Source organism: Pseudomonas danubii, assembly GCF_042980055.1.
GTDB lineage: Bacteria > Pseudomonadota > Gammaproteobacteria > Pseudomonadales > Pseudomonadaceae > Aquipseudomonas > Aquipseudomonas danubii.
Genome location: NZ_CP116502.1, coordinates 5,415,007 through 5,470,718, shown reverse-complemented (window position 1 = coordinate 5,470,718; position 55,712 = coordinate 5,415,007). Strand labels below are relative to the sequence as shown.

Genomic DNA, 55,712 nt, shown 5'->3' with positions numbered 1-55,712 from the left:
GCATCGCGCCAGTAGCGTTTGTCGAACAGGTTGTCCACGGTCAGGCGGAACACGGTTTCGTAGCCATCAATGCGGGTGCTGTAGCGGCTGCCGATGTTGAAGATGGCGTAGGCGCCGGTGGCGACGTTGCCCTGGCGGTCGGCGTATATGCTGCCGCTGTATTGCATGCCGCCCAGCAGGGCCAGGCCGTCGAGCCAGGGTAGGGCGTAGTCGCCTTGGAGGCTGGCTCGTAGGCGTGGGACGTTGAGGGTTTGATGGCCTTCGTAGGCCGGGGTGCCGGTGTCCTCGACCCGGGAGCGGATCGCCGCGACGCTGGCGGCAATCTGCAGGCGCTGGGTGGCCCAGCCGTTGGCGGAGAGCTCCAGGCCGGTGTTCTTTTGCTGGCCCTGCTGGACGTAGGTGAAACCGCCTGCAGCGTCCGGGCGCGAGTACTGGTAGGCCTGGCGCATCTGGAACAGGGCGGCGGTAAAACTCATGCGCTGCCAGTCATATTTGATCCCGGTTTCGATTTGGCGGGAGACGGTGGGGGCCAGGGTGTCGCCACTGTTGCTGGCGAACCAGGGGGCCTGGCCACCCAGGCTCAGGCCCTTGCTGTATTGGGTGTACAGCGACAGTTCGCTGATCGGTTTGTAGATCAACGCGGCCTGGGGCAGGAATACATAGCGCTGGGTGTGGCGATCGCGCACGCCGTCCTTGTCGAAGCTCTCTTCGTCGAGGCGTACTTCGCGTCCGCCGAGGACGGTCTGCCACTGTTCGTTGAAGCTGATGCGATCGCTTAGGAACAGGCCGTATTGACGGCTGTCGAGGCGTTTGTGGGTGTCGTTGAGGGCGCCGTTGTAGCGGTCGAAGTTTTCCGGCTCGCTCTGGATATTGCCCGTGCCAATCCATTGATTGATGGACTCGCGCCGGTCCACCACGCGGCGAAATGCACTGGTCCCCACGCTCAACTCATGGCCCAGGCCAGCTGCGTCGAAGCGGCCATTGAGCACCGCCTGCACTTCATCGTTGCGTCGGGTGTCGTCAGGGCTGCGGAAGTCGTAGATGTCGTAGTTGCCTTCGGGGCCGAAGTAATTGGGCACCTTGACGCTGGAGCAGCTGGTCGAGCCGTAGCAACCCCAGGCAAACGAACTGTAGTCATCGATCACCACCTTGCTGCGCGACGCACTGAGGTTGCCCTTCCAGTCGTCGTTGAAGCGGTACTCGAAACTGCCGCCGATGTTCAGCGATTCGTTGGTCACCGGCTTTGACCCGCTCTGGTGCCCCAGGAGCTTTTTCGGCGAGGCGTGGTGGGGCAGGCTGGAGCCGCCCAGCAGTTGATAACCCGGGGCCGAGCGCTGTTGCTTGTTCTGGTATTCGACATCCAGTTGCAGCAGGGCATCGGGGCTGATGTTCCAGTCGAAGGCCAGGGAGGCAAAGTCGCGCTGGCCGTTGGTGTGCTCGACGTAGGAGTGCAGGTCTTCATGGGCTAGGTTGGCGCGCAGGCCGAACTGCTGTTCGCTGCCGAACCAGCCGCCGACGTCGGTGGCCAGATAACCGCTGCCGCGATCGTCGGTGGAGACGGTCACCGAGCGGATATCCGTGGGCCGCTTGGTCACGTAGTTGATCAAGCCACCCGGTTCGCTGACCCCGCTTTGCAGGCCGGAGAGGCCCTTGAGCAGTTCCACCCGCTGTTTGTTTTCCAGGGCGACGTTCTGCTCGCCGGTGATGGTGCGGTTGTTGATCTTGTAGCTGCTGGCGGCGTTCAGGGAGAAGCCGCGCACCTCGAAGTTTTCGTAGTAGCCCACCGGCGCGTAGCTCTGGCCCACCGAGGCGTCGTTCTTCAGCACGTCGCTGAGCAGCCGGGCCTGCTGGTCCTTGATCAGCTCTTCGTTGATCACGCTGATGGAGGCCGGGGTGTCCAGCAGCGGTGTTTCGCTGAAGCCGCCCACCGAGGCGCTGTCGGCGCGATAGCCGTATTGCTCTTCGCCACTGACGGTCTGGGTCGGTAACTGGGTGCCGCTGGCGTTGGCCACCGCGTGGCTACCGGCCAGCAGCAGGCTGAGGGTCAGGCGATTGAAAGGCAATCCTGTGGAGCTGGCGCGTGTGGGGGGCGTCGGGTGAGTCCGGCTCATGAACAATCCTAGAAGGCGACGCGGTCCCCATGGCAGAAGCCGGGGGAGGTTCCTGAGAAGGCTACGATCGTCGACCTGAGTGTGTAGTGAGGAACAGCGCGGGAGCCCTGCGGGCATCAGGCAAGGGCCTGGCGGTTGCCGCTGGGTGCTGTCGGGCAGGCGCCATCATACAAGCTGCGGCGCGGGGGTAAAGGCGGGAGAGGGATTGGCTCAGGTTACCGAGGGGGGCGGCCCTGATGCATGAAAAGAAACGGCGTTACCGGTCAGGTTCAGGGGTGTTCATTTGCAAGGATTCGATCTGTTGTTCCAGGGTTGCAATCTTGCCCAGCAGGATGTTGATGAGTTTCTTGTCGTGGCTACGGACTTCGGTGGCGACCAGCGACTTTTCCAGTCGGTCGACGATTTCATTGTTCATGCTGCGGTTTTCCTGCTTGGCGATGCGCTTGACTTGGGTGTGAAGCTCACCAGGCAGGCGAACGATGAATTTTTGAGCGGGGGCGCACATGCCGGACCTCGGGTGATATCAAAAAGAAACATCATAGAAAGGTCGGGGCAGGCAGGGCTTCAAGAAAATTCTGAAAAAACAGCAAGATCGGGCTTAGTTTCGCTGAGCAGGGTGGGCGACTCGCTGAGCGAATCAGGGCATTGCGCTGCCTAAAGCCAGGCCGCTCAATCAAGAACTGGCGCAGAGGGTGTCAGCCCCCTCGCCAGCGCTGAATGTCCGTTGGCATCAGGGCCTGGCCGGTGGCTCAAGCCCCGTGCCCGACCTCAACGTCGATCCAGCCACACCGTCTGCGCATTGCAGAACTCGCGCACGCCGAAGTGCGACAGCTCGCGACCGAAGCCGCTTTTCTTCACCCCGCCGAAGGTCACCCGGGGGTCGCTGGCGCTGTAGCCGTTGATGAACACGCCGCCGGTTTCCAGTTCGTCGGTCATCTGCCGGGCCCGTTCCAGGTCCTGGGTGAAGATTGTCGCGGTGAGGCCGAACTCGCTGTCGTTGGCCAGTGCCAGGGCGTGCTCGGCATCCCGGGCGCTGATGATGGCGGCCACTGGGCCGAACAGTTCCTGCTTGAAGGCGGTCATTTGCTCGGTGACGTTGGCCAGCACCGTGGGCTGATAGTAGTTGCCGGCGCCTTCGACCTTGTCGCCCCCCAGCAGCAGGGTGGCGCCTTCGGCCAGGGTCGCCTGGACTTGCTGGTGCAGCTCGTCGCGCAGGTCGAAGCGGGCCATGGGGCCGAGGTAGGTGTCGCTGGCCAGCGGGTCGCCCATCACCAGGGTGCGGGTGGCTTCGACGAATTTGCGGGTGAACTCCGCGACCACCCCTTGTTCGATGATCAGGCGCTTGGCGGCGGCGCAGACCTGGCCGGTGTTCTGGTAGCGGCCGATCACCGCGGCCTTGACCGCTTCGTCCAGGTCGGCGTCGTTGAGCACGATAAAGGGATCGGAGCCGCCCAGTTCCAGCACGCATTTTTTCAGCGCGGCGCCGGCCTGGGCGCCGATGGCGATGCCGGCGCGCACGCTGCCGGTGAGGGTCACGGCGGCGATGCGGCGGTCGGCGATGGCGCGGGACACGCCGTCCGGGGTGACGTTGAGCAGCTCGAAGACGCCTTCAGGGAAACCGGCGCGCTGCATGACGTCCAGCAGCAGGTAAGCGCTGCCCATGACGTTCGGCGCGTGCTTGAGCACGTAGGTGTTGCCCGCCAGCAGCGCCGGCACCGCGCCGCGCAGCACTTGCCAGATCGGGAAGTTCCACGGCATCACCGCCAGCAGCGGGCCCAGGGGGCGGTACTCGATGCGCGCCTTGTTGTTTTCCACCAGGGTCGCTTCCGGGGCCAGCATGGCCGGGCCGTGCTCGGCGTACCACAGGCACAGCTGGGCGCATTTTTCGATTTCGCCCCGGGCCTGGGGCAAGGGCTTGCCCATTTCCAGGCTGATCATCCGTGCCATGGCCTCGCTGTTGTCCCGCAGGGCCTGAGCCAGTGCGTTCAGGCGGCTGGCGCGCGCCGCGACGCTCTGGCGTTTCCACAGGGCGAAACCGCGGGCGGCGCGCTCCAGGGTGGCGTCCAGTTCCGCTTCGGACTGGTAGGGGTAGGCACCGATCTGCTCGCCGCTGGCGGGGTTGATCGACAAGGCGTGGGTGTGGCTGGAAACAAGGCTCATGGCACCGTCCTGCTGGGTGGGAATGACGGCAGGTTACGGTGCTGGCTCTTTGCTGAAAACTGAATAATATTAAGCGAGTCGTTCACGTTTGGAGAATGAATTGGATCTGGTCCAGCTGGAAATTTTCAAGGCCGTTGCCGAGCAGGGCAGCATCAGCGCTGCGGCGCAATTGATCCACCGGGTGCCGTCGAACCTGACCACGCGGATCAAGCAACTGGAGCAGGACCTGGGGGTGGAGTTGTTTATCCGCGAGAAGAGCCGCCTGCGCCTGTCGCCTGCCGGGTGGAACTTCCTCGACTACGCCCGGCGCATTCTCGATCTGGTGGCCGAAGCGCGCTTGACCGTGGCCGGCGAGGAACCCCAGGGCCCGTTTGCCCTGGGTTCCCTGGAAAGCACGGCGGCGGTGCGCATCCCGGCGCTGCTGGCGGCCTACAACCAGCAATACGCCAAGGTCGAACTGGACCTGTCCACCGGCCCCTCGGGGACCATGATCGAAGGCGTGCTCTCCGGGCGTCTGGTGGCGGCCTTCGTCGACGGCCCGGTGCGCCATCCGGCCCTGGAAGGGCTGCCGGTGTTCGAGGAAGAAATGGTGCTGATTGCGCCCCTGGGGCACGCGCCGATTACCCGAGCGCGGGAGGTCAACGGCGAAAGCATCTACGCCTTTCGCGCCAACTGCTCCTACCGCCATCACTTCGAAAGCTGGTTTACCCAGGACGCCGCGGTGCCGGGCAAGATCCACGAAATGGAGTCCTACCACGGCATGCTGGCCTGCGTCAGCGCCGGTGCCGGGCTGGCGCTGATGCCCCGCAGCATGCTGGAAAGCATGCCCGGCTGCGCCACGGTCAGCGTCTGGCCGCTGTCGCCGCGCTTTCGCTTCCTGCGCACCTGGCTGGTCTGGCGGCGCGGCACCGTGTCCCAGAGTTTGAGCAGTTTTGTGAAGCTGCTGGAAGAGCGTGGGGCGGTGCTGGCTGAGGTTTGAGGGGAACGATGTTCAACGCCTGCTCAAGGCCAGGCGAGCCGCGAACAGCACGAAGATCATCCCTGTGGTGCGGTCCATCCACTGGATCACCTTTTCCCGCTGCAGCACCCCGCTCAGGGAGCGGGTGGCGCCAATCAGCAGCAGGGACCAGATCAGCCCCAGCACCACGTGGATGCTCACCAGACCGAAGGTCCAGAGCACCAGCGGCTGTCCCTGGGGAATGAACTGCGGCAGAAAGGACACGTAGAAAACCCCCACCTTGGGGTTGAGCACGTTGCCCAGCATGCCCTTGAGAAACCAGTTGGCCCCGGGATTGCCGTCTGCGTCTGCCGGAGCAAACGAGCGGCGTGGGCGCAACAGCATGTTTAGCCCCAGCCAGGCCAGGTAGGCCGCGCCGCAGTATTTCAGCAGGTTGAAGGCCAGTTCCGACACCGCAATCAAGGCCCCCAGGCCGAAAGCCACGGCCGCGCCCCAAAGCAGGCAACCGGCGTTGATCCCCAGCGCCGCGCGTAGCGCCTGTTGCTTGCCTTCCACGGTGGCGGTGCGCAGCACCAGGGCGGTGTCCAGGCCCGGGGTCAGGGTCAGTAGGGTGGCGGCGAAGGTGAAGGCCAGGAGGTTGTCGGTGATGGACATGGGCAGGGTTTCAAGCCGGGACGTTGGCGAACGTTAGCACAGCCGCGAAGCACTGATGCGCTCCACGGCGGTGTGGGTAAACCGCAGCGGTTTGGGCTCTGCAGGCAAGCCTCAGGCCTTGCACCGGACCAGTGCCAGATACACCCCCGAGCCTTTCCCAGGTTCGATGTAATTCGCGCTGTCCAGATTGGTTATCTGGGTCGGTTTCATCTCCAGTTCCAGCTCCGGTGCGTCGGCGTACCACTCGTTGTTGTCGTTCAGGCCATTCTCGAAAGCGTCGAGAAACGCCTGGCAACTGTCGAACTTGCCATAGCTGTAGTTGCCTTGCTGGTCACTGTAGAAGCGTGAGTAGCTCAGCAGCACGATGCCCCAGCGCTCGATGCGCTCATCGGGACTGGTGCGGGGGATCTGCTTGACCAGGTCCTTGCGGATTTCCCAGATCTTGTAATAGGCGTTCTTGTTGTTGTGCACCACCTTGAACTCGATGGCGGTTGCGGCCTTTTCGCCGTAGCTGTCCTCGACCCAGATATCCACCTTGCGCCGCTCGGCGGCGATCAGCCAGCGCGGGACGTTGCAGCGAGGAACGCTGATGTGGCTGGGGCGGTAGTCGTCGCGTTCATCCAACTGGCCGCCGAGGCCGAAATGCTCGCGATTGATGTCCAGCAATGCCGCCGATTCCAGGCTCAGCCACAGTTCCGGAGCGACGCTGACAACAATCGATTTGAGAATGCGCTGGCGTTCTTCCTGTTGCAGGTGCGTCAGCAGCAGTTCGGTAAAGCGGGGAACAAAGGACATGGGATCTCCTTATCAGGTTCGAATAGGTGGAACGGTCAGATTAATGCCCATCTGTAGGAGCGAGCTTGCTCGCGATGCTTTCCAAAGCGCCGCCTATTCCCGGTGAGTGCGGGTTATCGTTGACGTCCTCGGCGAGCAAGCGCGCTCCTACGACAGGGCGGCGGTTAGAACGGGCCGCGGGGTTCAGGGATGCCCAGTAGCTGTTGCCGGGCTTCGAGCTGTTTGTCCACGGCGCGTTTGCCACTGAGCAGCTTGAGATGCTGCACGCTGGGCGGTAGCTGGCTGTCGATCAGTGTCAGCAGATCCATCTGTGGGGCCTTGATGATGCGCAGGTCGGCGATGTTCGAGGTGTTCAGGCCGCTGAGTTCCTTCAAGGCCTTGAGATTGGCCAAGCGCAGCCTGCGCAGATGCGCAGTGTCGCCCAGCGCCAGCCGGCTCAATTGCGCCTGATCCTCGATCTGCAGCACTTGCAGCTGTGGAAACCCTTCCAGGTCCAGGCGGTTGAGGCCACGGACCCGCAGGATATCCAGTTCCTTAACGTACGAGTTGCGCAGTTCCGGCATGCCCTCGCGGCTGCCGAAGCTCACCGACAGGCTGTGCAGGCCGGACATACGGGCCACCATGCCCAGGGGCGTCTTGGCCGGCATGCGGTGCAAGTTCAGGGTGGCGATGTTCGGGCACTGGCTCAGGACGTCCAGATTGTGGCTTTGCACACTGATGGATAGCTGGTGCAGGTCGGGCATCTGGTCGATGGGCGCGAGGTCGATGGCGGGGCCCTTGTCCAGGGAGAGCCGCAGTTGTTGCAGGTGCTTGAGGTTGGGCAGGGCCAGCAGCCCGGGCAGGTCGGCGCTGATCACCTGCAGGGCAAACTCCCGAAGCAGGGGCAGGTGACCGATGGCCTTGTAGTGATCCAGGGTGTCGAGGCAGTCCAGGCTCAGGGACTGCACATGGGGCAGGGCCAGCAACACCCGGGCATCGAACGCGCTGCCCGGGTAATGGCTATAGAAGCGCACCTTGAGGCGTTCACCGAAACGGGCGCAGAGCGTGTCGAGCTGACTCAGCAGTTCGCCATCGTACTGTTCGGCCTTGGCGAACTGGACGATGACCTGGGCCTGGTCATCGGCCTCCAGGCGGGCGCTAACCTGCAGTTCCAGGTCGGCCTGGCTGGGGGCTTGAATTCGATGGGGAAACATCAGCGGTCCTTGATGATTTTCGCCGCGGCATCATGCCATTGCGCACGCTTCATCGCCATCTGCGCGCAGGCCCGGCCAGCTGCCGGGCCGCCTTGCAGGAAAGGTTACGGGTCGACCTGGCCCATCAGCTCGGCCACCGATTCCGGACGCTTGGCGTAGCGCTGGGCCAGCACCGCGCAGACCATCAGCTGGATCTGGTGGAACAGCATCAAGGGCAGAATCAGCACGCCCATGGTGCTGCCGGCGAACAGCACCTGGGCCATGGGCACGCCGGTGGCCAGGCTCTTTTTCGAACCGCAGAAGAGGATGGTGATGCGGTCTTCCTGGTCGAAGCCGAACAGCTTGCCGAGAAAGCTTGAGGCCAGCAGCACCATGGCCAGGAGGATGCAGCAGGCCACCAGCAGCCCGCCCAGTTCCCACAGCGGGATCTGCTGCCAGATGCCTTCGTTCACCGCCTCGCTGAAGGCGCCGTAGACCACCAGCAGGATCGAGCCCTGGTCGACGAAGCGCAGCCAGTTCTTGTTGCGCCCGACCCAGGCGCCGATCCAGCGCCGGGCAATCTGCCCGGCGATAAAGGGCAGCAACAACTGCACGCTGATCTTGACGATGGCATCCAGGGTCGAGCCGCTGTCGCCGTGCACGTTCAGCAGCAGGGTCACCAAGAGCGGGGTGAGGAAGATCCCGAACAGGCTCGACGCGGCGGCGCTGCAAATGGCCGCCGGGATATTGCCCCGGGCCAGGGAGGTAAAGGCGATGGCCGATTGCACCGTGGCCGGCAGGGCGCACAGATACAGCATGCCCAGGTACAGGTCGTTGCCCACCAGCGGCGACAGCAGCGGCTTGAGCGCCAGCCCCAGCAGCGGAAAGAGCACGAAGGTCAGGCTGAACACCAGCAGGTGCAGGCGCCAGTGGCCGGCCCCGGCGATGATCGCCTCGCGCGACAGCTTGGCGCCGTGGAGGAAGAACAGCAGGCCGATGGCGAGGTTGGTCAGCCAGCCGAAGCCGACCGCCACCTGGCCGCTGGCGGGCAGTAAGCTGGCCAGCAGCACCACGCCGATCAGGGTCAGGGTGAAGTTGTCGGGCAAAAGACGCGAGCGAGTCATAGCGGGATCATCCGGGGGTTGCCAAGTGCGGTGGGGCGACTCTAACGTGGCTGGAATTTACCGACTAACGCCAAGGAGCCCATTAATGCCGCCTAAAGGACATGAAAAAATCGTCCGCCGCAGTATTCCCGGGCTGCCGAGTCTGCCGCGACCGGTGTACGGGCGCACTGAATCCTTGCCCAACCGCGCCTTGACCCGGCGCCACAGCCACCCCTGGGTGCAGTTGTCCTACGCGATTGCCGGGGTGCTGGAGATCCAGACCAGCGCCGGGCGCTTTGTCGCTCCGCCGCAGCGTGCGGTATGGATTCCCGCCGGGGTGCCGCACCGGGTGTTCAGCTCGCCGCGCACCGAGATGCGCAGCCTGTACCTCGATTGCAGCGTTACCACCTGGGCGGCGCCAGACAGCTGCCAGGTGCTGGCAGTCAGCAGCCTGCTACGGGAGTTGATCCGCGCCTTCAGCGAATTGCCGGTGGAGTATGTCGAGGACAGCGCCGACGGGCGCCTGGCCCAGGTGCTGCTGGACCAGCTGGCCGCCGCGCCGCAACTGGACCTGATGCTGCCGCTGCCCCTGGACCCGCGCTTACGGGCGATCTACCGCAGCTTGCAGGCACACCCGGAACAGCCGACCACCCTGGGGCAATGGAGCCAGAAGCTCGGGGTCACGGAGAAAACCCTCAGCCGCCTGTTTCTCAAGGACACCGGGCTGACCTTCCGTGCCTGGCGCCAGCGTCTGCGCCTGCTCGGCGCGCTGACCCCGCTGGAGCAGGGCGAGCGGGTTACCGATGTTGCCCTGGCCTGTGGCTATGACTCGACCTCGGCGTTTATCGCCGCGTTTCGCCAGCAGTTCGACGCCACCCCCGGCGAGTTCTTCCGCGACCTCTGAAACCCCGCGATTCCTGTAGCCGCTGCCGCAGGCTGCGAACGGTCGCGAAGCGGCCGCTGCGTTATATCAGCAAGCCCGGTTTGGGTCTGCTGCGCAGCCCATCGCAGCCTGCGGCAGCGGCTACAGGGTGCGACGATGCGGCAAGTGCGGCGGCGCGGCAGGTCAGGCCCTGGATGGGCGCAGCAGTTCGATGCACTCCGGCGGCACCAGGGTGCGCAAGGTCTTGTACAGGGCCCGGGTTTCCAGCAGGTTCCAGATCCGCAGCAGGGTTTCCAGGGCGTCCAGTGGCTTGCTGATGAAGTCCCGGGCGCCCAGGGCCAGGGCCCGCAGGCGGGTGTCGCGGGTGGCGTCGGCGGTGAGCACCAGAATGGGCAGGTAGTCGTTGGCCGGAATTCGCCGGTTCAGTTGCTCCAACACCGCAAAGCCGTCGAACTCGGGCATGTGCAGATCGAGAATCACCAGGTCCGGTTCGAAGCTGTTGAACAGTTCCAGGGTGCGCAGCGGCTGGGTGCTGCTCAGGACGTTGTGCAACCCTTCACGGGCCAGCAGTTGTTCCATCAGGTCGAGGTTGGGACGTTGGTCGTCGACGATCAGGATGCGCATATCGGCAGTCATACGGGCTCCACTAGGCAGGCTTGGAGGTGGGCAAGGAACGCCGGTACATGGATCGGCTTGGTGAGGATCGCGGTCGCCCCGGCTTCTCGCAGGGTGCGCTGGGTCAGCTCGCTGGCGTCGGCAGTAATCATCAGGATCGGTGTGCTGGCGGTGATGGCGGAGGCTCGCAGGCGTTGCAGCACTTCCAGGCCCTGCAGGTCCGGCAGGTTGACGTCCAGCAGGATCATCTGCGGTGCGTGCTGGCGGGCCAGATCCAGGCCCATCTGCCCCTGCATGCTCGAGAGCAACTGAATGCCCGGCCGGCGCTGCAGCAGGGTTTCGATCAGCGCCAGGCTTTGCAGGTTGTCTTCGATGCAGAGGATCTTGCCCTGGTGCCGGGCCGGCGCCTGGGGCGTCGGCAGGCTCAGTGCCGGAGCGGCAAAAGGCGTTGCGGCGGGGGCATCGGGCAGGCGCACGAAGGGCAGCTCCAGGCTGAAGCGACAGCCGCTGCCCAGGGTGCTCTGCACGCTGAGGTCGCCGTCCATCATTTCCAGCAGGCTCTTGCTCAGGGCCAGGCCCAGGCCGGTGCCTTCGACCTTGGGGTCGGCATCCAGGCGTTCGAACGGCTTGAACAGGCGCTCCAGATGATCAGGGGCAATGCCACCGCCGGTGTCGATGACGCTGATACGCAGGCGCGGTCCGTCGATCGCCACCTCGATGCTCACCTGGCCGGCGCTGCGGTTGTACTTGATGGCATTGGACAGCAGGTTGAGCAGCACCTGGATCAGCCGCTGGCGGTCGGCGATCACTCCGCTGTCCACCGGCAGTTCCGGCAGTGGTGCCAGGTGAATGCCGGCGTCGGCGGCCATCGGCGACACCAGGGTCAGGGCTTCATGCAGCACCGCCGCCAGGGGCATGGGCTCGACGTTCAGCGGCAGGCGCCCGGCTTCAATGCGAGCGATGTCCAGCACCTCGTTGATCAGCGCCAGCAGGTGCTGGCCGGCCCGCAGGATATGCCCGACCTGGGGGCGCTGGCCGGCGCTGGAATCCATGTCCAGCAGTTGCGCGAAGCCGAGGATGGCATTGAGCGGGGTGCGCAGTTCGTGGCTCATGCGCGAGAGGAATTCGCTCTTGGCGCGGCTGGCGCTTTCGGCTTCTTCGCGGGCGGTGCCCAGGGCGATTTCCGCGGCGCGGCGGTCGGTGATGTCCCGGGTGATCTTGGAAAACCCCCGCAGGGCGCCGCTGGCGTCGTATTGCGCAGTGATCACCACGCTGGCCCAGAAGCGGCTGCCGTCCTTGCGGCAGCGCCAGCCTTCTTCCATGTAGTGGCCGTGGGCGGTGGCTTCGCGCAGGGCCATGTCCGGGTGCTGCGGGCATTCTTCCGGCAGGTAGAACAGGGAGAAATGGCGGCCGATGATTTCCTGGTCGCGGTAGCCCTTGATCCGCTCGGCGCCGAAGTTCCAGGTGGTGACCATGCCGGCGGTGTCCAGGGCGAAGATTCCGTAGTCCTTGACCCCGTCGATGATCAGGCGCAGGCGTTCTTCGTTGTCGCGCAGGGCGCGCTCGCGCTCGGCCAGCAGTTGCCCGGCTTCCACCAGGCGTGTGCCCAACTGGCCGATCTCATCCAGCTCCGGGGCTTGCGGCAGCAGGGGCTGACCCAGGGCCAGGCGCTGGGCGTTGCCCTGGACCTGCTGCACCCGAGTGACGATGCCCCGGGACAGCAGCAGCACCGCAACGATGGCGCCAAACAGCCCGCAACCGGCGGCCAGCAGGGTGGCGAACAGCAGGCGCATGCGGGTTGCCGCCGCGGCCGCGGTGCGTTCGGCCAGCAGCGCGTCCTCGTGGATGCGCATGGCGCTGATCTGTTCACGCAGCACGTCCAGCACCTGTTTGTTGTCGATGAGGATCGCGGTCACGGTGGCGCTGTCGTCGCGGCTGCCGTTGCGCAGGGCCACCAGGCCTTCGAGCTTGGTCTGGATCAACGGGGTGATGGTGTGCAGGTACTCGCGCATGCGCGTGTCGCGCACGTTGCGGTCTAGGCGTTGCAAGGCGGCTTCAATCTGCGGGCGGGCCTGGAGGTAGGCGGGCAGGAAGTCCTCGCTGCGGGTCAGCAGGTAACCGCGCACGCTGGCCGCGGCCTCGGCCAGCAGGGTGTGCACGGTCTGGATGTCGCCCTGCACCAGCAGCACCCGGCGTACGTCTTCTTCGGCGCGGGCGGTCTGGCGTTCGGCGCTGTAGATCAGCACCAGCGACAGCAGCAGGATCACCAGGGGCAGGGAGATCACCACCAGCGCCTTGCCCCGCAGCGGCAGGTCGGCCCAGCGCCGGGCGCTGCGCAGGTTCATGGCCACTGCCCGCTGGGCTGGGTCACCAGCCCCAGGGCAATGCCGCGCACCGCCGCCTGGGTACGGTCGGAGGCGCCGAGCTTGCCGATCACCCGCTCGACGTGGGCCTTGGCGGTGCCGGTGGTGATGCCGAGCTTTTCGCCGATCTCGCGGTTGCTGAAGCCGCCGGCCACCAGCCCCAGCACCTGGCGCTCGCGGGCGGTCAGGGCCTGGACCTGGGGCGCCTGGCCGTTGCCGCGTTCGGTCATGCGCCGCAGCAGGCGCGCGCTGACCGCGCTGTTGAGGGCTTCCTCGCCCTGGGCCACCCGTTGCAGGGCGCCGATCACTTCGTCGCGGCTGGCGTCCTTGAGCAGGTAGCCCACGGCGCCGGCGGTCATGGCCGCTTCCAGGTGATCGGGGCTGTCGTCCATGGTGAAGATCACCACCTTGACCTCGGGCTGGCGCTGCTGCAGAAGGCGCGCGGCCCCCAGGCCATTGAGCCGCGGCATGCGGATGTCGAGGATGGCGATGTCCGGGCGCAGTTGCTCGCACAGGGCCAGGGCTTCTTCACCGTCCCTGGCCTGGCCCACCACTTCGAACTCCGGATTGCCCGCCAGCAGGGCGACGAAACCGGTGCGGGTCACTTCATGATCGTCCGCCAGGACCAGGCGTATCAGCGTACTCATAGCGCTGGCTCCAAGGGCTGGACGGGAACCCGGGCCAGCAGCCGGGTGCCATTGCCGGGCCGGCTGTCGCAGCTGAAGTAGCCGCCCAGCAGATGGGCGCGTTCGTGCATGGCGACCTGACCCAACTGTTCGGCCACCGGGGCCGGCGAGCTGATGAAGCCGCAGCCGTCGTCGCTGACCCCGAGCAGCGCCTGGCCGTCCTCCAGGGCCAGGCTCAGGTGCACCTGTGAGGCCCGGGCGTGTTTGAGGACATTGTTGATGGCTTCCTGGGCGATGCGGAACAGGGCGATTTCCACCGCGTCGGGCAGGCGCTGCGGCGCGCGCTGGCCCCAGTACACCAGCAGACCGGCGTCGCGCAGGCGGTCGGCCTCGCGGTCGATGGCCCGCAGCAGGCCGAAGTCGTCGAGCACGTGAGGGCGCAAGCCGCCGATCAGCTGCCGGCCCTCGCCGACGCAGCCCTGGGCCAGTTGCAGGATGGTCTGCAGGTCCTGCTGCAGTTCGGCGGACAACGGCGGACAGCGCCCGGCGAAGCCCTGCAGGCGCTGATGGAGTCCGGCCAGGGTTTGCGCCAGGCCGTCGTGCAGGTCATAGGCGACCCGCTTGCGTTCGTCTTCCTGGGCGCTGAACAGGCGCTGCACCAGTTCCGACATGCTGCGCTCCCGGGCTTGCAGGTCGCGCAGCAGGCGCTGGTTTTCCAGGTGCGCGGCCAGCAGGGTGGCCAGCAGTTGCAGGGATTCCAGGTCTTCGCTGTCCGGGGGGCTGATGGGCACGCTGTTGGCCAGCAGCAGGGCGCCGAAGGCCCGGCCGTCGGCGCGGTGCAAGAGCACGCGCAGCACGGCGCTGTCCGGGGTCGGCGGCGGCTCCGGCCACTGCGGGTGATCGGCCAGGGCGCGCAGGCCTTGCAGGCGCTCTTCATGACCCTGGGCGGCGCGGGTGTGGATCACACCGTCTTCGGCCCATTCCAGCAGCAGCCCGTGGTCCATGGCGGCAAAGGCACAGGCCCGTTGCACCACCCGCTGGCGCATCTGCTCGGGGGGCAGTTGCAGCAGCTCCTGGCCGGTGTCCACCAGCAGCCGCAGGCGCGCGGCGCGGCTCTGGGACTGTCGATACTGGCTGCGCAGGGCCAGGGCGCTGGCGGGGTCGAAGGATGGGGTGGACATGGCGGGGCTCCAGTGTGGCGGCGCTGCTGTTGAACAAAAGCGGGCATTAGACCCGCTGCTGCACGTCACGCCTATCTGCCAAATGGCATAGGCCAAAAGCTCCAGTTGGCCGATGGCGCGGGCGACGGCGATGGGCAAAGTGTGGCTCATTGAAACCCACTGGAGAAATCGTATGAAACTGAAAACCACTGCCCTGGCCCTGTTTTTTGCCTTCACCGCTCCATTGGCGGTGGCCGCCGAGGTCAAGCCCTATGTCTATAGCGCCGTTGCCGAGCAGCCGCAAGCGGCCCAGGACCGTGAGATCGCCGGCCTGTTCGACCGCTGGAACAGCGCCCTGCAGACCGGCAATCCGCAGTCGGTGGTGAGCCTGTATGCGCCGAACGCGGTGTTGCAGCCGACCGTGTCGAACCAGGTGCGCAGCACTCACGCACAGATCCAGGACTACTTCGAGCACTTCCTGGCGTCCAAGCCGGTAGGTCAGATCAACTACCGTGAAATCCGTCACCTGGGCCCCGATGCCGCCCTGGACAGCGGCGTCTACACCTTCACCCTGACCGATGCGTCGGGCAAGGCCGAGAAGGTCCAGGCGCGCTACACCTTCCTGTACGAGCGCATCGATGGCCAGTGGAAGATCCTCAACCATCACTCCTCGGCCATGCCGGAAGTTCAGCCGCAGCTGGCCGCTCACTGATCCACCTTGCGTTCCCTTCACGCCGAGCTTTCGCTCGGCGTTGTCGTTTCCCGCGGCTCACTGCTCGCGGTAGCGCCCCGGGGTCATGCCGAACCAGCGCAGGCAGGCCTTGTGAAAACTGCTCTGGTCGCGAAAGCCCAATAGCGCGCCGATGTACTTGACGCTGCGCATGGAGTTGCGCAGGAAGCTGTGGGCCAGCATCAAGCGGGCTTCGTCCAGCAAGGCGGAGAAATGCACGTCTTCGTGTCCCAGGCGGCGTTGCAGGCTGCGGGTGCTGACCCCGACGATCTGGGCAATGTTCGGCAGGTCGCTCGGCGCGCCCTGGGCCAGGCGTTCGGACAGCGCTCGGCGGACCCGGGCGGTCATCGAACCGTTGTGCAGCAGGTTGAGGCGATTGCGCGCGTACTCCAGGTGCAGCACATCCAGGGCCGGGTCGGCGGTGGGCAGGGCAATGGCGCAATCCTGGCTGCTGAAGGACAGGCTGTTGTAGGGCGCGCAAAACTGCAGGTTGTCTCCCAGCAGTTGGCGCAGTGACCCGGTGTCCAGCGGCTCCTCGTAGGTGAAGGTGGCCGCCAGGGGCCGCAGTTTGTGCTGCGGCAACAGCCAGTGCAGCAGGCCCAGGGTCTGGGCCGCGCCGGCGTCGATAAAGGCCCGGGGCATCATCGAGGGTTCGCTGGCCACGTCGAAGCCGATCAGGGTCAGCATCTGCGGTTTGCGTTCCAGGCACATGCAGAAGCCGTTGCTGATCAGCGCGTGGTAATCCACCAGGCGTTGCAGCGCGATGCCCAGGGTGGCGCAGGACATCACCGCATACCCCAATGCCTCCAGGTTGGCCGGATGGGCCTTGCTGTAGGCCAGCAGGCCCAGGTCCGGCTTGCCGGTGCGGCGCACGGCTTCCTGTATCACCTGATAGACCAGTTCCAGCCTCACGCCCTTGGGGTTTTCATACACATCCCGCAGGCTGCTGCCCAATTGCTTGAGCAAGGTTTCGACGTGGGCGCCGCCCTCATTCATGACATCGGCAAGCACCCGAAAGCTGGCGCTGGTCATTCTATGCATAGGTCTTCCTGGACTGATGGCTAAGTGATATCGGAGAGGCCATTGGCATGATTGCAATAAACACGGGGCCACAGACGATTCGGCAGTGCCGCGCGTTTCCGAGGACAAGCGAAAGGTATCCAGGAACACTTCCTCAAGGCCTGTGCCAGGGTCGATCATGCTCGGCCAGGGCCCTTGGGAAGGGTGACGGCCAGCGCGTCGCATCCGGTTCGCCGCGAGGGTGCCGTTGTCTTGCCCGGGGAGTTGTCATGCAAAGCGTCAGAGACTTTTATCGTGAACTGGCCCAAGGCCGCCTGATGCTGGCGTTCCAACCGGTGGTGTGGCTGCCCGACAGCAGCCGGGTGCTGTACCACGAAGGCTTGCTGCGCCACATCGATGCCCAGGGCGGCGAAGTCTATCCTCTGGCGCTGCTGGAAAAACACCAACTGATGCGCGAGCTCGATCACAGCGTGGTGCGCTGCGTGATCGAGGCGCTGCACCGTGATGAACGCCTGCGCCTGGGCTGCAACATTTCCGCCCAGAGCGCGATCATCGACGGCTTCTGGTTGCCGATTCTGCAGGTGCTGCGCGACTCACCTTCAGTGGCCGCGCGACTGGTGATCGAGATCACCGAAAGCGCCACGCCGCCGAGCATCGAGGCGGCCAGCGAATTCGTCCTGTGCCTGCGCGAAATGGGCTGCCGGGTGGCCATCGACGATTTCGGCGCGGGCCTGGGCACCCTGGAGTTCATTCGCCAGACCCGGCCGGACATCGTCAAGATCGACAAGGGCTACATCCAGCGTGCCCGTGGCGAACTCAACAGCGCCCAGACCCTCAGCCACCTGGTGCAGCTGTGCAAGACCCTGGCGCCGTGCGTGATCATCGAAGGGGTGGAGACGGGCAGCGACCAGAACCTGGCCACCGCCTGTGGTGGCGAGTGGGGGCAGGGCTATCTGTTCGGTCGCCCGCAGGTGGATCGGCTGGGGCGGCGCTGCTGCCTGGAGCAGCGCAGGGCAGCGCTGTGCGCGTCGGATCAGGCGTAGCCCGGTTGCGCCAAGGCACGGCGCATGCCCGCCTGAAGGGGGTCAATCAGCCTGCGGGGTGATGGGCGGGGTGTGGGCCGTCGGGCCTTGCACCTCGGCACTGATGGGCAACGCCGGCAGCTCTTCCTCGGGAATCTCCTTCTTCTTCACGTGCCTGTTGCGCTTGGGCCGCTCCGGCTGGAACGCGTCGTAGGGCAGCAGCACGGTGTCGAGCGCCGCATCCAGGGGCAGGCTGGCCACCAGCAGGATCGGGCACACCACGGTCACCCAGCAGCCGCCGGTGATCATGCGTGCGTAGCCCATGTCGTAGCCAGTGAGCACTTGGGCGTTGGTCTTGACGCTGCGGTAGTAGCGGTCGTCGCGAAAGTCCAGGGCATTGCCGCGAGTCATGTAGGTGCCGCAGCCGGACAGCAGCAGGGTGTTGAGCAACAACAGGTAATGGAGGATTCGGATGATCGGGCTTCCACGCAGGGGCGAAACAGGGTCGGGCGCGAATCAGTGATTCATCGCGTCATAGGGCAGCAGCGCGGTGTCGGCCACCGCATCCACCGGCAGGCTGACGATGGCCACCACCGGGCAGACGATGCTGACCCAGCAGAAGACCGTGGCGTAGCCGTCGTAGCCACTGGAGCCACGCATGGTCAGCAGCTCGATATTGGCCTGGGTGCCTTTGTAGTAGTCGTAGCCGCTATGGGCGTTGGGCGTGCGGGCGATCAGGGTGCCGCAGCCCGTCAGGGATATTGCGGATAACAGAAGTACAGCGTTGAGGGCTTTGATGATGCCATTCCTTAGCGAGCAGATTTTTGCCGCGCGCATCGTCGCAGAAGCCTGGGGCACACGCTAGATAGGCTCGAATAAATAATCGGCGCCCGATCAGAGCGCTGATGGAATCAACAGCAGCAGATCGGTATCGCCGATGTCCACGCCGGCTTGGGTCAGCAGGGTGCTGGCCTGGCCCCGGTGATGGGTCTGATGATTGAAAAAATGCACCAGCAGGGCATACACATTGCGCTCGGCGACCACGCCCCGGGTGTTGGTGTAATGCAGGCTGCTGTCCAGATCGGCGTCGCTCAGGGACTGGCTGAAATCCAGGATCAACTGGTCCAGCCATTGGCGCTGCTGCCAGAGCCCGTCGAGGTTTGGGAACAGCAGGGTCTTGAGGTCCTGGGGCAGGGCCACCTGCTGCAGCGGGGCCAGCGCCGGATGCTGCGTCGGGTGTTGGGCAAAGCGCTTGAGCCAGATGGTGTCACCGGCCAGCAGGTGATTGAGGGTGCCGAGGATCGAGCCGAAAAACGCCTGGCGGTCGAGGACGATCTGCCCCTCGGGCAGGCTCATGGCGGCGTTGTACAGCTTGGCGTTCATCCATTGGTTGTAGCGGGCCATCAGGCCCAGGTGCTCGGTGCGGTTCATGGCCGTTCCTGGTGGTGGTGTGGGGCGCTCGATCAGGCGGTCGTCAGCTTCGCAAGGTGCATGGCCAGCGCGCAAGGGCGGCTTGAAAATCTCCGTGCGATGGGCGTTTTTCCGGCCGACGAGGCATTAAAAAAACCGCCCCTTTGGCCCCGATAACATCGTTTCTCGGGGCTTGGGCTTTTCTCTATATTGGCCACCAGATCCAGCGCGGCAACAGGCCGCGCGCCCTCTATGGTGAGCCGTTGCAATGAATAAAAAACCTGAACGCACAGGGCTGGAAAATCCCGGGACCGCCACTCGCGTGGTCTGGGGCGGGGAGCAGATCCGTCATCCCTACAACGCCACGCAAACGCCGATTGTTGCCAGCGCCGCCTATGGCTACGACGACATCGACCAATGGTACGACGTGGCCCTGGGCAAGGCCCCGGGCTTTATCTACAGCCGCATGAGCAACCCCACGGTGGAAACCCTGGAAGCCAAGCTGCGGGACCTGGAAAACGCCGAGTCGGCGGTGGCCTTCAGCAGCGGCATGGCAGCCATCAGCGGCGTGCTCTACAGCTTCCTGCGCCACGGCCAGCGGGTGGTGTCGACCAAGGACAGCTACGGCGGCACCAACAAGATTTTCGAAGAGTTCCTGCCGCGCATGGGCGTGGCCGTGACCCTCTGCGAAACCTTCGACCAGCAGCAGATCGAAGCCGAGATCGCCCAGGGTTGCGACCTGCTGTACCTGGAGACCCCGACCAACCCGACCCTGAAGATCGTCGACATCCAGCGTCTGGTGAGTGCGGCGAAGAAGGTCGGCGCCCTGGTGGTAGCGGACAACACCTTTGCCACGCCGCTGAACCAGAACCCCCTGGCCCTGGGCGTGGATGTGGTGATTCACAGCGCCACCAAGTTCCTCAGCGGTCACGGCGACGTGCTCGGTGGCGTGGCCTGCGGCAGCGAAGCGCTGATGAGCCAGGTGCGTCACTACCGGGAAATCAACGGCGCCAGCCTCGATCCGTTCTCGGCCTACCTGATCATCCGCGGGATCAAGACCCTGGCCCTGCGCATGCGTCAGCAACAGCACAGCGCGGCGCAACTGGCGCAGTTCCTGCTCAACGAGCCGCTGGTGGAAGCGGTGAATTACCCAGGGTTGCCCAGCCACCCGAACCACGCCGTGGCCTGTGCGCAGATGCGCGGTTTCGGCGCCATCGTCAGTTTCGTCCTGGTGGGCGGCATGGACAGCGTCAAGCTGCTGTTACCGCGCCTGCGCTACGCCCACTGCGCCGGCAACCTGGGGGCGGTGGAAACCATCTACGGCCCGGCGCGCACCACCAGCCATGTGGAGAACACCCTTGAAGAGCGCCAGGCCCTGGGCATCTCCGAAGGCCTGGTGCGGATCTCGGTGGGCATCGAAGACACCGATGACCTGCTGGCCGACCTGCAACAGGCCTTCGCCTGGCTGCGCCAATCCCTCAAGCACAACCCGGCGTCCGACGCCGTCCCTTCCCTGAATGCCCGGGCCGAGGTCGCCCACTGAAAGAGCGCGCAACACCCCCACAGCAAGGCAGCCCGTGGGGGCTTCATGAAGAGGAATAACAATAAAAACCTGGTGGCATCCGATTTGTTTTCTGCCCATTTCCACAGTCGCAGAAATTGAGACTTGCCCTGACAACTTTCATGAGAACCATCATGTCCCTACAAGAACAACAGACCGACTTGCGCGGCGGCTTCAAGCAAGAAATGCAGACCCGGCACATCGTCATGCTCGCCCTCGGCGGGGTGATCGGCACCGGGCTGTTCCTCACCTCCGGCTACACGGTGAACCAGGCCGGCCCGCTGGGTGCGGTGATCGCCTACATCATCGGCGCGCTGATGGTGTACATGGTGATGATGTGCCTCGGCGAGCTGGCGGTGCAGATGCCCGAGACCGGCTCCTTCAGCACTTACGCCACGCGCTTTCTCGGCCCCGGCACCGGCTACACCGTGGCCTGGCTGTACTGGCTGACCTGGACCGTGGCCATCGGCTCGGAATTCACCGCCGCCGGTATCCTCATGACCCGCTGGTTTCCCGACACCCCGGTGTGGATCTGGAGCGCGCTGTTCGCCCTGGTGGTGTTTTTGTCCAACGTGGTCTCGGTGCGGCTGTTCGCCGAGACCGAGTTCTGGCTGTCGCTGGTCAAGGTGATCACCGTGCTGGTGTTCCTGGTGGTGGGTGGCGGGGCAATCCTGGGCCTGTTGAACATCGATCAGGCCCACAGTATCGGCTTGAGCAACTTCACCCGCGAGGGGCTGTTCCCCACCGGCTTCATGCCGATTGCCATGACCCTGCTGGCGGTGTCCTTCGCCTTCTCCGGCACTGAGCTGATCGGCATTGCCGCCGGTGAAACCCGCGACCCGCAACGCAATGTGCCACGGGCGATCCGCACCACGGTGCTGCGCCTGGCGATCTTCTTCGTCGGCACCATCTTCGTCCTCGCCACCCTGTTGCCCCGGGAGCAGGCCGGTTTGGTGGAAAGTCCGTTCGTCACGGTGTTCACCTACATCGGCATTCCGTACTCGGCGGACATCATGAACTTCGTGATCATCAGCGCGCTGCTGTCCGCCGCCAACTCCGGGCTGTACGCCGCCTCGCGGATGCTCTGGACCCTGAGCGACCAGGGCCACCTGCCCAAGCAGTTCTCGGCCCTGACCCGCATGGGCACGCCGCTCAACGCGATCATCGTGAGCATGGCCGGCGGTGCGGCCTCGTTGCTCAGCAGTGTGTTCGCCCCGGACACCATCTACCTGGCCCTGGTGTCGATTTCCGGGCTGGCGGTGGTGGTGGTGTGGATGAGCATCGCCGCCAGCCAGATCGCTTTCCGCCGTCACTATGTGGCCAACGGCGGTGATGTGCGCGAGCTCAAGTTCCGTGTCCGCGGCTATCCCTGGGTGCCGCTGGGGGCCTTGTTCTGCTGCGCCCTGGCCTGTGTCGGCATCGGCTTCGACCCCGAGCAGCGGGTGGCCCTGTACTTCGGTGTGCCCTTCATCGCCTGGTGCTACTTCGTGTATTACATTACCCGCAGTAGCCGCCAGCGGCGCCTGGCCCTGGCACCTCTGGCACGCTCGTCCGATGCCCTTCAGGGCTGAAGAACGGGAGCGGTCTCCAGGGTGTCCATGAGAGTCAGGCCATGAAGCAGAAAAGCTTGCCCCCGCTGAACTGGCTGCGCGCCTTCGAAGTGTCCGCCCGCTGCCTGAACTTCACCCACGCCGCCGAGGAACTGTTCCTCACCCAGGGTGCGGTGAGCCAGCAGATCCGCCAACTGGAAAGCCACCTCGGGGTGGCGCTGTTCAAGCGCCTGCCCCGGGGCCTGGACCTGACCGAGGAGGGGCGCTCCTACCTGCCGGTGGTGCAGGACGCCATTACCCGGCTGGCGGTGGGCACCAACGAGATCTTCGGCCAGCACCAGCACCGGCCGATCAAGGTGCGCGGCAGCCTGGCGTTCTTCGTCCACTGGCTGGCGCCCAAGCTGGTGACCTTCCAGCAGGCCCAGCCCCAGGTGGACCTGCGCTACATCAGCAATATCTGGGTCAAGGAACTGGACGGCGAGGACGACATGGAGATCCGCTGGGGCCGCGGCCACTGGCCGGGGCTGGTGGCCCAGCGCCTGACCTGGGACAGCCTGTTCCCGGTCTGCGCCCCGTCCTTGCTGGCGCGCTTGCCGCTGCAGGTGCCGGACGATCTGGCCCGGCATCAACTGCTGCATGTACTGGGCTATGAGGAGGGCTGGGGCTACTGGCTCAAGCGCGCTGGCGCCAGCCGCGTGGACTCGTCCCGGGGCATGCAGTTCGACACCCTGATCTCGACCCTGCGCATGGCCGAACTGGGCCAGGGCGTGGCCCTGGCCCGTTCCTCGATGGTCGCTGAAATGCTGGCCGACGGGCGTCTGGTGGAGCCCTTCGAGCAGCGTATCGAGGCCAGCGAATCCTTTTATCTGGTGCGCGGCGCTGACGCCGAGCAACACCCCGATGCGCTGAAGTTTTCCACCTGGCTGGTGGAGCAGGCCCATCGCTACAAATGACTGGCCGGAGCCAAGCATGCGTTATGTGAGTACCCGCAGTGCCATCGAACAGGTGGATTTTGCAACCGTGGTCCTGTCTGGCGTGGCTGCCGATGGCGGGCTTTATGTGCCGCAGCAGCTGCCGAGTTTCAGCCCCCAGGAAATCGCCAACTGGTCGACCCTGGATTACCCCGAACTGGCTTTTCGCGTGCTCAGTCCCTTTGTCGGCGACAGCCTGCCCGAGGCCGACTTCAAGCATCTGCTTGGCCAGGCCTACAGCGGTTTTGGCCATCGCGCGGTGGCGCCGCTGCGCCAGATCGATCGCAACGAATGGCTGCTGGAGCTGTTTCATGGCCCCAGCGGTTCGGCCAAGGACTTTGCCGCACGCCTGCAGGCCCAACTGGTGGGCTACTTTCTCCAGCGCCGGCAGCGCCCCGGGGTGTTGGTGGGAGCCACCAATGGCGACACCGGGCTGGCGACCATCGAGGCCTTCAAGGACTGCCCGCAGACGCGAGTGCTGGTGTTCTATCCGCAGCACGGGGTGCCGGAACAGCAGGGGCGGCAGTTGCAGGCGGCGCACCACCCGGGCCTGTGGCGCTTCGCCGTGGAGGGCAGCTTCGATGATTGCCAGACCCTGGTCAGCCGCTTGCTGCGCCAGTGGCCGTTGGCCGAGCATGAGGTGATCGGCTTCAACTCCAGCAACTGGGTCGGGGTCATGGCCCAGCTGGTGCTGTACTTCCATGCCGTGCTGCAACTGGGCGGGGGCCAGCGGCCCATCGGCTTCAGCGTACCGGCGGCCAGTTTCGCCGAGGTCTATGCCGGCTACATCGTGCAGAAAATGGGCCTGCCCATCACCCAGATGATCGTGGCCACCAACCGCAATGACGCCCTGCACCAACTGTTCCTGAAGAACCAGTATTCCCGGGGGCAGGCCAGCCAGAGCCTGTCGCCGGCCATGGACCTGTCGCTGTTCGCCAACCTGGAGCGCCTGGTCTGGGAGCTGTACGGCCAGGACCCGCAGGCGGTGGCGGCGCTGATGCAGGGCTTCGAGGACAGCGGCGAGATGACCCTGGACAACGAGGCCTGGCTGCAGGCGCGGATGATCATCGACTCCTATTCGGTCAGTGATGAAGAGACCGGCAAGGAGATCGTCAGCCTGTACCGGGACACCGGCTACGTCATTGATCCCCATGCCGCCACCGGCGTCCTGGCGGCGCGCCTGTACCGCCGCAGCCTGGTGGCGCCGATGGTCACCCTGGGGGAGATTGCACCGGCCAAGTCGGCGCGCCTGCTGAGTTCGCTGGGCCTCCCCGGGTTGCCGCAAGAGCCGGTGGCACCGCCTTCGACGCTGCAGTGGCAGAGGCTGGCCGCGGATGACTTTGGCGCGCTGCTGCACTGCCTGGAGTCCTGGTGATGGACCGGTGCAAGGTGAGCCCATGAAGCGGATTCTTGATCCTCTGGACGAGCGCATCCTGGCCGAACTGACCCTCAATGCCCGGGCCGCCCACGCCGAGCTGGCGGCCAAGGTCAACCTGTCGCGCAATGCCGTGCGCCAGCGCATCGAACGCCTGGAGCGGGACGGCGCGATCCAGGGCTACACCATTCGCCTGGGCGAGGGGCGCGGGGCGGAGACCCGGATCAATGCGCTGATCTTTGTCTACCGCTACGACCGCATGCGCGGCGCCGAGGTATTGCAGGCCTTGCGGGCGATGCCGGAGATCGTCCAGTGCGAAGTGCTCAGCGGCGAGTTCGATGTACTGGTGCGGGTCAGCGCCGCCAGTGCGGAGCGGGTGCACCGGGTGTGGAATGACATCGCCGCCTTGCCTGGGGTGGAAAACACCGTGACGTCCTTTGTTTTGTCGTCGGTGAGTTAGGCGCTGTCTGCTGGCGTATCAACAGTCCGCTAACAAGAAACCTTTCCTGAAGATTCAGAAGCGTCTGATGTGTCGGTTGCCGGGGTCAATCTAGTATCGGCGCCCACTGCAAGGCCCGTATTCCGGGGGTATACGCAGTTTGTCTAGGCGTTCGGCGCTTATTTGACGCCAGGATAGTGGCACATTAATATCGCCCGCCCTGTCGTGACCCTTGCTGCCCTTTCGAAGGATCGAATATGTCCATCTCCACCTTCAGGATGAGGTTGTGCTGTGTGCTGTCCTGCCTGCAGCAGACTGGCCCTTTGCACATGGCGATTGCCGCCCTCTTGCCCGCACCGACCTTCAACGCCGGCGACCAGGACCTGATCCGCGACCGGCAGAATCGCCTGCTGGAACAGCAGCGGCGTCTCGAACAACTCAAAGACTTTTCCGCGGCAAGCGCTTCGCCGCCAGCGTGACCTTTGCCCATTTCCTCAAGCGGCCAGATGCCCTGAGTGAACGCGAAGCACCGATCTATTTCCGTTTGGACCTGTTCCTTTAATTCCGCTCTTTACCCGAGATACATGACATGGACGTTCGTCAGTTCGCCTTTCTGGTTCGTCAACCTTCGGCTGCCCTGCAATCGCGCGACTCCTTCTGGGGCCTGCCGAAACGTGGACTGGCGTTCATCCTCGCCAACGTGATGTTCTGGCAGCCGCTGGTGGCGATGGCCGACGGCATCGTGGTCAACGGCAGCGGCACCACACTGGGGCAGGCCGGCAATGGCGTGCCCATCGTCAACATTGCCACGCCCAATGGCGGTGGCTTGTCCCATAACAAGTTCAGCGACTACAACGTCGGCCAGCAGGGGGTGATCCTCAACAACGCCACGCAAAAGCTGCAGAGCACCCAGCTGGGTGGCTACATTATCGGCAACCCCAACCTGGGTGGTCGCGCGGCCAATGTGATCCTCAACGAGGTCAACGGCGGCAGCCCCAGCCAGCTCAAGGGCTACACCGAAGTGGCCGGGCAATCGGCCCATGTCATCGTTGCCAACCCCTACGGCGTCAGCTGCAACGGCTGCGGCTTCATCAACACCCCGAAAGCCACCCTGACCACCGGCAAGCCGGTGATCGAGAACGGTCAGATCCAGCGATATCAGGTGGACCAGGGCAGCGTGTCCATCGAGGGCGCGGGGCTCAACGCGAGCAATATCGATCAGTTCGAAATCATCACCCGCAGCGCGAAAATCAACGCCGAGATCCAGGCCAAGCACCTGGCGGTGATCGCCGGGGCCAATGACGTCGACGCCAAGACCTTGAACGCCACCGCCCGCACCGCCAACCCGGCGGATGCGCCGCAACTGGCGATCGACTCTTCGGCCCTGGGCGGCATGTACGCCGGGGCGATCAAGCTGGTGGGCACGGAAGCCGGTGTAGGGGTGAAGCTGGCAGGTGATATGGCTACCAGCGGTGGTGACCTGCAAATCGATGCCAACGGCAAGCTGACCCTGGCTCGTGCTCAAGCTCAGGGCGACGTGCAACTCAAGGCGCAAGCGGTGCAACTGACCGAGTCGGTGTATGCGGAGCGGAACGCCAAAGTGGTTGCCGCTGAAAAACTGACGGTGGACAAAAACCTGACCGCAGGCGGCAACCTGCACCTCGAAGGCCAGCAGGTGGTCAGCCGCGGTCATCTCAATGCGGGGCTTCAGCGGCAAGAGGGTATCGAGACCATCAACCCCACCAGCCATCTGCAGCTTCAGGGTGGCAGTCTGACCAACACGGGCAGTATCAACGCCCGGGGCAGTCTCACGACTGATCTTGAGCGCCTGGATAACCAGGGCGCGGAACTGGTGGCAGCGGGCGAGCTGAGCCTCAAGGCCGGTAGCATCGATAACCGTGGCGGTCAGTTGATTGGCCAGCAAGCCCTGAAGGTTGAAGGCAGCCGTCTGGATAATCGTGGCGGGACCCTGGCCGCTGAGCAGACTGTCAAGGTGGTGCTCGACACTCTGGACAACCGCGATCAGGGGCTGATCCTCAGCAAAAGCGCAGACTTGACCCTGAATGCCGGCAGCCTGGATAACCGCCAGGGCACCCTGCAAGCCAACCAGGGCGAGCTCAAGGCCAGGGTCAAGCAGGTCCTCGACAACGGCGGCGGCAAGATCCTCACGGGTGCCGGCAAACTGAGCCTGGAAGCTGATGAACTGCGCAACCAGCAAGGACGACTGAACGCCCAGACTGGCAAGCTTGAAGTCAAGAGCGCGACCTTCGACAACTCTCAGGGGCAGGCCCGCGGGGCGGCAGTCGAGATCAGCAGCAGTTCCCGTCTGATCAATGATCAGGGGCATGTACTGTCCACCGCAGGCGATTTGCAACTCAAGGGCGGCGAGGTCCGCAACAACGAGGGCGAGATCGCCAGCCAGAAGCACCTGCAACTCTCCGTCGACAGTCTGCAGAACCAGAAGGGCAGCCTCAGCGCCGAAACCATCGGGCTGGCACTTTCCGGCAAGCTGGACAACGACGCGGGGCTGATCGAGTCTCGGGAAAGCCTCGCGGTGGACGCAGGTTCAGTGAGCAACGCCAAGGGCCGTTTGCGGGCCCTGGGCGAGCAGGGCGAGAGCCGCTTCAGCATTGGTGGTCGTTTCGATAACGACCAGGGCCTAGTGGAGATCGGCAATCAGCGCTTGCTGCTGAGCAGTGGGGGCCTGAGCAACCAGCAAGGGCTGGTGCACCACCTGGGGCAGCAAGGCTTTGCGTTGTCCCTGGCGGACACCGGCAATGCCGGCGGCAGTTTCATCACCAACAGCCGGCTGGATCTGGACCTGGCGGACTGGAGCAACACCAGTCAGATCCAGGCACAAAAGATCGGCTTGAAGGTCGGGACCTTCACCCAGACCCGCAGTGGCAAGCTGATTTCAGTGGAAGGCATCGAAGCCAGTGGTAACCACTGGATCAACGACGGCGGCCTGGAAACCGATGGCGACTTGAAACTGGTCCTCAGTGGCTCCTACCAGGGCAACGGCATTCTCAAGAGCCAGGGGCGCATGACCTTCTCCGCCGCCCGTGCCGACCTGGGGCAGGAGGCTCAGGTACGCAGCGGTGCTGCCGCCGATTTCACCCTGGGCAGTCACCTGAAGAACCTCGGCACGCTCACGGCGGCTGGTGACCTGCAACTCAAAGTCGACAGCCTGACCAACCTGGGCACCCTGGGGGCGGGCAATGCCCTGCATATTGAAACCCCGACCCTGGTCAACCAGGGCGGGCTGATCTTCAGCGGCGCCGACACGCAGCTGGAAATCAGCAGCCTGACCAACGATAAGGGTGACATCTACAGCCTTGGGCGCCTGGATGTGAATGCACCGGGACAACAACCGGCCAGCCTGATCGAAAACATTTCAGGCACCATCGAAAGCGCCCATGGCATGCAGTTGCTGGCCAACCGCCTGATCAACCGCAAGGAGAAGTTCGCCTTTATTCCAGCCCTGACCTCCGGGCGTATCACCTTGCACTCCACCGACAACTGCAAGGGCAAGCATTGCGAAGCCTATTACTCGGTGACTGAGGTCTACGGCACGAAAATCACCGAGGACTCCCAGCGCGGCAACCTGATTTCCGGTGCCGAACTGACCTTCAAGGGCGACAGCTTTGAGAACCAGTTCAGTACCGTCTCTGCCGCGGGCGATATCAGCTTGCAAAGCAACAGCCTGAAGAACATCGGTGCCGGTGGCGGCGAGATCCGTAATTACGCTTACTCGATCTACACCAAGGACGAAGGTGCCTACTACACCTTCGTCAACAACATAGGGCGCTACAACGCCTACAACGACCCCAACTCTGCCAGCTACAACCCTACGGCGATGCCACTGGGAGCTATCGCCCTCGGTAGCCTGAGCGGCTTCAGCAAGGTCGAGACCTCCGGCAGTGGCGAAGTCGCCGCGGCAGTCATCCAGGGCGCCGGCAAGGTTGACATCACCGGCACCCAACTGCTGGAAAACAGCGTGATTCGTCCGGGTGAAACCGTGGCCGCCAGTGCCAGCCGGGTCGGCATGACTGCTGTGGATAGCAGCACTCAGACCTTGCCACAGCTGAACCTGCAAGCCGCTGCGGACCTGCAGCAACAAGCGGTCAACCCTCTGGCCTTGCCCGGTTTCAGCTTGCCGCAAGGTGACAGCGGCCTGTTCAAGGTCAGCCGCAACCCGCAACACAAATACCTGATCGAAACCAACCCGGCGTTCGCCAACCTCAAGCAGTTCATCAGTTCTGACTACCTGCTCAGCCGCATCGGTTTCAACAGCGACCAGACCCAGCGCCGCCTGGGCGACGGGCTCTACGAACAACGACTGATCCGCGAAGCGGTGATTGCCCGCACCGGCCAGCGTTTCATCGCCGGGCTGGACAGCGACGAAGCGATGTTCCGCCACCTGATGGACAACGCGATCGCCAGCAAGACCGCCCTTGACCTGTCACCCGGTATAGCCCTGACCTCCGCCCAGGTTGCGGCCCTGACCCACGACATCGTCTGGATGCAGGAACAGGAGGTCAACGGCGAGAAGGTCCTGGTACCGGTGCTGTACATGGCCCAGGCCAACAACCGCCTGGCGCCCAATGGCGCGCTGATCCAGGGGCGCGATGTGAACCTGATCTCCGGCGGCACCCTGGCCAACCAGGGCACCCTGCGCGCCAGTGCTCAACTGCAGGCCAGCGCCCAGAGCATCGACAACAGCGGCCTGATGGAAGCCAACGAACGTCTGTCGCTGCTGGCCACCCAAAGCATCCGCAACGCCCAGGGTGGGATTCTCAAAGGCAAGGACGTCAGCCTGGTAGCGACCCAGGGCGACGTCATCAACGAACGCTCGAAAGTCAGCCAGGACACCCGTTATGGCGGCGGGGTCCAGCACAACGACTACCTCAACAGCGCGGCTCGGGTCGAGGCGGGCAACAGCCTGAATATCGACGCCGGACGCGATATCCGTAACAGCGGCAGCGTGCTCCAGGCCGGGGGGGATGCGAGTCTCAAGGCGGGGCGTGATCTGGCGCTGGTGGCCACCGAGCAAGTGAACAGCAGCAGCGGACGCCACAAGAAGACCAGCTGGAGCCAAAGCCAGACCACCCAGTACGGCAGTGAAGTGCAGGTCGGTGGCAATCTTTCCGCCACGGCCGGCCAGGATCTGCAGATGGTGGCCAGCAAGGTCGCTGCCCAGGGCAGCCTGGCACTGGCAGCGGCGCGTGATGTCTCCATCGAGGCTGCGGCCAATGAGAGCCACCGCGCGTCGAAGAGCAAGAAGGTCACCAGCAGTAACGATCAGGTACGTCAGCAGGCGTCTTCGGTGACCGCTGGCGGCGATCTGTCGATCAAGGCGGGTCAGGACCTGACCTTGGTGGCCAGCCAGGTGAAGGGCGAGCAAAACGTCGCGCTGGACGCCACTCGTGATCTCAATCTGCTGTCCGCCAAGGACGAGAGCGCCTCTTTCTACTCGAAGAAGAGCAAAGGTTCCTTCGGGCGTAGCAGCAGCAAGCAGCAGGAGAGCTACCACAGCACCAACATCGCCTCTGTGGTCGAGGCCGGGAAAGACCTGACCCTCAACACCAGCAAGAAAGCCGATGGCGGCATGAGCATCAACGGTGGCCGCGATGTCACGGTGATCGGCAGCCAGCTCAAGGCTGGTGCAGACCTGATGGTGGGCGCCACCGGCGATGTGGCGATCCTCTCCGGCGTCGAGGAACACGGCTCCTACAGCAAGAAGACCAAGTCCGGTTTCCTTGGCCTGTCCAAAAGCGGTAAGAGCCAGTTGCAAACCACCGCGACCCAGGTCGGCAGCGAGCTGAGCGCTGGCAACGATGTGGTGGTGGCCGCGGGCAACGATATCCGCTTGCGGGCCAGTGAAGCCACCGCCGGAAACGATGTGGAACTGCGTGCCGGGCTGGTCAAGGACACGGGTGATATCAACCTGGTTTCGGCCAACGACACCGCCTATAGCCGCAGCGAGCAGTACAAGAAAAAGGTCGGGCTTTCCTCCTCTGGGGCCAGCGTCTCCTTTGCCTCGGCCAAGGAGTCCGGGCGCCAGGCGCAAAGCAGCACCAGCGTGGGCAGCCAGGTGCTGGCCGAGCGCGATGCGAGCCTGAAGGCCGAGCGCGACATCAACGTGGTGGGCAGCGGCATCAGCGCCGGGCGCAATGTCAGCCTCGACGCCGGACGTGACGTCAATGTCGTCGCGGCACAGAACAGCTCGGCGGAGCAGGACTGGAAAAAGAGCAAGCAAGTCGGCGTTGGCGTCAGCAGTGACGACAACGGTGTGAGTTTCTTTGCCGGTGCTGAGCGCAACAAGGAAAAGAACCGCGTCGAAATCCAGACCGCCGCCGCCAGCCAGATCAGCGCCGGTGCAGACCTGTCGGTCAACGCCAAGCGCGACATCAATCAGATCGGTTCCGACCTTCGGGCCGATCACGACATCAATCTGGTGGCCGGCCGCGACATCAAGATCGACGCCGCCCGGGAAGTGCGGGTGACCGAGCAGCAGCGTGAAAGCGAGCGCAGTGGCCTGGGTGTCACCATTAACCACAACTATGGCAAGACCAAGGACGCGGTCAACGGCGCCGGCGACGGTGAAAACAACACCAGCAAAGCCTCCAGCACCCTCAAGGCCGTCGACTCGGTCAGCCAGTTCCTCGCCGGGCCGACCGCTGACGTCAAGCTTGGCAACAGCAGGCAAAGCAGCAGCCAGGAGATCATCGAGCAGAGCAACCGCTCTTCAACCCTGCAGGCCGGCAACGACCTGAACCTCACGGCCAACAACGACGTGACCGTCAAGGGCAGCCAGTTGGGTGCCGGGCGCGACATCAACATCAAAGGGCGCGACGTCACCCTGGATGTGGCCAAGGGCAGCATCAGCGAGGAAACCCGCAACACCGAGATGTGGGGCGGCATCCACGGCGGCACCAGTGGCGGCGTCAAGATCGGCGTTGGCGGCAGCTTCGGCACCGCCAACACCGAGAGCAGCCAAGGTTCCTCCACCGCCACCCAACTGGATGCCGGGCGCGACATCAACCTCAAGGCCAGCAAAGACCTGAACCTGATCGGCACCCAGGCCCAGGCCGGACGCAACATCGACCTGGATGCCGGCAACGACCTGAACATCCGCGCCGCGCAGAACGACCACAGCAGCGAGAACAACCGCAACAGTGGTGGCGGGGAAGCGGGCTTCACCTTTGGTTCAGAAGGCGTGGGCGTCTACGTCAGCGTCAGCATGGGCAAAGGCAATCTGGAGCGTGAAGGCGAGCGCCAGCAAGAGGCCTATCTCTATGCCGGGGACCGTCTGGGCTTCACCAGTGGCAAGGACACCAACATTTCTGGTGCCAACCTGCGTGGTGATGAAGTGATCGGGCGTGTCGGGGGGGACCTGAACGTTGCTTCGGTCGCCGACACCGGCAAGGTCAAGGGCAAGGAATTCGACATCAGCGTCACCGCCACCTTTGGTCCTGCTCCGGGGCTCAGTGGCTCAGTCGGTTATGGCCAGACCACCGGCAAGACCGACTGGGTTGAAGAGCAAACCCGCATCACTGGCAAGAACAAAGTTGATATCCGCACCGAAAACCACACCCAGATAGACGGCGCGCTGATCGCAGCTGACAACGGCAACCTCAAGCTGGACACCGGCACCCTGGGCTTCAGCGATATCGCCGGCAAGGACAAGGAACACGGCTATTACCTGAACGTGGGCGGCACCTACAGCTCCGGTAGTGGCACCACACAAGACAGCAGCCAGGTGGGTAAAGGCAAGGAAGGTGAAACCGGCTGGAGCGTCAGCGGCTGGGATTCCCAGAAGGACCGCGAGCAGATCGTGCGCGCCACCGTCGGGGCGGGCGAGATCGTGGTGCGCAAGGATGCCGAGACCGGAGCCGATTCAACGGCCGGGCTGAATCGGGATGTGAGCAAGGCGTATGAGATCACCAAGGATGAGGAGTCGCGTACGGATCTGTATGCGAGCAGTTCTTCCCTTGGGGCGGTGGCGAGTCCGAAGAAGGCGTACGAACAGTGGAAGAAGAGTGTTGAGTTGTATGGGGAAAAAAGCCGGGAGACGATGGTAAAGCTGACCCTTCTCTTGGCCAGCATGGGCGTTCTAATCGCGTCGCCAGACAATCTTCAGGGCACATCCGAAGAAATTAATAGAGTCTTGGTAGAAACTGAAAACTACCTAAAAGCCTTCAGCAAAGATGAGAACAGACGTGCGGAGGCTATTGAGTTTCGACTCAAGCAGAAGTTCGGAGATCCAAAATCTGACGGGGAAAAGCTTCTCGTCGCTCGAATGCAGGAAATTGCCCGTCAGAGCCCTGAGAAGTCAGTTGAACTGACAGCGCTCATCGGCCGCCTCAGCGATTCTCCTGCAGGCGCAAATAACTATGCTCAGGGGCTCGCTAGTTCGGGGGTTATGCTTGCCCTGGTTGGCGCACTGGCTTATCAAGCGTCCACACCTGAAAATCAAGCGCGGATGCGTAACGCGGCCAACTCCATGATTGAAAGTGTCAGCCGGGGCGTCTCTGAAACAAAGGAGCAAGTGCAGAGTCGGCTGAGGGTTTCGATGGGGCTTTGGGAGTTGGTAATCCACATGCCGTTTCCAATTCACCTGCTAGATGATGAAAACCGAAAGCTGGTCAATCCGATTGTTGATGCATCAGGATGGAATCCTGCCAGTGGGGGCTACGCTGAGGGTGGTGGAGTTATTACAACGCCTCATACTGGCGGTACTCAACTGGATGGGGTGCAGAAGGATGGTGCCTATGTGACTCCGGAGCACAAGCTGAATCCGGGGGTGATGTATAGTGAAGATGGAGCTGCAAAAGGTTTAATCGGACAGGATTTTGAAAAATATCTTTATAAAGAACTGGGTGGAAAACCAAGCTTTTCGACGAATGGACGAGAGTTTGACGGGGCTTATGGAGCGAATAACTCTATATGGTACGAGGCTAAATCTGGCCGATACTGGGAGGATCATGCTCAAGCCGGATCTAAAGGTTTTGATAAGTTTAAGTCAGATGTCGGCGCGCATGCTCGAATAGCTAAAGATAATGGCGCTTCTTTTGAGGTCCATTCCAATACACCGATTCCTCAGCATGCCAAGGAGTGGCTGAGTTCAAAAGGGATATTTTTTAAGGAGTATTAATATGGGTAGCCAAGCATCTGTAGATGTAAGTCTGTCTCGGCCTTGTAGTCCAAAAGATATAGTGATGGCACTACTTGATTCTGGGTGGAGTTTTGATTTTGAAGGGGATGTTCTATTTTTGTTGTCATCAGATATTGACTCTTATGATTGGCAGAAAGAGTATGCTGAGCATTTCAACTTAAAGGAATTTCTCGACTCTCATTCGCCATTCGGGAGGATTGGTATTGCTATGGTTTTTGATGGTAGGTTTGGAGGGGAGTTCTTAATTAGTCGAGATTGTATATCGTTGTCTATTTCAATAAATAGAATTTGTGTTTTTGGCACTGTGCCGGATTTTACTGAGTATGTTTTTAGACTTAAGGAGGTTGTGAGTGGCTTTGGTTTTTCTGATATTAGATGTGAATATTTTTCTTGACTGATATTTGGTGTAAAGAAACTGATGTTGATGATACTGTTCTGGCTGGAAGAGGGGTTGCTTCTGAAAACAAGAGTAACTATCTTGTCGCGAACTGAGCGTCGAAGAGCACGAGAGAAAAATCGCGACTTTCAAGCCGCGATTTTTGCTTGCTGAAGTACCTGCTCCTGTATTCACCTTGTTGTAAAATCCATCAAATCATACCCGCCGCGCAGCAGAATTCTGCACACCAGTGACATTTCCTGTGGCACTACTTTAACTTTTGGCGCTTTATTAGATTTTGTATAGAAAATGCCGCGTTGAATGAGGTATCTCGTCAAAAACTAATAGGCTATTTTTAATAGCGAAAAATGAATATTTCAATATTTGAAGTCTCGATCAGAAAAGAAATCAATATAAGAGAAATTTCGGTTGCGCTTACGTATTTTTTTGAATTTTCGGATTTTAATGCTTTAAGTGTCGATGCTTTTTGGGAGTTGTCAGAAGTTATGCAGGAGAAATCTATCGGAATCAGGCTGGAATATAATGATGTGGGTTTTAGGACTTTGGCTATATTCTATTGCTGCTTTGAAGTTGTTGGCGAGGTTCTGGCTGGGTTTGCGAAATATCTTGCTGAGAACTTTGAAGCTGAAGTTGCTGTAGGTGACTACCTTCATAAAGCTGATGTGGTTAATGATAGGTTTATAATTTTTCAAGCTGACGGGAGTAGAAAGTTTGGCTTTGAGAAAGGCGATAGTGATGGATTTGATGTTGATGTTGTCGACTAACCCTGAGGAGGATCGGCGTGAGCGAGCTAATGAAGGATAGTGATGTTGTAGGTGGTTTCTTGAAAATGTTGATGTGTGCATATGGCGGCGATATTGAAGCAGAATTTAAGCTGAGGTTGTTGGTGATTTGTTAGGGATCTGTGCTGATAAGAAGCTTAAGAGAAATCGAGGTAAGGCTGCCACGAATGCGGAAGACCGGAGTTGAATGTGCGGGCGTCTCTGGCAGAGCGCCCGCAGCGGTTGGCTAAAGGAGGTGGATTTATAATGCCCCTGTCTGCTTATGCGGATGGCTGCCCTTGCATCCGTCGCCCTGCCACATCCATCAAATCACATCCATCGCGCAGCAAAATGCTGCACACCAGCGACAGTTCCTGAAGCACCACTGCGCCCTTGGGCGCGTCATCAGAAATCGCGAAGTTTTCCAGCAGTTGAGTCACGGCGCGAATGCGGTAAGCCGCTGCATCGTGCAGGACGTCAATGGGGGCCTGGGTATCGATCAGCAGCGAGGGAATGTTGCAGTCGTGGCCGGTAATCGGCATGTATCGATTCAGAGTCCTCATGGGGCTTACTCCTGTATCAATCAGAGCCATCACCTTCTGCCGCCAAGCAGAGAAGGGTGACGGATTGCACAAGGTTGGCGGACCAGGGATACAGGACCTGGCACTCCCGAAGGCATCCCTGCGCAACCCGCCATGTTTCTATGCCCGCGCACCTGGCTCCAGGTGTGGGCAAAATGCTCAGCAAATACAGCAAAACGGCATATTTCACTGCCCGGCCCCGGCCCCTAACCTTGTGTCCATCAGCTTCTCAACCCGGATGGAACACAACAAAAATGACTGAATACAACATCGCCCTGGTGGGCTTCGGCGGGGTCAATCGGGCCCTGGCGCAATTGATTGCCGAGCGCAATCAGGCATGGAAAAAACAGCTGGGTTTCAGTTTGAAAATCGTCGGCATCAGCGATCTGTTCCTCGGCTCCATCGTTGCTCCCCAGGGGCTGGATGCCGGTCTGCTGAGCAAGCTGCCGGCAACCAAAGGCGCGTTGGCGCAACTGCCGGGCGGCCAGGTGGAGGCGCTCAACGAGCAGGTGATCAAGGACTCTGGCGCCGACATCATTGCCGAGGCCACTTTCACCAACCCGGTGGACGGCGAACCGGCCACGACTTTCTGCCGCTGGGCCCTGGAGCAGGGCAAGCATGTGGTGACCACCAACAAGGGGCCGATTGCCTTGCACGGCGCCGAGCTCAAGGCTTTGGCCCAGCGTAATCAGGCGGCGTTCGAGTACGAAGGCGCGGTGATGAGCGGCACTCCGGTGATCCGCCTGGCCCAGCAGTCCCTGGCCGGCAGCGAGCTGCTGGGGTTCGAGGGCATTCTCAACGGCACCTCGAATTTCGTCCTGACCCGCATGGAAGGCGGACTGGGCTTTGCCGAGGCGGTGGCCGAGGCTCAGGCACTGGGGTATGCCGAGGCTGATCCGACGGCGGATGTCGAAGGCTTTGATGTGCGCTTGAAGGTGGTGATCCTGGCCAACGAGCTGCTCGGTGCACAGTTGACCGTCAGCGATGTCAGCTGCCGGGGCATCTCCGGCCTGACGGCGGCGGACCTGGAGCAGGCTCGGGCCGAGGGTGCGCGCTGGAAGCTGATCGGTTCGGCCCAACGCCTGGCCGATGGCTCGCTGCAGGCCAGTGTCGAGCCGCGGTTGTTGCCGCTGGCCCATCCGCTGGCGGGTATTTCCGGGGCGATCAACGCGGTGTCGTTCAACACCGAACTGCTGGGCGCGGTGACGGTGTCCGGGCCGGGCGCCGGGCGTATCGAGACCGCCTTTGCCTTGCTCTCGGACATCATCCACATCCACCAGTCGCGCTCGAGCCGCTAGGAGCCTGCCCATGAATCTGTCACGCCTGGCGCCGGTCGCCGATTCGATTGACGTCTGCAGCCCTTTCGATGGCCGCGTCATTGGTGCGGTGCCACGCCTTGAGGCCGGTGCCGTACCGTACCTGTTGCAGCAGGCCCGCGAGGGCGTAAAGGACTGCGCTGCGCTGCCGCGTTATCAGCGGGCGAGGATTCTGGAGCGGGCGGCCTTGAACATCGAGCGCGACGCCGAGCATTTTGCCCGGCTGATCGTCGACGAAGCGGGCAAGACCCTGAAGCAGGCGCAGAAGGAGGTCAAACGTTGCGTCAATACCCTCAAGCTGTCGGCGGAAGAGGCCAAGCGCAATGCCGGCGAGGTGCTGCCGTTCGATGCCTATGAAGGCTCGGAAAACCGCCAGGGCTGGTTCTCTCGCGAACCTCTGGGGCTGATTCTGGCGATCACCCCTTACAACGATCCGCTGAACCTGGTGGCGCACAAGCTGGGCCCGGCCATCGCCGGGGGCAACGGGGTGATTCTCAAACCGTCGGAGTTGGCGCCGCTGTCGGCGATCAAGCTGGTGGACTACTTGCGCGATGCCGGGCTGCCGGCTTCGGTGGTGACCCTGGCCACCGGCGGCGCGGAGTTGGGCAAGGCCCTGGTGGCGGCGCGCGAGGTGCGGATGATTTCCTTCACCGGCGGCTTTGTCACCGGTGAGCAGATCGCCCGCAGCGCCGGCCTGAAGAAGCTGGCCATGGACCTAGGAGGCAATGCCCCGGTGATCGTCATGGCCGATTGTGATCTGCAGGCCACGGTACAGAGCTGCGTGTCGGGGGCGTTCTGGGCGGCGGGGCAGAACTGCATCGGCACCCAGCGCCTGCTGGTCCAGGCCTCGATCTATGAGGCGTTTCGCGAGGCCTTTGTGCGCCTGGCCCGGGAGCAGGTCAGTGGCGACCCATTGGCCGACAGCACGGATATCGGGCCGATGATCAGCCTGCAGGCGGCACAGAACGCGCAGAAGGTCGTGGATGAAGCGCTACAGCAGGGCGCGCGGCTGCTCTGCGGGCATCAGCGCCGGGGTTCCTGCTACGCCGCCACGGTGCTGGAGAATGTCGACCATGGCAGTCGCCTGTGGCAGGACGAAGTCTTTGCGCCAGTGGTGGTCTTGCAGCCGTTCGACGATCTGGATCAGGCCATCGCACTGGCCAACCAGCCCGAATACAGCCTGCATGCGGGGATCTTCACCAACGATCTGCGCACCGCCATGGACGCCGCGCGGCGGATCGAGGCGGGCGGGGTGATGATCAACGATTCGTCCGATTACCGTTTCGATGCCATGCCGTTTGGCGGCTTCAAGTACGGCAGCCTGGGCCGCGAGGGGGTGCGTTTCGCCTATGAGGAAATGACCCAGCCCAAGGTGGTGTGCCTCAACAGTCTGGGCTGAGGCCGATTGCAGCAACACGACAGGTCGTCGGGCACCGGGCAGGTTTGGTCACCTGCCCGGTGTTTTTTGCCTGTGGCCAAGGCACGGCCGTGGCCATCCGGGGAGCGCGGATCAGACCACTTCGTCGATCAATGAGGTTTTTGGCGCCGTGACCGTGACCGGTGGCTGAGGCTGTTCCTTGGCCTTGTCTCTGAGTTTTTCCAGCGCCTCTTTCTGTTCCGCCGTCAGTGGCGGAGGGGTCAGCACCTTGCCCGAGTCAGGCAGCTTGATGCCGGGCTGGGAGCCGCCGGCGGTCAGTGGCGGGAGGGGACGGTTGTTTATTTCCATGTCACTGCATCCTTGAGTGGGGTGAATAAAAGATAACGACCGCTTTGCGCTGATCTTTAGAGCCAATGCTCTAGGTCGCCAGCTGAACCCTCTTTCGAGGGGGGAGGTGATTTGGTGTTGATAATTATTCTTGTTTGTAAATAAGATATGTTATTACATTTTAAGATCACCCCAAGGAGCCTCTCCCATGAAAGTCCTGTCCTCCCTCAAAGAAGCCAAGAACCGTCACCGCGACTGCCAGATCGTCAAGCGTCGCGGGCGGATCTACGTGATCTGCAAATCCAACCCTCGCTTCAAGGCGCGCCAGGGCGGGGCGAAAAACCGCAACAAGGGCTGATCCGCCGCTTGCTCCTGTCCAGGACAGGGCGCCCGATACGTGGCAAGCACCGTCGGGCGCCTTGGCGGCTTATCTGCCGAGGCGGGCGATCAGGGGCTCAAGCGTCGGGCGTTTGCTCTGCCACTCCGCTTTGGTGATGCCCAGCAGGACCACGTCCATGCGTTGGCCATCCTTGAGAATGTTTTGGCGCCGCAACCCCTCCTGTTGGAAACCGAATTTCAGGTGCATGTTGATCACCGCAGGGTTGCTGGCCAGTACCTCGCAGTTGAGTTTTTCAAGACCGGCTTCAGTGAAGGCGTAGTCCAGCATCCAGAACTCGATCAGGCTGCCCAGGCCCTTGCCTTGCTGCTTGGCGTCCAGGTAGAACGCCCAGTCGGCGGTCTTCTGTCGGGCATTGATGGCATTCAGCGAAACGATGCCCAGGGCCTGGCCTTCGTCCATGACGACAAACACTGCCTGGGCCGGATTGCCCTGCAAGGAACTCAGCCAGCGCTGGTGTTCCTGCTCACTGATTTCATGGGAGGTGTACATGTACTTGCGCACCTGTTCCTGGTTGCGCAGCGTGCGTACATGGGCCTGAGTGGCGGGATCGGCATCGACTAGCGGGATGAACTGCATCCTGATGTCCTTCTCGGATGGGTGAGCGGTGGTGGCGCATGATGGCATATCCACTGCTGTCGCATGGATTTGTCTCCCGGGACAAGAACCGGTAGAAAGAACCCTCGCATTCAGAAAACAGATACCTGCATGAGCGACATTGAGAAACCCAATAGCCGCCTGTTCGACCTCGACTTGCTGCGCGCCATGGTCACGGTGGCCGATTGCGGCAGCTTCACCACGGCCGCCAGTCGCCTGCACTCGACCCAGTCCACCGTCAGCCAGAAGATTCGCCGCCTGGAAGACATGGCCGGGCATCGGCTGCTGGAGCGCGGCAACCGCGACGTGCTGCCCACCGATGCTGGTGAGACCTTGCTGGGCTATGCCCGGCGGCTGCTGGCGTTGAACGACGAGATGCTCGAGGCACTGTCCGGGGCCACGGTGGCGCTGACGGTGCGTATCGGCGTACCGGACGATTTCGCCGCGGGGCGCACCACAGAGCAACTGGCGGCGTTCAACCGGCGCTACCCCCAGGTCAAGCTGGAAGTCACCAGCGGCATGAGCCGCGACCTGAGTGGCAGTTATGACCGTGGCGAACTGGACCTGGTGGTGCTCAAGCAATTGCGCAACAGCCGTGAGGCCGTGGCGTGCTGGCCCGAGAAGACCCGCTGGGTGGACAGTGCGAAAAACCCCTGCATCGACCTCGACCCGTTGCCCATCGTCACCTTCCCGCCTCGCGGGGTGTATCGCGATGAAATGATCAATGCCCTGGAAACCATCGGCCGGCGCTGGCACATCAGTTTCACCAGCTCCAGTCTCAGTGGCCTGCAGTCGGCCATTGCCGATGGCATGGGCATCGGCCTGCTGCCGCTGCGGGCGGTGACGGCGGGGCATGAGGTGCTGCCCAAAAGCATCGGGCTGCCATCGGTGGATGTGTTCGAGGTGGCGCTGCTGCACCGTCCGGCGGCCGATCCCATGGTCAAGGAGCTGGCGCGGGTATTGTCACGGGTGCTGGCCCAGGACACCCGTGGCTGAATCCGCTTGGCATTCGATAAATGAATACGCCGTAGTTCGGTATTTAATTTGTGCATGAAAGCGACGCTGGATATCGTGATGGTCAGCAGCGATCCGCAGCATTGCCTGGCGCGTCGCTCCGCAGATTTGTTCACCCCGGCGGCGTTGCTGCGCGGGGCAGCAAAACAACAATGAGGAGAGTCTCCATGTCCAAAACCACTTATTACGCACCCCACGGCGGGCACCCGGCGCAGACCGAAATGCTCACCGACCGCGCCATGTTCACCGAAGCCTATGCGGTGATCCCCAAGGGCGTGATGCGTGACATCGTCACCAGCCACCTGCCGCACTGGGACAACATGCGCATGTGGGTCATCGCCCGTCCGCTGTCGGGTTTCGCCGAAACCTTTTCCCAGTACATCGTGGAAGTGGGCGCCAACGGCGGCAGCGACAAGCCCGAGCAGGACCCCAACGCCGAAGCCGTGCTGTTTGTCGTCGAAGGCGAAGTCAACCTGACCCTGCAAGGCCAGGTGCACGTCCTCAAGCCCGGCGGCTATGCCTTTATCCCACCGGCCGCCGACTGGAAGCTGCGCAATACCAGCGGCACCGAAGCGCGTTTCCACTGGATCCGCAAGCACTACCAGAAAGTCGACGGCGTGCCTTACCCGGACGCGTTCGTCACCAACGAGCAGGACATCGAGCCGCGGGTGATGCCTGACACCGAAGGTCGCTGGAGCACCACCCGTTTCGTCGACATGAGCGACATGCGTCACGACATGCACGTCAACATCGTCAACTTCGAGCCGGGCGGTGTTATTCCCTTTGCCGAAACCCACGTCATGGAGCACGGCCTGTATGTTCTGGAAGGCAAGGCGGTGTATCGCTTGAACCAGGATTGGGTCGAGGTCGAGGCCGGCGACTTCATGTGGCTGCGCGCGTTCTGCCCGCAGGCCTGCTACTCCGGTGGCCCGGGTCGCTTCCGCTACCTGCTGTACAAGGATGTGAACCGCCAGATGCGCCTGACCCTCAACGCACCGCACTGATCCGGTCGCCGGGCAGGGGCGCTCAAGGCCTCTGCAGCGGCGAGGGATGAAAACCGGCGATTATTCGCCGGTTTTTTTTGCTTCGCAGCAAGGCAGGCGCCGGATGGTCGCGCCAGGTTGTTTCGCGTCGAGGTTCACTTAGCGATTGATGATTAGCACGACCTGTCGAACTGAGGGCCGAAAGTGGGCTCGGACAAGTAAAGGGTTATTCAGGGGAGTTGCAACTTATCAACGTTGAGCCAAGGCCGCCGACGGCAGCCTTGGCTGCTGTTAGTGCCTTAGGCAACCGGGTGAATAGTCTCACCGTGGTCTTTCACGGTGCTGCTATCAACTTCGATCTTGCTCGTGGCCTGTACATAGTAAGGCGCCTGGGTGCCGTTTCTTTTCAGGGACAACACAAAGCCACGGTCGTCCGATCGGTCCCAGCTTTCCTGCTTGCCGCTGTCGACTCCAAAGAAGGTGGTGTCGCCGTCGCTGCCCCATTTATTGATCGAGACTTCAATCTTTTTCGATGATTTGTTGGTAACGGTAATACCCATCTCTATATTCCTTTTAGATTGAGGTTTAGTTGATCTGGCTATTGACTGCTATCCAATGCTTACAGTCGTTATGTTGTTCCATACAACCTAACTAGAACTGCCAGTCAATGCAGGTGAAGCGCCCTGAAGTCTAGATACTATTTTGCTATCAGCAAGGCAGTGCTCAACAACTTTCTTGAGTCGGTCCTTGATTTGACTACTTGCGTCCCGAGCCTTGAAGAGAGGAATGACGCTATTCATAGCGTGTCTGCGGTCATATGGGATATGAAAGGGCTGGGTTCTGGGGAGAGCATCGATCAATAACCGCAGTGAAAAAATCCGATGATCCTGGACCTGGCCATCTGGTTGTAGTGTTACCGTCTGCGCTGCAAAACCTGGAGTCTGCTAGATGCATCGTCAAAGCCCACCTCAGCTTGTCGCAACGCCTCTAGCCGCGCCAAGTACTGAAAACCCTGCCGTCCACTCACCTATCTGGCATCGCGGCCCGGACTTACTGACCATTGGAAGCACGGGTGCGGCCATTTTGGGTTTCTGTTTTGTGGTGCTTGGGTTGTTGCCGGGTTTAGTGCTGACGATACTGCTCCTTCTCGGTTTCGAAGCGATGCCAGGTGAACCGAGCAGCGATGGGTCTAGCCTCACAACGTCGTTGCTCATCCAGTTCCTGTGTGGTTCTGTTGTGCTCATGGGGCTGGTCTTTGCGTGGATCTTCTCTGCACCTAGAGTGCTGGCTTTCACGTTCGACGAAAACCAGCAACTGCTGACCCTCACTGTCACCCGTCGCGGTCGCAAGCCCACCGAAGTGCAGGTGCCATTTAGCGACATTATTTGCATCTGCCCTTACGTGCTCGCCAGTTATGACCGCGATGGCCATTTGAGTGTCGTGTGTCAGGGACCGAGGGACAAGGAGTTCGTATATCGATTGGCTGAGGGTACTTCTCTGGAAGAAATGGAGTTTCATGCTGCGTGGTTGCGAGGAATCATTGGCTCACGGATGCAGGAACTACTGAATCTGGACAAATGAAGGAAGCGCGTCCAGGCGTTTCGATGGGTTATCGACAGGCGGGTGATGCAAATGCCGGTTTTTGCTACAGAGCCTAGAGACTAAATGATTGGTCTCTGCCGCGTTTTTTAGCTGCATAGAGCGCTTTATCGGCTTGAGCCAGTAATACGTTAGACGGGTGTAGCGGACCGAATGTATGAACTGAAAAACCGATGCTTACGGTTAAGTATCCCGTGCTGGAGGCGGAGTGCGGTATTTTTAGATCCCGAACTCGTTGGCATAGTGTTTTGACGTACAGAGAGGCTTGCTCTTGGGTCATGCCATTGGACAGGATTACAAATTCTTCGCCGCCATACCTGGCTGCAAAGTCAGAGCCACGCTGAAAGGATTTATTCAAACTGTCAGCGACGCGTATGAGCGCTTCATCACCCGCTTGATGCCCATAAATATCATTGAAGGATTTGAAGTGATCAATATCAATCATGGCAAGCGTCAATGAGTCGCCATTGCGGCAGGCAATTTTCCATTGGATTTCGAACTGCGTATCAAAAAAACGGCGATTGTATATCCCCGTGAGCCCGTCTTTTATGGACAGTTGCTCGAAGTGTATTTTCATTTCCTCGAGAGACTGATGCTCGTCGCGAAGTTGCTGCTGAATTATCACTCGCGATGTTACATCTTTTTGGATGCCGATAAAGTTAGTGACAGTCCCTTTCTCATCATGGATTGGCGATATGCTTAACTCATTCCAAAACATGGTTCCATCCTTGCGGTAGTTTCGCAAGGTTACAAGGCAGTACTCGCCTTTTTTTACAGCGTTGTGAATAAGCTCCAGTTCAGGTTGATCTCTGTCGTTTCTTTGTAGATATCGACAGTTGATGTTGGTAATTTCTTCGGATGAGTAGCCGGTCATTCGCTCAAAGGCAGGGTTTACAAAAATCAACGGATTGTCGTCAATACAGTTGTCGGAGATGGTGATCCCGTCTCGCGAATCCATAACTGCTTGTTTAAGTATTTCAATCTTCATACATGATCCATTAATAGGAGCGAAGGATAAGGATTGTTTTTAAGTGCTGTAATGCCGAGGCGTGACAAGGGTTTGAGTGTTCTATTTTTTTATTGTAGTCGCTGAGGAACTTAATGCCTGTTTTTCTATGCGCTCTATAGTAATTACGATTGGGTTCAGTAAAAAATCGCTGCTGAAATGCCGACAGCTGCGCTGAATCTCTTCAAAAGTGACGAAATTTTTGGGGGCAGGGGCATTATCTTTGCCAGCGACTTAACGTATCGTTTTTTTGCGTGCGAGCGTTTGGTGGCCGGTAGATTCTGGCCAATACGTGAACATTTCCCGCCCTCTCGTTGGTGATTATGAACAAGCGAGCTGTTCGAGTTGCACTCCAAATCGGACAGTTGGATTGAAAACAGTTCGCCATGGCCGCTAGCGCAATTGCCGTGGTGTTGCGTTCAGCATCTTTTTCATCAGTCGCCGCAGGGAGGTGGCGTCTTTGTATCCGACGTGTTCGGCAATGGTGTCGATTGAATATTTACTGTTTGCCAGCAGTTCTCGGGCTTTATTGGCCTGGACTCGTTGGATCAGCCGTAACGGGCTATAACCGGTTGCCTTGTGGACGTGTCGAGACAAGGTCCGTTCTGACAAACCAAAGCTGGAGGCGAGTGCACTGACACTGATAGTCGCTGGTAGCGAGTCTTCAATATGGGCCGTCAACTGTGCGATCAATTCGTTCCCCTGAGCCATCATTGCCGGAACCATGAAGGGCGATTGTAATTGCCTGCCATCTATCAGTAGCGCCCTTGCAACGGCATCTGCCAAAGCCGGGGAGAAGCGGCTTCGCAGAAGATGCAACATCAGATCACTATGACCCAGCGCTGCGCCCGCAGTGATCAACGGCGGGTCGATGATGACCATGCGATCGGCATCTACCTGGCACTCAGGTGCCCACTGCCGGAGCAAGGGGGCCAGCCACCAGGAAGTGGTCACACAGTGCCCGGCGAGCAGCTTCGCAGCCTGCAGGACGAATACCCCAGAACAGGATGCGGCTACGTCGCCCCCTGATTGCACGTGGGAGAGTAGTGCCGGAATCAACAGCGCAATATCCGCCTGTTTTAATCGGTGTTCGAGTGTAAGGGCATCGGCGACTCCGATGCCGGGGATAATCCAGCAAGAGCGGTCATCGAATCGAGTGGTCAAGGGCTGAACGGCAATTTGCATGCCGTGGCCGAGTGTCACGCAATCGGTGTCTACCCCGCAGATCTCCCAGCGTGGTACGGCAGTGCCTTGTCGCTGGGCGATTACGGCTGCCGTCGAAAGGATGTCCAGAGTCAGGGCGACACTGGAGGCGAAGGCGCCATTGGCGACCAAAATCGTGAAGTCGTTCATTGGCTGATTATGCATGAAAGATGTCAAATCGGTCTCTGGTTGCAGTGTTGCATGACAGGCTTAATGACGCCTCCATTTCATCGAGCGTTAACCGGTATGCCAAATATTCTGATCAAAGTGCCCCAAGGTTCTTTTTCTCCCGAGCAACGGGCACGGCTTTGCGAAGAGGTTACGAAAGTGGCCGTGGCAGTCGAACAAATCGGCGATGATCCTCGTCAACAGGGGCTGTGTTGGACGCTCATTGATGAAGTGCCTGCAGGCGCCTGGACATGCGGCGCGATGGATATCAGCGCTCAGGCCATTCCCTGCATCGTGCAGGTCAAGGTTCCTGACGGCGTGTTGAATGAGGCGATGCGAAGCGACTATGTGAAGCGTTTGCATCAGGCTGTCAGCCAGGCGCGAGCAGCCGGCGATCAACGGATCATCATGACTTCTATCATCCTTGATGAAGTCAAAGATGGTTTATGGGCTGCGAATGGAGAGATTTGGCACTTGGCTGATTTCATTCAAGCGGCTGGATACCGACACCTGCAAGGACCGGCATAGGAGAAAGACAGCGCACTGGGCTTGTGGCAGTTATGGGGCGCAGCGACCCGTCATGAAAATGAAATCAAATAGTAGGCTAAGGTAAATGTTCGTTGCACTTGGCCTATCCCGTTGTCGTTCGCACATGAAGGACGTGCTTAAGGTCGTTGCTTGATCTAACCCAGCAATCTCTCGACGAGGCTGCTCTGAATGTCATTTGTGAACAAGTTTGTGGCCGAGATATTGACCCTCCAGGTTGCGCTTTATCACGCGCAGGCGCGCCTGGAGTGTCGTACCGACAATGAGGCTTTGCACGATCTCAGAATAGCCGTCAGGAAGATTAGAAGCCTGCTGAAGCCATTTCGTTTATTGAATGAAGTGGCTGCGTTAAACGACGCGGCGGCAGAGGTCGGCAGAGAAACGACCCCGGCCCGGGATCTGGAAGTGATGATCCTGGAGCTTCAGGAGAGGGGGTTTGCCGGGCTGGCGCAAACCAGGGCGTCTCGATTGGATTCAAGCTACGAAAGCATTCTCAATGGGCAGTCCATCAAGAGCCTGTTGGTTCGGCTGGATAAATGGCCATCAAGCTTTCGCTTGATTGAAGCCAATGGCGAATTGAAAGGTATTGAGACGCAAATTAAGACGGCGCTTTGCAAGCAGATCGACCGATTGCATGCTGCCGTGGATGACTCCCAATATGATCGCCACGAGCTGAGAATACTGGTCAAGCGGACCCGTTATCTGACGGAGGCCTTCCCCGAACTGTCTCCACTGTCAAAAAAGTCAGCCAGGGCTCTCAAGGAATTGCAGTCGGCATTGGGCGCCTGGCATGACCATTACCAGTGGTGTCAAAAAGCTCAGATTGAAACCGACCTGCGGCCTCTGAAGCAGGTCTGGTTGTCTGCTGCCGCTACAGCACTGCAAAAGGCTGAGGTCCAATTGGTCAATCTGGCAAAGCGGCTCCCAAAACCAGCGGGCAAAAAAAAGCTGCCCTAGGTGGCAGCCGGAAAAAAAGCACGCTTTGTATGCGGAGTATTGCAGCTGAATTTTTACAAAATGATGTCAGGCAGAACGCCTTAGAAGAGTGTTGAGTTGCGGAAATCAGCGAAAAGATGCGGAAACGCCATGCATCACTGCGTCAGAAATGCCAAACCCCAGACACAAAAAAGCCCTGAAAAATCAGGGCTTTCTCGTTGAGATTTGGCGGAGGCGTAGAGATTCGAACTCTAGGACCTGTTACAGTCGGCGGTTTTCAAGACCGCTGCCTTAAACCACTCGGCCACACCTCCAGATCGCATTGCGGGCGCCATAATACCCGAATGAAACACACTGTCAAACTCTCTGCATCGCGAGTTACAGAGCCTCTGTTATCATCCTTGCCACTAAATGTTTCCCCCAACAGGAGTGTCGCCATGCGCGAACAGGATTACGCAGTTAACAACGGCGTGCAGGCCGAGCAGCTAGAGGTTAGCCGCGTCCTGCGCAACACTTATGGCTTGCTGGCTCTGACCCTCGCGTTCAGTGGTGTCATGGCTTATGTGGCGCAGCAGATGCGCGTCGGCTACCCGAACATCTTCGTGGTGCTGATCGGCTTCTACGGTCTGTTCTTCCTCACCAACAAACTCCGTGACTCGGCCTGGGGCCTGGTCTCGGCTTTCGCCCTGACCGGTTTCATGGGCTTTTTGCTCGGCCCGATCCTCAACCGTTACCTGGGTATGCAGGGCGGCGCTGAAGTGGTCAGTTCGGCCTTCGCCATGACGGCGCTGGTGTTTGGCGGTCTGTCGGCCTACGTGCTGATCACCCGCAAGGACATGAGCTTCCTCGGTGGTTTCATCACCGCTGGTTTCTTCGTGTTGATGGGCGCCGTGCTGGCCAGCCTGTTCTTCCAGATCAGCGGTCTGCAGTTGGCGATCAGCGCCGGTTTCGTGCTGTTCTCCTCGGTGTGCATCCTGTTCCAGACCAGCGCCATCATCCATGGCGGCGAACGTAACTACATCATGGCCACCATCAGCCTGTATGTATCGATCTACAACCTGTTCGTCAGCCTGCTGCAGCTGTTCGGCATCATGGGCCGCGATGACTGAATCCGGTTGTTGAGCCAATAAAAAAAGCCCGCTTCGGCGGGCTTTTTGTTGTCCAGGTTTCAAGCGTGACAAGGTTTCAAGGGCTGTGCAGCTGCAAGCGTGCGCTGGCCATGGCGTCCTTGTTGACCTCGATGGAGAACGACAGCACGGCGACTTGCTGCTGCTCCAACTGGTCGATCCAGGTGATCAGGCCGTTGAGAGGCCCCTCCAGACTGAGGTTGACCCGTCCTTCATCCTCCTGGTCCATGCGTTCCAGGTTGAGCCCGGCCTGGCTGCTGGAGCGTGCCAGCATGCCCGGCAGGGCATCACCGGAAATGACTGGGCCACGAGGTGCGGAGGTGCTGACGGGCAGCCGTTGTAGATCTAAAAGCAATTGCGTTTCCTCGGTATAGCGTTGCTCGGCCAGGGCCAGAGCCTGTTGTTGCGGTTGCCAGAGTAGATAGAGGCTGGTCAGGCCAGCGAAGACCACCAGGGCTTGTACTGCCCGTTGTTCGCGCTTTGCCAGACGCTGCCAGCGTTGTCGGAGTGGGTTCGCCAGGGCGGTCCTGGTCGGAGTCGTGGCGCTGGATGGATTCACGTCTTACTCCTTGATTTGAAAACGCGCGGAGACGCCTTGAGCGTCCCGCACGGATGAGTCGGTGCTGACGCTCAGGCCCTGGTTGATCAGGCCCTCGCGCAGCATTTGCAGATCGGCAAAGGCCGGGGCGCTCACTTGCAGGCTCCAGCCTTCCTCGGCCTGGTAATCCAGACGCTGGATCATCGACAGCGCGCCGCCACTGGCGACCCATTGCTCCGCCAGTTGCGACAGACGCAGGGCTACGCCCGGTGTTTCCTGCACCTGTTGGCGTTGCTTGAGCCGCACCTGACGCGCCAGATCGGCGGTAACCGGTTCATCGGCAAAGCGCTCTTGCCACAGGCTCTGGCTGGCGGCGTGCAACTGGTCGCTGCGTTGCTCCAGGTACAACCGGTGCCCGATGTTCTGCAGCAGATGGGCGCCGCCGGCAATCGCCAGCACCAGTAGCGCCAGGCGCCAGGGCCTCGCTTTGCGGGTGCGACGCTGGAATTGGCCCTGGCACAGGTCGATTGCCTGCAGGCTGCCCTGGCTGAGCACTTGCCAAGGCTGCTCCTCGGCCTGCCAGTGCTGCGGTTCCAGGCCGTCGATGCCCGGGGCCTGGGCGCCTTGCCACAGCAGACCATCCGGCACCAACCGATTCAGGTCACCGAGCTCCTGGTCGCTGAGGGTCAGGCGCAGTGGGGCGCTGCCGCCCAACAGCCAGCGGCCGTCCCAGGCCAGGGCTCGTGGCCGGTCCTGGGGCAGGCAGTCGGCATCGATGTGCATGCGCGACGGTTGCAGTCCGTGTTCGGCCAGGCGCTTGAGGCAACGCTGCAGGCGCTCGCGATTGATGACCAGCACCGAGCAGTGACGTCGCTCGCGCAACGGGCCATGGGCCATGTGCAAGTGCTCGACGTCGTCGATCAAGTGTTCTTCCAGGGCACTGTGCAGCGCCTGGCGCAACCAGCGACCGCTGCGGGCCGGGACGCTGACTTGATGAAAACTGGCCATTTCCATCGGCAGCAGCAGGACAAATCCATGCTCGCGAAGCTGTTCGGCGGCCTGTTCCAGGCTGCCTTGCTGGGGCGTGCTGCCGGCTGACCACCAGTGGCAACGCCACGGTGTGTCGCCGGTGGTATGGGGCGAAAGGTAAAGCCAATGGCTCATCAATGGTTACTCGGTAAGCAGATGGGCGTTGGACGGTCCGGGGAGCAGCGTGCGCTGTTGCACCCGGACCTGTTCAGCGTTCATGACGCGCAGGTCGCTGACCAGGCGCAGGCGTCGGCCATGCAGTTCAACGTCGATGGTGGCGCGGAACTGGCGACTGTTGACGCTCAGCCCGCGAGGGGTAATGTCCCGGCCCTGGAGCATGGGGTTGGCGAGGAACGCGGCGACCGTGGGATAGCCCTTGCTCGGGCGCGATTGGGCCAGGGTCTGGGCGGTCGGCAGGTCGATGCCTTCGATGCTGGCCAGCACCAGGGCGCTGGCGGTATTGAGGTTGATGTGGGCTTGTTCATAGGCCGCGACCAGTGGCGACAGGCGTTGCAGGGTGTCACGGTCGACTTCCGGCAATTGTCGCAGCTCGCTGATGTCGCTCAGGGGCAATGGGCGGCCCAGGCGATCAAGAGGGCGCGACAGCGCCGCCGGGTCGTGGGGCTTGATCTGGGCCAGGGCCAGCAGCCGCTGGTAGCGGGCACGGGGGATGACATCGTCCTGCACCAGCGCGCTGTTGAGGTTGAGGCGCGCGCCCAGATCGACGATCTGGATCGCAATCCTGCCACCCTCGATCGGGAACGCCGGGGCCGGCCGGGCCCAATGCTGGCCCAGATGGGTTACCAGCAGGCCGCCTTCGCTGCGGGCATCTTCCTGCAACTGGCTACGGGCCCAGCTTTCGCCACTCAGGGCCAGTTGCCAGAGCTGCTGGTGTTGCACCAGGTGGCTGCTGCTGGCGAGGCTGAGTCGCTGGCGGGCGAGCATATTGCTCACCACCAGGGTCACCAGCGCGGTGATCAGCAACACGCTGAGCAAGGCAACGCCGCGCTGTGCACGAGGCTTATTCACGGGGTGCGTCCTCGTCCACTTCGGCGCCGCCGGGCAGCAGAATGACCCGGCGGATATGCGGGAAGCCGGGCGCGCTCAGCTCAATGTCCACGGCGGCCGGCAGGCTCAGGGCCTCGCTGCCGATGGGCCAGCTGTCATGGGGCTGGCCCAGGGCGTCGATGAAGCGCAAGTGGACCAGCTCGACCCCACTGAGCAAGGGTTGCACCTGGCTGAGGCTGTCTCGTTCCAGGCCCTGGGTTTCGCGAATCCACGCACCGTCGCTCAAGCGATGGTTGACCTGCAACAGATCGCTGCGCGGAGCATCCAGGGGGTTGCGCCAGCCGCCGCGCAGCAGGCGCAGCCCCTGGTGCTGGCTGATCAGCGCCTGGCTATGGCTGTGGTCGTCCTTGAGGGCGTGACGCTGCACTTGCACCAGATCACGCTCCAGCAGACTCAGGGCCCGTTGCAGGTGGCGCAACTGCTGTTCCTGGTTCTGGATGCGCTGGTCGCTGCGCATCACCCGATCCAGCAACTGATAGGTCGCCAACCCCAGGAGGCTGAAGATGGCGATGGCCACCACCACTTCCAGCAAGGTGAAGCCGCGCTGGTTCATGGGTTGGCCTCGATGTAACCCAGCAGCTGCGCGCGGCTGTATTGCCGGGCCCGTTGCGGGTCCTGCTCGGCCGAGACCCGCAGGTTGACCTTGAGCAACCGCGAGTCCGGGGCCGCTTCGATCTCGCTGAACAGCCACCAGTTGCGCCCGCCAAACTCGACCTGCCGTTGCTGGCGCCCAAGGGTGCGCGGCTGCATGCCGCAGCGCAGTTCATTCAGGTAGTTGTCGGCAATCCAAGTGGCTTGGGTGCGTTCGGCCAGATTGCCGCTGTTGATGGCCACATGCTGAATAGCACTGAACAGCGCAATCGACACCGTGGCGAAAATCGCCAGCGCCACCATGACTTCCAACAAGGTAAAACCCTGCTCAGTTCGAGGTTTCAAGTCGAGGCTCCTGTATGCCGTCGCTGGACAGGGTCAGCAACGGAGTGTTGCGGTGCTCGATCCACAGGGTGAAGGCACTGGTTTCATCGCTGGACAGCACCAGCAGTTGGGGCAGGGCGCTGCGACTCACCGCCTGGCCCAGGGCCGGGCCGGCTTCGGCAACCTCAAGGCGCAGGCGCAGGTTGTCGGGCAGGCTCTGGCCCCGCCAGTCGCGGTCGGTCAGCCACTGCCCCTGTTCATCCAGGCGCAGCACGGAGTAGGCGTCGGGTTCGATGCGCAGGCCGTAGTCGCTGTTGCTCAACACCGCCTGCTGGCGCAGCAGTTGCAGCAGCGCCAGCAGGCGATCGCCTTCACGGCGTGCCTGACGGCTGGCGGAGTCGGGGTTGATCAGGCCGATCATGCCCGCAGACAGGGCGATGATCAGCACCACCACCAGTACTTCGACCAGAGTGAAGCCCTTGGCGTGGGAGCGTTGCACCGCTCAGCGGTCCCAGTTGCCGATCTCGGCGTTCAGGCCGTCACCGCCGAGCTTGCCGTCGGCGCCAAAGGAGAACAGGTCATAGCCCGTGCCGCGGGCGCCTGGCACGCGGTATTGATAGGCATTGCCCCAGGGATCGATGGGCAGGCGCTTGAGGTAACCGTCGGGGTTCCAGTTGCGTGCCGGCGGGTTGCCGCTGGGCTTGCTGACCAGGGCTTCGAGCCCTTGCTGGCTGCTGGGGTACTGGTGGTTGTCGAGCTTATAGATGTCCAGGGCCATGGCAATGGCCTTGATATCGCTCTGGGCGGCGGCGCCCTTGGCCTGGTCGGGACGGCTCATGATCTGGGGCACCACCAGGGCCGCGAGGACCCCGAGAATGACCACCACCACCATGATTTCAATCAGGGTAAAACCGCGTTGTTTGTTCTGAGTCTGCACGTAGGGGGTTCCGCATTCAGGTAATCAATTGGTTCAGGCTGAGGATCGGCATCAGGATCGCCAGCACGATGATCAGCACCGAGGCGCCCATGAACACCAGCATGGCCGGTTCGAACAGGCCCACCAGCAAGGCAATGCGGTTGGCCAGTTGTTCTTCCTGCTGCTTGGCGGCGCGTTCGAGCATGCTGTCCAGCTCGCCGGAGCGTTCACCGCTGGCGATCATGTAGAGCATCATCGGTGGGAAACTGCCGTTGAGTTCCAGGGCCCGGGTCAGGCTGATACCTTCGCGTACCCCCCGGACAATGTCTTTCAGACCGGTACGAATTTTCTGATTGGCCACCACTTCGCTGGCGATGGACAGGGCGTCCAGCAGTGGCACGCCACTGCGTCCGAGAATCGCCAGGGTGCTGACAAAACGCGTGCAGTTGCTAGCCCGGATCAGCCTGCCCAGCAGCGGCAGTTGCAGCACCAGGGCATGCCAGCGCTCGCGGGTGGCCGGGTTGCGGACGGCGCCGCGGGCGGCCAGGACCAGGGCCGCTATCACCAGCAGCATGAGCAGGCCATAGTCCTGCAGGAAGGCGCTGCTGGCGATCAGGCCGCGGGTCAGCAGCGGCAGTTCCTGGCCACTGTCGATAAACACCTTGACCACATCGGGCACCACGAAGCCCAGCAGGAAGCCGACGATGCTGACGGCCGCCAGCATCAGGATGCTCGGGTAGAGCATGGCCAGCTGGATCTGCTGACGGGCCGCTTGCTGGGCCTCGGTGTAGTCGGCCAGGTTCATCAGCACCTGGCCCAGGTGTCCGGAGCGTTCGCCGGCGGCCACCGTGGCCCGGTACAGATCCGGGAAGGCCCGCGGGTAGGCCGCCAGGGCCACCGCCAGGCTATAGCCCTCCAGGACCCGGGAGCGGATGGCCAGGAGCATGCTCTTGATCCGCTGTTTCTCGCACTGCGCGGCGACCGCGGCCAGCACCTCCTCCAGGGGCAGGGCGGCTTGGACCAGGGTCGACAACTGGCGGGTGAGCAAGGCCAGTTCGGCGCTGCTCAAGCCGCCGCCGGACACCTGCAGCAAGCCTTTGCCACGCACGCGCTTGCTCTGCGCGACGCTGACCTTGAGGATCACCAGCTGGCGCTCGCGCAACAGTTGCCGGGCATGGCGCGGGCTGTCGGCTTCCACCACGCCGGTGGATTTTTTGCCGGCGGCGCACATGGCCAGGTATTCGTAAGCGGCCATGATCAGTCCCTCTGGGTCACGCGTAGCAGTTCTTCCAGGCTGGTCTGCCCTTGCAACACCATGGCCTGGCCGTCGTCGAACAGGCTGGCGCTGTGCTTGCGTGCATGCTCCAGCAGTTCGTACTCGCCGGCGCCGGTGTGGATCAACTGGCGCAAGGTGTCGTCGAACAGCACCAGTTCATAGATGCCCCGGCGCCCGCGATACCCCGAGTGCTGGCAGGCGCTGCAGCCTTTGGGTCGGTACAACTGCGGCGCGGCGTCGGCGCTCAGCCCCAGGCGTTCGCAGGCGGCGGCATCGGCGCTGTGGGGCTCCTTGCACTCCGGGCACAGCAGGCGCACCAGGCGCTGGGACAATACCCCCAGCAGCGAGGTGCAGAGCAGGAAGGGTTCGATGCCCATGTCCACCAACCGGGTCACCGCGCCGATGGCGCTGTTGGTGTGCAGGGTCGAGAGCACCAGGTGCCCGGTGAGGGAAGCCTGCACGGCAATTTCCGCGGTTTCGCGGTCGCGGATCTCGCCCACCATCACCACGTCCGGGTCCTGACGCAGGATGGCCCGCAAGCCCCGGGCGAAAGTCATGTCGACCTTGGCGTTGACCTGGGTCTGGCCGATCCCGGTGAGGTGGTACTCCACCGGGTCCTCGATGGTCAGGATGTTGCGCTCCAGGCTGTTGAGGCTGGCCAGCCCGGCATACAGCGTGGTGGTCTTGCCGGAGCCGGTGGGGCCGGTGACCAGGAGAATGCCGTGGGGTTTGTGCAGGGCGATTTCCAGGCGCTGGCGCACCGTCTCATTCATCCCCAGGTGGCTCAGATTTAGGCGCCCGGCCTGTTTGTCCAGGAGGCGCATCACCACCCGTTCGCCATGACTGGAGGGCAGGGTAGAGACCCGCACATCCACCTCGTGGCCGGCGATGCGCAAGGCGATCCGACCGTCCTGAGGGATGCGCTTCTCGGCGATGTCCAGCTTGGCCATGACCTTGATCCGCGACACCAGCAGGGTCGCCAGCTCGCGGCGCGGGCGCAGCACTTCACGCAGCAGGCCGTCGACCCGCAGGCGCACCGACAGGTGTTCTTCGAAGGCTTCCAGGTGCACGTCGGAGGCCTTGCTCTTGACCGCCTCGCTGAGGATCGCGTTGATCAGGCGGATGATCGGCGCGTCATCTTCCTGTTCCAGCAGGTCGGTGGTCTTGGGCAGTTGCTCGGCCAGGCTGTTGAGATCGAACTCTTCGTCGAACTGTTCGCCCAGGCCGTCGGCCACCTGCTTGGCGCCGTTCTGCCCGTCGCGGTAGTGAGCGGCCAGGCGCTGGGCGAAGGCCTCGTCGTCCAGCACCTCGCTGCGCAGCAGCGCACCGTTGAAGCGGCGCACTTCGGCCACCACCGACAACGGCGTACTGGCGCGGCAATACAGCACCGCGCCGTCCGGCTGATGGTCCAGCACCACACCGTGGCGGCGCGCGTAGGCAAAGGCCAGACGCGCGTCTTCGGCTGTGGCGATCATGGTTGCCGCTGGGCGCCGGGGGCGCGCATGTCGATCAGGCCCGCATCGCCCTGGCGGTTGGCGTCGAACAGGCGGTTGGCGTCAGCAGGCAACTGGCCGCCGGTCTTGCCGTCCGGGCTGCGCAGCGAGCGCATGTTGTTGTACTTGTGCTGGCTCATCTGCTCGGTGCTGGCGGCGTTGCGCAGCAGGGTCGGACGCAGGAATACCATCAGGTTGGTCTTCTCGTTGACTTCCTTGCTGCTGCTGAACAGACGGCCAACCCAGGGAATGTCCCCCAGCAGCGGCACCTTGCTGACCTGGACC

The 55,712-nt window shown here is 62.0% G+C and carries 53 protein-coding genes and 1 tRNA gene (2 of these 54 only partly in view); 22 read left to right on the top strand and 32 right to left on the bottom strand.

Annotated elements, in window-relative coordinates; translation table 11 throughout:
* The 3 genes from PFZ56_RS24585 to PFZ56_RS24575 form a co-directional block, all read right to left on the bottom strand.
* Positions 1-2,111 carry the 5' portion of a TonB-dependent siderophore receptor gene (locus tag PFZ56_RS24585; RefSeq protein WP_170004744.1) on the bottom strand. The gene continues 79 nt to the left of window position 1, outside the view, so 2,111 of the gene's 2,190 nt are visible here — the first part of the coding sequence; it begins with the start codon at positions 2,109-2,111; the stop codon falls past the left edge of the window.
* Between the two features lie 256 nt (positions 2,112-2,367).
* Positions 2,368-2,616, bottom strand: a complete 249-nt coding sequence (locus PFZ56_RS24580; protein ID WP_102881746.1) for an Arc family DNA-binding protein — start codon at positions 2,614-2,616, stop codon at positions 2,368-2,370.
* A 263-nt stretch (positions 2,617-2,879) separates the two neighbouring features.
* Positions 2,880-4,271 carry an aldehyde dehydrogenase family protein gene (locus tag PFZ56_RS24575; protein WP_170004742.1) on the bottom strand — a complete coding sequence of 464 codons (1,392 nt, stop codon included), beginning with the start codon at positions 4,269-4,271 and terminating at the stop codon, positions 2,880-2,882.
* A gap of 100 nt (positions 4,272-4,371) precedes the next feature.
* Between PFZ56_RS24575 and PFZ56_RS24570 the strand changes: the two genes are divergently transcribed.
* A complete protein-coding gene (locus PFZ56_RS24570; RefSeq protein ID WP_102881744.1) occupies positions 4,372-5,250 on the top strand; it encodes a LysR family transcriptional regulator in 879 nt (292 codons plus the stop codon).
* 12 nt (positions 5,251-5,262) lie between these two features.
* Here the strand turns inward: PFZ56_RS24570 and PFZ56_RS24565 are convergent, their stop codons facing one another.
* The 4 genes from PFZ56_RS24565 to PFZ56_RS24550 form a co-directional block, all read right to left on the bottom strand.
* Positions 5,263-5,883, bottom strand: a complete 621-nt coding sequence (locus PFZ56_RS24565; protein WP_110596089.1) for a LysE family translocator — start codon at positions 5,881-5,883, stop codon at positions 5,263-5,265.
* Between the two features lie 111 nt (positions 5,884-5,994).
* On the bottom strand, positions 5,995-6,678 hold the full coding sequence (locus PFZ56_RS24560; protein ID WP_170005094.1) for a hypothetical protein: 684 nt from the start codon (positions 6,676-6,678) through the stop codon (positions 5,995-5,997).
* A 164-nt stretch (positions 6,679-6,842) separates the two neighbouring features.
* The gene (locus PFZ56_RS24555) at positions 6,843-7,871 is read right to left on the bottom strand and encodes a hypothetical protein (protein ID WP_170005096.1); all 1,029 of its coding nucleotides are present in this window, start codon (positions 7,869-7,871) and stop codon (positions 6,843-6,845) included.
* Between the two features lie 104 nt (positions 7,872-7,975).
* Positions 7,976-8,974: a bile acid:sodium symporter family protein gene (locus tag PFZ56_RS24550; RefSeq protein ID WP_102881739.1), complete on the bottom strand. Its 999-nt coding sequence runs from the start codon at positions 8,972-8,974 to the stop codon at positions 7,976-7,978.
* Positions 8,975-9,059: 85 nt separating this feature from the next.
* On the opposite strand from PFZ56_RS24550, the gene PFZ56_RS24545 reads away from it, so the two are divergent.
* Entirely contained in the window at positions 9,060-9,857 is a 798-nt protein-coding gene (locus tag PFZ56_RS24545) for a helix-turn-helix transcriptional regulator (RefSeq protein WP_110596085.1), read from the top strand.
* Between the two features lie 162 nt (positions 9,858-10,019).
* Here PFZ56_RS24545 and PFZ56_RS24540 read toward each other — a convergent pair whose 3' ends face one another.
* Genes PFZ56_RS24540 through PFZ56_RS24525 form a run of 4 tightly spaced genes read right to left on the bottom strand, consistent with a single transcriptional unit; the run spans position 10,020 to position 14,621 of the window.
* Positions 10,020-10,472: a response regulator gene (locus PFZ56_RS24540; RefSeq protein ID WP_170004859.1), complete on the bottom strand. Its 453-nt coding sequence runs from the start codon at positions 10,470-10,472 to the stop codon at positions 10,020-10,022.
* The gene (locus PFZ56_RS24535; RefSeq protein WP_170004861.1) at positions 10,469-12,796 is read right to left on the bottom strand and encodes an ATP-binding protein; all 2,328 of its coding nucleotides are present in this window, start codon (positions 12,794-12,796) and stop codon (positions 10,469-10,471) included. The genes PFZ56_RS24540 and PFZ56_RS24535 overlap by 4 nt, the downstream gene beginning before the upstream one ends.
* Entirely contained in the window at positions 12,793-13,461 is a 669-nt protein-coding gene (locus PFZ56_RS24530; RefSeq protein WP_102881735.1) for a response regulator transcription factor, read from the bottom strand. The genes PFZ56_RS24535 and PFZ56_RS24530 overlap by 4 nt, the downstream gene beginning before the upstream one ends.
* Positions 13,458-14,621 carry a sensor histidine kinase gene (locus tag PFZ56_RS24525; protein WP_102881734.1) on the bottom strand — a complete coding sequence of 388 codons (1,164 nt, stop codon included), beginning with the start codon at positions 14,619-14,621 and terminating at the stop codon, positions 13,458-13,460. Before PFZ56_RS24525 ends, PFZ56_RS24530 begins: the two co-directional genes overlap by 4 nt.
* Positions 14,622-14,793: 172 nt before the next feature.
* Here PFZ56_RS24525 and PFZ56_RS24520 point away from each other — a divergent pair, with 172 nt between their 5' ends.
* Complete coding sequence (locus PFZ56_RS24520; RefSeq protein WP_047305201.1) at positions 14,794-15,312, top strand: SgcJ/EcaC family oxidoreductase; 519 nt, start codon at positions 14,794-14,796, stop codon at positions 15,310-15,312.
* Positions 15,313-15,369: 57 nt separating this feature from the next.
* On the opposite strand, the gene PFZ56_RS24515 is transcribed toward PFZ56_RS24520, so the two are convergent.
* A complete protein-coding gene (locus PFZ56_RS24515) occupies positions 15,370-16,371 on the bottom strand; it encodes an AraC family transcriptional regulator (protein WP_102881732.1) in 1,002 nt (333 codons plus the stop codon).
* Positions 16,372-16,619: 248 nt separating this feature from the next.
* Here PFZ56_RS24515 and PFZ56_RS24510 point away from each other — a divergent pair, with 248 nt between their 5' ends.
* A complete protein-coding gene (locus PFZ56_RS24510) occupies positions 16,620-17,393 on the top strand; it encodes an EAL domain-containing protein (RefSeq protein WP_102881731.1) in 774 nt (257 codons plus the stop codon).
* 42 nt (positions 17,394-17,435) lie between these two features.
* Here PFZ56_RS24510 and PFZ56_RS24505 read toward each other — a convergent pair whose 3' ends face one another.
* The 3 genes from PFZ56_RS24505 to PFZ56_RS24495 form a co-directional block, all read right to left on the bottom strand.
* Positions 17,436-17,825: a YceK/YidQ family lipoprotein gene (locus PFZ56_RS24505; RefSeq protein ID WP_262379936.1), complete on the bottom strand. Its 390-nt coding sequence runs from the start codon at positions 17,823-17,825 to the stop codon at positions 17,436-17,438.
* Positions 17,826-17,888: 63 nt separating this feature from the next.
* Positions 17,889-18,209, bottom strand: a complete 321-nt coding sequence (locus PFZ56_RS24500; RefSeq protein ID WP_110596082.1) for a YceK/YidQ family lipoprotein — start codon at positions 18,207-18,209, stop codon at positions 17,889-17,891.
* 57 nt (positions 18,210-18,266) lie between these two features.
* Positions 18,267-18,803: a DinB family protein gene (locus PFZ56_RS24495; protein WP_110596081.1), complete on the bottom strand. Its 537-nt coding sequence runs from the start codon at positions 18,801-18,803 to the stop codon at positions 18,267-18,269.
* A gap of 247 nt (positions 18,804-19,050) precedes the next feature.
* Between PFZ56_RS24495 and PFZ56_RS24490 the strand changes: the two genes are divergently transcribed.
* The 9 genes from PFZ56_RS24490 (at position 19,051) to PFZ56_RS24450 (ending at position 35,017) form a co-directional block, all read left to right on the top strand.
* A complete protein-coding gene (locus tag PFZ56_RS24490) occupies positions 19,051-20,325 on the top strand; it encodes a cystathionine gamma-synthase family protein (RefSeq protein ID WP_110596080.1) in 1,275 nt (424 codons plus the stop codon).
* Positions 20,326-20,477: 152 nt separating this feature from the next.
* Positions 20,478-21,914: an amino acid permease gene (locus PFZ56_RS24485; RefSeq protein WP_102864785.1), complete on the top strand. Its 1,437-nt coding sequence runs from the start codon at positions 20,478-20,480 to the stop codon at positions 21,912-21,914.
* A 41-nt stretch (positions 21,915-21,955) separates the two neighbouring features.
* Positions 21,956-22,846, top strand: coding sequence for a LysR substrate-binding domain-containing protein (locus PFZ56_RS24480; RefSeq protein ID WP_170004865.1), 891 nt, complete (start codon positions 21,956-21,958; stop codon positions 22,844-22,846).
* 16 nt (positions 22,847-22,862) lie between these two features.
* The gene (thrC, locus tag PFZ56_RS24475) at positions 22,863-24,239 is read left to right on the top strand and encodes a threonine synthase (RefSeq protein WP_170004867.1); all 1,377 of its coding nucleotides are present in this window, start codon (positions 22,863-22,865) and stop codon (positions 24,237-24,239) included.
* 22 nt (positions 24,240-24,261) lie between these two features.
* The gene (locus tag PFZ56_RS24470; RefSeq protein WP_170004869.1) at positions 24,262-24,699 is read left to right on the top strand and encodes an Lrp/AsnC family transcriptional regulator; all 438 of its coding nucleotides are present in this window, start codon (positions 24,262-24,264) and stop codon (positions 24,697-24,699) included.
* A gap of 236 nt (positions 24,700-24,935) precedes the next feature.
* Complete coding sequence (locus tag PFZ56_RS24465) at positions 24,936-25,157, top strand: hypothetical protein (protein ID WP_110596077.1); 222 nt, start codon at positions 24,936-24,938, stop codon at positions 25,155-25,157.
* A gap of 110 nt (positions 25,158-25,267) precedes the next feature.
* Positions 25,268-33,835, top strand: a complete 8,568-nt coding sequence (locus PFZ56_RS24460; protein ID WP_394304493.1) for a hemagglutinin repeat-containing protein — start codon at positions 25,268-25,270, stop codon at positions 33,833-33,835.
* A gap of 1 nt (position 33,836) precedes the next feature.
* A complete protein-coding gene (locus PFZ56_RS24455) occupies positions 33,837-34,250 on the top strand; it encodes a hypothetical protein (RefSeq protein ID WP_170003103.1) in 414 nt (137 codons plus the stop codon).
* A gap of 350 nt (positions 34,251-34,600) precedes the next feature.
* Positions 34,601-35,017, top strand: a complete 417-nt coding sequence (locus tag PFZ56_RS24450) for a hypothetical protein (protein WP_170003105.1) — start codon at positions 34,601-34,603, stop codon at positions 35,015-35,017.
* 278 nt (positions 35,018-35,295) lie between these two features.
* Here PFZ56_RS24450 and PFZ56_RS24445 read toward each other — a convergent pair whose 3' ends face one another.
* Positions 35,296-35,577, bottom strand: coding sequence for a hypothetical protein (locus tag PFZ56_RS24445; RefSeq protein WP_170003107.1), 282 nt, complete (start codon positions 35,575-35,577; stop codon positions 35,296-35,298).
* A gap of 272 nt (positions 35,578-35,849) precedes the next feature.
* Here PFZ56_RS24445 and PFZ56_RS24440 point away from each other — a divergent pair, with 272 nt between their 5' ends.
* Together PFZ56_RS24440 and PFZ56_RS24435 are read left to right on the top strand one after the other, a co-directional pair.
* Positions 35,850-36,893, top strand: a complete 1,044-nt coding sequence (locus PFZ56_RS24440; RefSeq protein WP_170003109.1) for a homoserine dehydrogenase — start codon at positions 35,850-35,852, stop codon at positions 36,891-36,893.
* A 10-nt stretch (positions 36,894-36,903) separates the two neighbouring features.
* Complete coding sequence (locus PFZ56_RS24435; RefSeq protein ID WP_110652787.1) at positions 36,904-38,310, top strand: aldehyde dehydrogenase family protein; 1,407 nt, start codon at positions 36,904-36,906, stop codon at positions 38,308-38,310.
* A gap of 111 nt (positions 38,311-38,421) precedes the next feature.
* On the opposite strand, the gene PFZ56_RS24430 is transcribed toward PFZ56_RS24435, so the two are convergent.
* The gene (locus PFZ56_RS24430; RefSeq protein WP_060844058.1) at positions 38,422-38,637 is read right to left on the bottom strand and encodes a hypothetical protein; all 216 of its coding nucleotides are present in this window, start codon (positions 38,635-38,637) and stop codon (positions 38,422-38,424) included.
* Positions 38,638-38,824: 187 nt separating this feature from the next.
* On the opposite strand from PFZ56_RS24430, the gene ykgO reads away from it, so the two are divergent.
* Positions 38,825-38,974: a type B 50S ribosomal protein L36 gene (ykgO, locus tag PFZ56_RS24425; RefSeq protein WP_011062095.1), complete on the top strand. Its 150-nt coding sequence runs from the start codon at positions 38,825-38,827 to the stop codon at positions 38,972-38,974.
* 69 nt (positions 38,975-39,043) lie between these two features.
* Here ykgO and pseH read toward each other — a convergent pair whose 3' ends face one another.
* Positions 39,044-39,592, bottom strand: coding sequence for a UDP-4-amino-4,6-dideoxy-N-acetyl-beta-L-altrosamine N-acetyltransferase (gene pseH, locus PFZ56_RS24420; protein ID WP_110652786.1), 549 nt, complete (start codon positions 39,590-39,592; stop codon positions 39,044-39,046).
* Positions 39,593-39,721: 129 nt separating this feature from the next.
* Here pseH and PFZ56_RS24415 point away from each other — a divergent pair, with 129 nt between their 5' ends.
* Positions 39,722-40,606, top strand: a complete 885-nt coding sequence (locus PFZ56_RS24415) for a LysR family transcriptional regulator (protein WP_102881718.1) — start codon at positions 39,722-39,724, stop codon at positions 40,604-40,606.
* Positions 40,607-40,791: 185 nt separating this feature from the next.
* Positions 40,792-41,628, top strand: a complete 837-nt coding sequence (locus tag PFZ56_RS24410) for a bifunctional allantoicase/(S)-ureidoglycine aminohydrolase (RefSeq protein WP_170003111.1) — start codon at positions 40,792-40,794, stop codon at positions 41,626-41,628.
* Positions 41,629-41,906: 278 nt separating this feature from the next.
* Here PFZ56_RS24410 and PFZ56_RS24405 read toward each other — a convergent pair whose 3' ends face one another.
* On the bottom strand, positions 41,907-42,167 hold the full coding sequence (locus tag PFZ56_RS24405) for a hypothetical protein (protein WP_102881716.1): 261 nt from the start codon (positions 42,165-42,167) through the stop codon (positions 41,907-41,909).
* Positions 42,168-42,555: 388 nt separating this feature from the next.
* Here PFZ56_RS24405 and PFZ56_RS24400 point away from each other — a divergent pair, with 388 nt between their 5' ends.
* Positions 42,556-43,188 (top strand): hypothetical protein, encoded by a 633-nt coding sequence (locus PFZ56_RS24400; RefSeq protein ID WP_262379677.1) that lies wholly within the window; start codon positions 42,556-42,558, stop codon positions 43,186-43,188.
* Between the two features lie 73 nt (positions 43,189-43,261).
* Here the strand turns inward: PFZ56_RS24400 and PFZ56_RS24395 are convergent, their stop codons facing one another.
* Together PFZ56_RS24395 and PFZ56_RS24390 are read right to left on the bottom strand one after the other, a co-directional pair.
* Complete coding sequence (locus tag PFZ56_RS24395) at positions 43,262-44,194, bottom strand: GGDEF domain-containing protein (protein WP_102881715.1); 933 nt, start codon at positions 44,192-44,194, stop codon at positions 43,262-43,264.
* Between the two features lie 411 nt (positions 44,195-44,605).
* On the bottom strand, positions 44,606-45,565 hold the full coding sequence (locus PFZ56_RS24390; protein WP_170003113.1) for a GlxA family transcriptional regulator: 960 nt from the start codon (positions 45,563-45,565) through the stop codon (positions 44,606-44,608).
* 96 nt (positions 45,566-45,661) lie between these two features.
* Here PFZ56_RS24390 and PFZ56_RS24385 point away from each other — a divergent pair, with 96 nt between their 5' ends.
* Both PFZ56_RS24385 and PFZ56_RS24380 read left to right on the top strand, forming a co-directional pair.
* Entirely contained in the window at positions 45,662-46,111 is a 450-nt protein-coding gene (locus tag PFZ56_RS24385) for a tautomerase family protein (RefSeq protein ID WP_170003115.1), read from the top strand.
* A 189-nt stretch (positions 46,112-46,300) separates the two neighbouring features.
* A complete protein-coding gene (locus PFZ56_RS24380) occupies positions 46,301-47,086 on the top strand; it encodes a CHAD domain-containing protein (RefSeq protein WP_110596065.1) in 786 nt (261 codons plus the stop codon).
* A 205-nt stretch (positions 47,087-47,291) separates the two neighbouring features.
* Here the strand turns inward: PFZ56_RS24380 and PFZ56_RS24375 are convergent.
* Positions 47,292-47,379 (bottom strand) — tRNA-Ser (locus tag PFZ56_RS24375).
* A 123-nt stretch (positions 47,380-47,502) separates the two neighbouring features.
* Here PFZ56_RS24375 and PFZ56_RS24370 point away from each other — a divergent pair.
* Positions 47,503-48,174, top strand: a complete 672-nt coding sequence (locus tag PFZ56_RS24370; protein WP_011062013.1) for a Bax inhibitor-1/YccA family protein — start codon at positions 47,503-47,505, stop codon at positions 48,172-48,174.
* 76 nt (positions 48,175-48,250) lie between these two features.
* Here the strand turns inward: PFZ56_RS24370 and PFZ56_RS24365 are convergent, their stop codons facing one another.
* From PFZ56_RS24365 to gspD, 10 genes are all read right to left on the bottom strand, one after another.
* Positions 48,251-48,751, bottom strand: coding sequence for a type II secretion system protein M (locus PFZ56_RS24365; protein WP_258010386.1), 501 nt, complete (start codon positions 48,749-48,751; stop codon positions 48,251-48,253).
* A 3-nt stretch (positions 48,752-48,754) separates the two neighbouring features.
* The gene (gene gspL / locus PFZ56_RS24360) at positions 48,755-49,894 is read right to left on the bottom strand and encodes a type II secretion system protein GspL (RefSeq protein ID WP_170003117.1); all 1,140 of its coding nucleotides are present in this window, start codon (positions 49,892-49,894) and stop codon (positions 48,755-48,757) included.
* Positions 49,895-49,900: 6 nt separating this feature from the next.
* The gene (gene gspK, locus PFZ56_RS24355) at positions 49,901-50,788 is read right to left on the bottom strand and encodes a type II secretion system minor pseudopilin GspK (protein WP_170003121.1); all 888 of its coding nucleotides are present in this window, start codon (positions 50,786-50,788) and stop codon (positions 49,901-49,903) included.
* Positions 50,781-51,380: a type II secretion system minor pseudopilin GspJ gene (gene gspJ / locus PFZ56_RS24350; RefSeq protein ID WP_110596063.1), complete on the bottom strand. Its 600-nt coding sequence runs from the start codon at positions 51,378-51,380 to the stop codon at positions 50,781-50,783. The genes gspK and gspJ overlap by 8 nt, the downstream gene beginning before the upstream one ends.
* Positions 51,377-51,763 (bottom strand): type II secretion system minor pseudopilin GspI, encoded by a 387-nt coding sequence (gspI, locus tag PFZ56_RS24345; RefSeq protein WP_258381458.1) that lies wholly within the window; start codon positions 51,761-51,763, stop codon positions 51,377-51,379. Before gspI ends, gspJ begins: the two co-directional genes overlap by 4 nt.
* A complete protein-coding gene (gene gspH / locus PFZ56_RS24340; RefSeq protein WP_170003123.1) occupies positions 51,747-52,241 on the bottom strand; it encodes a type II secretion system minor pseudopilin GspH in 495 nt (164 codons plus the stop codon). The genes gspI and gspH overlap by 17 nt, the downstream gene beginning before the upstream one ends.
* Positions 52,242-52,244: 3 nt before the next feature.
* A complete protein-coding gene (gspG, locus tag PFZ56_RS24335; protein WP_222933766.1) occupies positions 52,245-52,634 on the bottom strand; it encodes a type II secretion system major pseudopilin GspG in 390 nt (129 codons plus the stop codon).
* A gap of 61 nt (positions 52,635-52,695) precedes the next feature.
* A complete protein-coding gene (gene gspF / locus PFZ56_RS24330; protein ID WP_110596062.1) occupies positions 52,696-53,913 on the bottom strand; it encodes a type II secretion system inner membrane protein GspF in 1,218 nt (405 codons plus the stop codon).
* A gap of 2 nt (positions 53,914-53,915) precedes the next feature.
* Positions 53,916-55,409: a type II secretion system ATPase GspE gene (gspE, locus tag PFZ56_RS24325; protein ID WP_102881625.1), complete on the bottom strand. Its 1,494-nt coding sequence runs from the start codon at positions 55,407-55,409 to the stop codon at positions 53,916-53,918.
* A protein-coding gene (gene gspD / locus PFZ56_RS24320; RefSeq protein ID WP_170003125.1) for a type II secretion system secretin GspD crosses the window boundary here: on the bottom strand, positions 55,406-55,712 show its end. It continues 1,613 nt past the right edge of the window; the window shows 307 of its 1,920 coding nt (coding positions 1,614-1,920); its start codon lies beyond the right edge, outside the window — the gene reads right to left on this strand; its stop codon occupies positions 55,406-55,408. The genes gspE and gspD overlap by 4 nt, the downstream gene beginning before the upstream one ends.

Bases quoted from the DNA above. Each gene is read 5' to 3' on its own strand.
- PFZ56_RS24580 (WP_102881746.1), bottom strand. From the start codon at position 2,616: ATGTGCGCCCCCGCTCAAAAATTCATCGTTCGCCTGCCTGGTGAGCTT.
- PFZ56_RS24575 (WP_170004742.1), bottom strand. From the start codon at position 4,271: ATGAGCCTTGTTTCCAGCCACACCCACGCCTTGTCGATCAACCCCGCC.
- PFZ56_RS24565 (WP_110596089.1), bottom strand. From the start codon at position 5,883: ATGTCCATCACCGACAACCTCCTGGCCTTCACCTTCGCCGCCACCCTA.
- PFZ56_RS24560 (WP_170005094.1), bottom strand. From the start codon at position 6,678: ATGTCCTTTGTTCCCCGCTTTACCGAACTGCTGCTGACGCACCTGCAA.
- PFZ56_RS24555 (WP_170005096.1), bottom strand. From the start codon at position 7,871: ATGTTTCCCCATCGAATTCAAGCCCCCAGCCAGGCCGACCTGGAACTG.
- PFZ56_RS24550 (WP_102881739.1), bottom strand. From the start codon at position 8,974: ATGACTCGCTCGCGTCTTTTGCCCGACAACTTCACCCTGACCCTGATC.
- PFZ56_RS24545 (WP_110596085.1), top strand. From the start codon at position 9,060: ATGCCGCCTAAAGGACATGAAAAAATCGTCCGCCGCAGTATTCCCGGG.
- PFZ56_RS24540 (WP_170004859.1), bottom strand. From the start codon at position 10,472: ATGACTGCCGATATGCGCATCCTGATCGTCGACGACCAACGTCCCAAC.
- PFZ56_RS24535 (WP_170004861.1), bottom strand. From the start codon at position 12,796: ATGAACCTGCGCAGCGCCCGGCGCTGGGCCGACCTGCCGCTGCGGGGC.
- PFZ56_RS24530 (WP_102881735.1), bottom strand. From the start codon at position 13,461: ATGAGTACGCTGATACGCCTGGTCCTGGCGGACGATCATGAAGTGACC.
- PFZ56_RS24525 (WP_102881734.1), bottom strand. From the start codon at position 14,621: ATGTCCACCCCATCCTTCGACCCCGCCAGCGCCCTGGCCCTGCGCAGC.
- PFZ56_RS24520 (WP_047305201.1), top strand. From the start codon at position 14,794: ATGAAACTGAAAACCACTGCCCTGGCCCTGTTTTTTGCCTTCACCGCT.
- PFZ56_RS24515 (WP_102881732.1), bottom strand. From the start codon at position 16,371: ATGCATAGAATGACCAGCGCCAGCTTTCGGGTGCTTGCCGATGTCATG.
- PFZ56_RS24510 (WP_102881731.1), top strand. From the start codon at position 16,620: ATGCAAAGCGTCAGAGACTTTTATCGTGAACTGGCCCAAGGCCGCCTG.
- PFZ56_RS24500 (WP_110596082.1), bottom strand. From the start codon at position 18,209: ATGCGCGCGGCAAAAATCTGCTCGCTAAGGAATGGCATCATCAAAGCC.
- PFZ56_RS24495 (WP_110596081.1), bottom strand. From the start codon at position 18,803: ATGAACCGCACCGAGCACCTGGGCCTGATGGCCCGCTACAACCAATGG.
- PFZ56_RS24490 (WP_110596080.1), top strand. From the start codon at position 19,051: ATGAATAAAAAACCTGAACGCACAGGGCTGGAAAATCCCGGGACCGCC.
- PFZ56_RS24485 (WP_102864785.1), top strand. From the start codon at position 20,478: ATGTCCCTACAAGAACAACAGACCGACTTGCGCGGCGGCTTCAAGCAA.
- PFZ56_RS24480 (WP_170004865.1), top strand. From the start codon at position 21,956: ATGAAGCAGAAAAGCTTGCCCCCGCTGAACTGGCTGCGCGCCTTCGAA.
- thrC (WP_170004867.1), top strand. From the start codon at position 22,863: ATGCGTTATGTGAGTACCCGCAGTGCCATCGAACAGGTGGATTTTGCA.
- PFZ56_RS24470 (WP_170004869.1), top strand. From the start codon at position 24,262: ATGAAGCGGATTCTTGATCCTCTGGACGAGCGCATCCTGGCCGAACTG.
- PFZ56_RS24465 (WP_110596077.1), top strand. From the start codon at position 24,936: ATGTCCATCTCCACCTTCAGGATGAGGTTGTGCTGTGTGCTGTCCTGC.
- PFZ56_RS24460 (WP_394304493.1), top strand. From the start codon at position 25,268: ATGGACGTTCGTCAGTTCGCCTTTCTGGTTCGTCAACCTTCGGCTGCC.
- PFZ56_RS24455 (WP_170003103.1), top strand. From the start codon at position 33,837: ATGGGTAGCCAAGCATCTGTAGATGTAAGTCTGTCTCGGCCTTGTAGT.
- PFZ56_RS24450 (WP_170003105.1), top strand. From the start codon at position 34,601: ATGAATATTTCAATATTTGAAGTCTCGATCAGAAAAGAAATCAATATA.
- PFZ56_RS24445 (WP_170003107.1), bottom strand. From the start codon at position 35,577: ATGAGGACTCTGAATCGATACATGCCGATTACCGGCCACGACTGCAAC.
- PFZ56_RS24440 (WP_170003109.1), top strand. From the start codon at position 35,850: ATGACTGAATACAACATCGCCCTGGTGGGCTTCGGCGGGGTCAATCGG.
- PFZ56_RS24435 (WP_110652787.1), top strand. From the start codon at position 36,904: ATGAATCTGTCACGCCTGGCGCCGGTCGCCGATTCGATTGACGTCTGC.
- PFZ56_RS24430 (WP_060844058.1), bottom strand. From the start codon at position 38,637: ATGGAAATAAACAACCGTCCCCTCCCGCCACTGACCGCCGGCGGCTCC.
- ykgO (WP_011062095.1), top strand. From the start codon at position 38,825: ATGAAAGTCCTGTCCTCCCTCAAAGAAGCCAAGAACCGTCACCGCGAC.
- pseH (WP_110652786.1), bottom strand. From the start codon at position 39,592: ATGCAGTTCATCCCGCTAGTCGATGCCGATCCCGCCACTCAGGCCCAT.
- PFZ56_RS24415 (WP_102881718.1), top strand. From the start codon at position 39,722: ATGAGCGACATTGAGAAACCCAATAGCCGCCTGTTCGACCTCGACTTG.
- PFZ56_RS24410 (WP_170003111.1), top strand. From the start codon at position 40,792: ATGTCCAAAACCACTTATTACGCACCCCACGGCGGGCACCCGGCGCAG.
- PFZ56_RS24405 (WP_102881716.1), bottom strand. From the start codon at position 42,167: ATGGGTATTACCGTTACCAACAAATCATCGAAAAAGATTGAAGTCTCG.
- PFZ56_RS24400 (WP_262379677.1), top strand. From the start codon at position 42,556: ATGCATCGTCAAAGCCCACCTCAGCTTGTCGCAACGCCTCTAGCCGCG.
- PFZ56_RS24395 (WP_102881715.1), bottom strand. From the start codon at position 44,194: ATGAAGATTGAAATACTTAAACAAGCAGTTATGGATTCGCGAGACGGG.
- PFZ56_RS24390 (WP_170003113.1), bottom strand. From the start codon at position 45,565: ATGAACGACTTCACGATTTTGGTCGCCAATGGCGCCTTCGCCTCCAGT.
- PFZ56_RS24385 (WP_170003115.1), top strand. From the start codon at position 45,662: ATGCCAAATATTCTGATCAAAGTGCCCCAAGGTTCTTTTTCTCCCGAG.
- PFZ56_RS24380 (WP_110596065.1), top strand. From the start codon at position 46,301: ATGTCATTTGTGAACAAGTTTGTGGCCGAGATATTGACCCTCCAGGTT.
- PFZ56_RS24370 (WP_011062013.1), top strand. From the start codon at position 47,503: ATGCGCGAACAGGATTACGCAGTTAACAACGGCGTGCAGGCCGAGCAG.
- gspL (WP_170003117.1), bottom strand. From the start codon at position 49,894: ATGAGCCATTGGCTTTACCTTTCGCCCCATACCACCGGCGACACACCG.
- gspJ (WP_110596063.1), bottom strand. From the start codon at position 51,380: ATGAACCAGCGCGGCTTCACCTTGCTGGAAGTGGTGGTGGCCATCGCC.
- gspG (WP_222933766.1), bottom strand. From the start codon at position 52,634: ATGGTGGTGGTGGTCATTCTCGGGGTCCTCGCGGCCCTGGTGGTGCCC.
- gspF (WP_110596062.1), bottom strand. From the start codon at position 53,913: ATGGCCGCTTACGAATACCTGGCCATGTGCGCCGCCGGCAAAAAATCC.
- gspE (WP_102881625.1), bottom strand. From the start codon at position 55,409: ATGATCGCCACAGCCGAAGACGCGCGTCTGGCCTTTGCCTACGCGCGC.